Source organism: Streptomyces radicis, from assembly GCF_003626575.1.
GTDB classification, from domain to species: Bacteria; Actinomycetota; Actinomycetes; order Streptomycetales; family Streptomycetaceae; genus Streptomyces; species Streptomyces radicis.
Genome location: NZ_RBDY01000010.1, coordinates 1 through 55,977, shown reverse-complemented (window position 1 = coordinate 55,977; position 55,977 = coordinate 1). Strand labels below are relative to the sequence as shown.

Genomic DNA, 55,977 nt, shown 5'->3' with positions numbered 1-55,977 from the left:
AGCGGCTTCTCGAAGCACCTGCTGTTCGGGAAGTCCCGGTAGTAGCCGAACTTCCGCTCGAGCGGGAGGAGTTCGTAGCCCGAGCTCTCGTAGAGCGCGATGGCCTCGGGCTGCGCCGTCCCGGTCTCGAGCACCATCCGTATCCGGCCCGCCTCGCGGGCGGTCTCCTCGAGGCGGGCCAGGATCCGGCGCGCGAGCCCCTGCCCTCGTGCCTCGCGGACGACGAACATCCGCTTGATCTCCGCGTCGCCCTCCTCGTATCCGTCCCCGGCGCTCCGCGCCCGCCAGGCGCCCGTGCCGACGGGCCGCTCCGCGGGGTCGTAGGCCAGCAGGAAAAGACCGGACGGCGGGTCGAACATCGCCGGGTCGAGCGGCGTCAGATCGCCCGCCCCGTAGCGCTCCACATACTCGGCCTGCACGAGGTCGTTGAGCTTGCGGGCGTCGGGGTGGTCGAACCGGCCGGGGACGATGTCCATACGGTCATCCTACGATCGCCCGATGATCACCTATGTGTGGCGGGACGCCTTCGGGAACGACGAGGTCGAGGCACTCCACGCCGAGGGCTTCGGGCATGAGCCGCTCGCCTCGGACGACTGGTGGGGACGTGTCCGACGTCACAGCCTGGGCTGGGTCTGCGCCCGGCGGGCGGGCACGGGCGCGCTGGTCGGGTTCGTGAACGCGGTGTGGGACGGCGGCGGGCACGCGTTCCTCGTGGACACCGTGGTGGCCGGGTCGGCGCGCCACGAGGGCGTGGGAACGCGCCTGGTCGCGCTCGCCGCGGAGCGGGCCAGCGCGGCCGGGTGCGAGTGGCTGCACGTCGACTTCGAGGAGCGGCTGCGCCCCTTCTACATCAACGCCTGCGGCTTCTCCCCGACCCCCGCTGGCCTGATCGCGCTGCGCGCCTGAACGAGAACGGGCACCACTTCACGGCCTCGGCCTCCTGTGGAAGCATTTCTGCCCTAGAAGCCGAGGGGGGCCAAGGCACATGAGTGAGGACGAGCCATGGGGCGCCGAGGAAACGCCCGACCTGAGCGTGCGGCCGGATACCTTGCGGACCGTGTCGGGCGTGGGTGACACGTTGGTGGGACATCTGGACGGCGCCGTCACCGGGTTGAGGGCGGAGACGGTGATCGCCGCGAGCGGCGCCATGCCGTTGCGGAGCCTGACGGCTCTGGAGCGGGTGCGGACAAGCTGGGAGGAGCGACTGACCGGCGTGCGAGAGGCGTGCGTCCGCCTGCGCGACGGGCTGGACGCGGCGGCGGACGACTTCGATGGCGTGGAGGCGGACACCGAGCGTGACCTGCACGAGGCGCGGCGGAGCCTGACCGATCTCACGGGTCAGGGAGAGCCGCGGTGACGCCCACGGTTTCCCAGCTCAGGGAGTTGGACCCGCCCGCGCTGCTGAGCCTGGCCGTTCCCTGGAACAGGGCCGCTCGGGAGGTGGCGGACGCCAAGGAGCTGATCGACAGGCAGATGCTCCCGCCGCTGCGCGGCCAGCGCGGGGAAACGGCCACCGCGTCCGAAACGCAGCTCGCGCTGGTCGCGGAGAACTGCGAATACGCCCGGATCCAGTGCGGCCTGGTGGAGACGGCGCTCAACGGCCTGGTCGAGGAGCTGAGCGAGGCCAAGAGCCGGTTACAGGCAGCCCTCGACGAGGCGGCCGAGTACGGCTTCACCGTTGACGAGGACGGTGCCGTCACCTACCCGGCGGTGACCGGGGACGACGGATCGGTCCTGCGGGACGGTGGCACGGCTCTGCGCTCGGACGGCCTCTTCGAGCGCATGCTCGACTCCAGCGCCGCGGTCATCGGGGAGTACGTCGACTCACACCGGGCGGCGGCCCAGGACCTCGCCAACCGCATCGGAAGAGCGCTGCGTTCCGCCGAGGAGGTGGACGCCGAGTACCATCGCGCCCTGTCCGAGCTGGACACCGTTCCTGGCCTCGAGGTCACCTCGGACATGTGGGTGGACGCGGGCGCCGACACCGCCCGGGTGGGCGAGGCCGCGCTGGGCGCGCTGAGTCCCTGGGACATCCCAGGGGGCGGATCGCCCGAGCGGAACAGGGAGTGGTGGGACGGCCTGTCCGAGCGGGACCGCGACGCCTATCTCGCCCTCCACCCCGAGCGGATCGGCGCGTTGGACGGTCTCCCCGCCGAGATCAGGGACATGGCGAACCGAGGGGTCCTCCAGATGGAACAGGGCCGCGTCACCGAGGAGTTGGCGGCGCACCGGGCGAACGGACCCGAGGAGTCGGGCTTCTTCGGTTACCAGAGCTGGCTCGCGGAGGAGGAGCGCCTGCTCGGACAGCTCCGCGGCATGGAGGCGATCGAGTCGCGTTTCGCCCAGACGGGGATCGACGGGCTGCCCGATGCCTATCTCCTCGGCTTCGACGCCGAGGGCAACGGCCGAGCGATCATCGCCAACGGGAACCCGGACACCGCGGACCACACCGCCGTCTACGTCCCGGGGACCGGGTCCCGACTGGCCGGGGCGGAGGGGGACATCAACCGGATGTCGGACATGTGGAGAACGAGCGCGCGGATGGTCCCGGACCAGAGCGTCTCCACCATCACCTGGATCGGCTATGACGCACCCCAGGAGATCGTCACGGAGGCCTCGCGCCGCGACTACGCCTATGAGGGCGCGCCGCAGCTGGGCTCGTTCACCGAGGGCCTCGAGGTCGCCCAAGGCGGCCCGGACGCCAGCCATACGACGCTGCTGGGCCACAGCTATGGCAGCACCGTGATCGGCGCGGTCGCCAAGGAGGGCAGCGTGACGGCCGACGACATCATCGCGGTGGGCAGCCCCGGCATGCTCGTGCCCTATGCCTCGGACCTCGATGTGGGCGCCGACCACGTGTGGTCGCTCGCCGCGGGCGCGACGGAGGATGTGGTGCCCAACGCGGGACGCATGTTCCTCGGCGAGAACGATGTGGGCCTGGACATCGGCCGGTTCGGCATTCCGCACTTCGACACCGACGTGGTGCCGAATGTCCCCTCCGACCGGGAGTTCGGCGGCCATCTCGTGGCGAACGACTCCACCGACCACAGCGCGTACTTCGACCACAATTCACTGAGCCAACGGAATCAGGCACGGATCATCATGGGCTTGCACGGGGAAGTCGGTCTCGAATGAGGAGGAGCACATGGACGCGAGGGAGCACGCGGGCCTTGGCCGGTCTTCTGGCGCTCGGCGCCGTCACCCTACTGGGAGGCTGCGGGATCATGTCTGACGACTCCGCCGCCGAGGACGCCCCCAGGACCATCAGGTCGGTCGACGACGCCCGCCAGCAGACCAGAAACCTCTCCAGCGCCCTCCTCGACACCATCGCCGTGCGGGGCCGCACCTCCGAACCAGGCCCCGGGGTCAGCATGTGCGAGGAAGACCCCGAACGGGAACGGCTCTACAAGATGAACCACTACTGGTCCCTCTCCCGTGCATCCCGCGCCGACCTCGAGCAGGGGATGGACCGGCTCAGGCAGCAACTCCCGGACCAGGGCTGGGAACTCGTCGGAGATGGCATCGAGAACAACGCCAACCGGTCCCCCTATCTCACCTTCGACAACACGGACATCGAGTACTCCGTGAACGTCAGCCTTGCCAGCGACCCGGAACCCATGCTGCTCGTCGACCTGGTCTCGGCCTGCTTCAGCACCCCCGAGGGCGAGAGCCCACGCGGCCAGCACTGAGGCGCGGGCACGGGTGGGGCTCGCACTCGGCGACTTGATCGACGCTGCTCATGCCACACAGCGGGATCACCGCAGAGGACTTGGCACGGATCATCACGGGCTTGTACGGGGAAGTCGGTCTCGAATGAGGAAGAGTGCATGGACGCGAGGGAGCACGCGGGCCTTGGCCGGTCTTCTGGCGCTCGGCGCCGTCACCCTACTGGGAGGCTGCGGGATCATGTCTGACGGCTCCGCCGCCGAGGACGCCCTCAGGACCATCAGGTCGGTCGACGACGCCCGCCAACAGACCAGAAACCTCTCCAGCGCCCTCCTCGACACCATCGCCGTACAGGGCCGCACCTCCGAGCCAGGCCCACGCGTCGGCCTCTGCGAGGAAGACCCGGAGCGGGAACGGCTCTTCAAGATGGGGCACACCTGGTCCCTCTCCCGCGCATCCCTCGCCGACCTGGAGCAGGGAATGGACCGGCTCAGGCAGGAGCTGCCGAGGCAGGGCTGGGAACTCGTCGGAGATGGCATCGAGAACAACGCCAACCGGTCCCCCTATCTCACCTTCGACAACACGGACATCGAGTACTCCGTGAACGTCAGCCTTGCCAGCGACCCGGAACCCATGCTGGTCGTCACCGTGGTCTCGGCCTGCTTCAGCACCCCCGAGGGCGAGAGCCCTCGCGGCCAGTACTGAGGCGCGGGCACGGGCACGGGCGCGGGCCGTCAGCGTCCGCGCCCCACCACGCGGGTCGCCGAGTCGCCGAAGGCGAACGGGTGGGGCTCGCACTCGGCGATGAAGTCGCCGGGGAAGCCGAGCGTGAACTCCACCGCGCCCTCGAGGCGCTCGATCGCCTCGTCCGGCAGGGTGAGGCCCAAGCCCTCCACGTTCTCGGCGACTTGATCGACGCTGCTCATGCCGCACAGCGGGATCACCGCCGAGGACTTGGCGCGGATCCAGGCGAGCGCCACCTGCGCGGGGCGCGCGCCGAGGTCGTTCGCCACCTCGTGAACGGCGCGCGCGGCGGCGCGTTCGCGCTCGGTGAGCGCCGCGTGGTCGACGCGGGACGAGCTTCCCCCGGCGAGCACGCCCGAGGCCAGCGGCGCCCACGCGGCCACGGTCAGGCCCAACGCCTCGGCGACGGGCAGCAGTTCGCGTTCGATGTCGCGGTTGAGCAGGCTGTAGGGCACCTGGAGGCCCGCGAACGGCGTCCAGTCGCGCCACTCGGCGAGGGTGTTGGCGCGGGCGACGACCCAGGCGGGGGCGTCGGAGATGCCGACGTAGAGCACCTTGCCCGCGCGCACCGCGTCGTCGAGCGCGCGCATCGTCTCCTCGACCGGGGTGTGCCGGTCCCACAGGTGCACCCAGAAGACGTCGATGTGGTCGGTGCGCAGCCGCCGCAGGCTCCGCTCGAGCGACGACCGCAGGTTCTTGCGGTGGTTGCCCGAGGCGTTGGGGTCGGCCGCGTCGTGCGAGAGCGTGTACTTGGTGGCGATGACGAAGCGGTCGCGCCGCTCGACGACCGCGCCGAGCAGGCTCTCGCCGTCGCCGTAGGCGGACGCGGTGTCGAGGACGTTGCCGCCCGCGTCGGCGTACGCGTTGATCACGCGCCGGGCCTCCGCCTCGTCGTCGAGGCCCATCGTGCCGAGGAACAGCTCCGAGACGCGCAGCCCGGTCCGCCCGAAGAGCCGGTAGCGCAGGGGGGAAGTCGTTGTGCTCATGCACGCAAGCGTGGGCCGCGCGCGCGAGGGGAGGGAGTCCCCGGCAGGGTCCCCCTCGCGAACGGCCCGGCCTAGACTCGCGGGCATGGCCGACAACGCTCTGGGCAGGTTCCTGCGGGCGCGGCGGGAGGCGATCGGCCCCGCCGATGTGGGGCTTCCCGCCGGGGAGCGCCGCCGGACGCCCGGGTTGCGGCGGGCCGAGCTCGCCGCGTTGGCGGGGGTCAGCGTCGAGTATCTGACCCGCCTCGAACGCGGCTCCGACCGCCATCCCTCGGGCCAGGTGCTCGGCGCGCTGGCCGACGCCCTGGACCTCACGCCCGACGAGCGCGTCCATCTGCAGCGGCTGGTCAAGGCGGCGAGCGGCGGGCCCTGCCCCTCGTCGGTCCCCGCCGTGCGGACGGTGCGCCCCACCGTGCGCGCCCTGCTCGAACGCCTCGACCCGGCGCCCGCGTTCGTGGCCGACCCGTGGGGCGACGTGCTCGCGCACACCGAGGGGTTCGGGCTGCTCGCCGGGCCCTTGGGGCTGCTCGACGCCGACCCGCCGAACATCCACCGCTATGTGTTCACCGACGCGCGGGCGCGCGAGGCGTTCCCCGAGTGGGAGCGCGTCGCGGACGAGCGCGCGGCGGCGCTGCGGGCCGCGGCGGACCTGGGGGACGCGGCGGTGGCCGTGTTCGCCGACGAGCTGTCCATCACGGCGGGCGGGGAGTTCGCGCGCCGCTTCGCCGCTTCCGCCGTCCTGCCCGCGTGGACGGGCGTCGAACGGTGGCTCCACCCGGTGGCCGGGCCGCTGCGTCTTGCGTTCGAGAGCCTGGCGCTGCCGGGGACGGAGGAGCACCGCCTCGTGGTGCACCTCCCGGCCGACGCCGCCACCGCGGACGCGCTGGGCGCGCTGGGCGCCCTGGGCGCGGAACGGGGAACGGGTACGGTCGTGCGGTGCTGACCGTGACCACCGTGAACGTCAACGGCCTGCGGGCCGCCTCCCGCAAGGGCTACCTGAAGTGGCTCGCCACCTCGCGCGCGGACGTCGTCTGCCTCCAGGAGGTGCGGGCCGAGGAACACCAACTGCCTGACGACGTCCGCGTGCCCGAGGGCTGGCACGCGGTGTACGCCCCCGCGGACACGCCGGGGCGCGCGGGGGTGGCCGTGCTGACCCGGCGCGCGCCCGAGGCGGTCCGGGTGGGCTTCGGCGCGCCGGAGTTCGCGAAGGCGGGCCGCTATCTGGAGGTGGACCTGCCGGGGGTGACGATCGGCAGCCTCTATCTGCCGACCGGCGAGGCGGGCACCCCGAAGCAGGAGATGAAGGAACGCTTCATGGCCGCGTTCTTCGCGTACCTGGCCGAGCTGCGCGGCAAGGCCGCAGCCGATGGGCGCGAGGCGCTGGTGTGCGGCGACTGGAACATCGCCCATCGCGAGGCCGACATCAAGAACTGGCGCGGCAACCGCGACAAGTCGGGCTTTCTCCCCGAGGAACGCGCCTGGCTCGGCCGGGTCCTGGCGCCCGAGGACGGCGGCTGGACCGATGTGGTCCGCGCCCTGCACCCCGACCGCGAGGGGCCCTACAGCTGGTGGACCTACCGGGGGCGGGCGTTCGACAACGACACGGGCTGGCGCATCGACATGCTCATGGCCACCCGGGGCCTGGCCGGGCGGGCGACCGAGGCGTTCGTGGAACGCGCGGCGAGCCACGACGAGCGCTGGAGCGACCACGCGCCCGTGACGGCGGCGTTCACGGGCTGGTGAGCGTTCACGGGCTGGTGAGCGTTCACGGGCTGGTGACGCGGGGGCGCGGCGCGGCTCAGCCGTTCCCCGGCGCGTCGCCCGCCGACGTCAGCGCCGCGCGCGCCGCGAAGTCCAGGGCGACGGCGACCATCGCGGGATCGGGTCGCTCGGGCGCCGTGCAGGCGCCGAGCAGCGTGGTGACCGCGCGTTCGTCCACCGTGCGCCCCTCGGCGCGGTCGAGGAACGCGAACACCGCCGCGCTGAGGTCGGGCCCGCGCCCGGCCGCCTCCCCCAACTGGTCGACCAGCCGCCCGTCGTCGCCGACCCAGCCGGCGGCGGGTTCGAGCCCGTCGTCCACGAGGTCGTCGGGGTAGGGCGCGCGGCCCCAGCCGCCGTCCTGCCACCAGTACACGTAGCCGAGCGCGCAGCCTTCCTGCTCGGAGCGCAGCTCGGGCCATGGCAGCCAGTCGGGCCCGCCCGCGAGGAAGTCGACCGGCACGCGCCGCAGATGGCCGTGGCTGCCGTCCACGTCCTGGCCACGGAAGACGGTGCGCCCGCCCGGGTGCCGGGTCAGCCGCCACCAGTGGGTGCCGCCCGCGCCGTCGCACCGCAGGCCGCCCGCGCGCAGCTGGTACGCGTCCCCGTCGAAGCCCGCCGTGGCCAGCAGCCCCAGCGTGGCGGCGCGGGCCCACAGCCGCCGTGGATGGTCCAAGTCCCCCGGCACGCTCGGTCGGTGCGCCATGTCGTTCCCCGTTCGGTCCCACAGGAGCGAGTGGCGGCACCCTACGCCCTCCCCCTGGCCCCTGACAGCCACGGTCGCCCCGCACGCCCCGAACGGCCCAGTCCCGCGCCGGGGCTCACTCCCCTGCGGCGTCCGGCGATACTTGGGCGTCCGGCAACGCGTAGGCGTCCGCGATCAGTTGGTAGCTGGCGAGGCGGAACGCGGGGGTGTGGGCGGTGGTGGTGATCATCAACTCGTCGGCGCCCGTGCGCTTCGCGAGCGCGTCGAGCCCTTCGCGCACCGCGTCGGGCGTGCCGAAGACCACGTTGGACAGCCACTCGTCGACGAACTCCCGCTCCATCGGGCTGAACGCGTACGCCGCCGCCTCATCGGGCGTCGGGATCAGGCCCGGGCGGCCCGTGCGCAGCCGGATCATGGAGAGCGCGCCGGTGAGCACCTGGCGGTGGGCCTCGCGTTCGTCCTCGGCGGCGAGCGCGGAGACGCCGATGAGGGCGTAGGGCGCGTCGAGCACGTCGGAGGGGCGGAACACCCGCCGGTAGAGGTCGAGCGCCGGGATCGTGTGGACGGCCGAGAAGTGGTGGGCGAACGCGAACGGCAGGCCGAGCCGCCCCGCGAGCTCCGCGCTGAAGCCCGACGAGCCGAGCAGCCACACCGGCGGCCTGCCCGGGGACCGCACGCCGCCCGGCACGGTGCCCTGGATCGGGCCGGGCACGGCGTGCACGCGGGAGTACGGGTGGGCGTCGGGGAAGTCGTCGTCGAGGAACCGGATCAGCTCCGACACCTGCGCGGGGAACTCCTCGGCCCCGTCCGTCCTGCCGCGCCGCAGCGCGGCCATCGTGGCGCCGTCGGTGCCGGGCGCGCGGCCGAGGCCCAGGTCGACGCGGCCCGGGGCCAGCGCCTCGAGGGTGCCGAACTGCTCAGCGACGACGAGGGGTTGGTGGTTGGGCAGCATGACGCCCCCGGAGCCCAGCCGGATCCGCTCGGTCTGCCCGGCCAGGTGGCCGAGGATCACGGGCGGCGACGAGCTGGCCACGCCTGGCATCGAGTGGTGCTCGGCGACCCAGAACCTGTGGTAGCCACGTCGCTCGGCCAGGCGGGCCAGCGCGGTGGTCGCGCGCAGCGCCTCGGTGGCGGTCACCCCGCTCCCCACGGTCGCGAGGTCGAGCACGGACAGCGGAACGGGCGCCCGCCCGTGCCGCACCCCGCGGATGTCGTCGCCGTTCCCTGCTCCCGCTGCCGCCGCGTCGGCCACGTCAGCCCGCCTCCCTGGTCGTCCTGCCCGGTCGTCCTGTGCCATACCTGGAGGGCAACCAGGGGGGTCAGCGGTTCATTCCGGAACGGGCGGGGCAGGGGAGCCGGACCTCAGGGCAGCCGGGGCTCAGGGCAGATAGCGCTCCGCCGCGGCGGGGCCCTCCTCCTCGAGGCGGCGCCTGGCCTCCTCGACCAACTCGGGGGTCGGCTCCCGGCCGCTGAGCCGCACCAGGTCCTCGGGGTCGATCGGCCCCTCGGTCCCGGTGTGCAGCAGGTGGTCGGGCGTGGGCTGGCTGTCGTCGGACGCGGGCGAGGACGCGGATGAATCGGACATGACGGCACCTCCCTCCCCTCAGCGTAGGCGCGCACCACCGGGCCCGCACACGGACGGGGAAAGGCCGGGCGGAGCGGGCCGGGGCGGTGGCATCCTGACGGGGTGAACGGACCGCGGATCCATGTCACCCTCGCCCCCGAGCTGCGGCGTTTCGCGTCTGCCGAGCGCCGAGCCCCTGGCACCCCCGTGGTCACCGACGGCTCATCCACCCTGGGCCATGTCGTGGAGTCCCTCGGGGTGCCGCTGACCGAGGTGGGCCGCCTGCTGGTGAACGGCCACGAGGTCCCCTCGTCGCTCGTGCCCGGCGAGGGCGACGCCGTCGAGGTCGACCACGTGGCCAGGCCGCAGCGGGTGCCGGGGGCGCCGCTGCGCTTCCTCCTCGATGTCCACCTCGGGCGGCTGGCCAGGCGGCTGCGGCTGCTCGGCGTCGACGCCGCCTACCAGAGCGCCGACCCGGGGGACCCGGCCCTCGCCGCTCGCTCCGCGCGCGAGCGCCGGGTGCTGCTCTCCCGGGACCGCGGGCTGCTGCGCAGGCGCGAGCTGTGGGCGGGCGCCTATGTCTACAGCGACAGGCCCGAGGAGCAGCTGCGCGACGTTCTCGGCAGGTTCGCCCCTGACCTGGCGCCCTGGACGCGGTGCACGGCGTGCAACGGGCCGCTGCGCCCCGCCGACAAGGAGACCGTCAGGTCCCGCCTCGAGGCGGGCACGCTCTCCACCCAGGATGTCTTCGCGCAGTGCGCCGACTGCGGCCGCGTCTACTGGCGCGGCGCCCACCACGCCCGCCTCAAGGGGATCGTCGAGAACGCCCTCGCGGAGTTCGGCGGGAGGGCCCCCACGGCCGGGCGCGACTAGACACGACTAGAGATCGGCCTCACCCCCCTGCCGGGGGACGTGCGCCACCAGCGCGTACCGCTCGTCGTCGACCGGCTTCCCCCACAGGTCGGGGTCGTCGTCCAGCTCCTCGACCCTGATGTCGGCCACCAGCGGCGTGACCGCGAGCGCGAGCTCGGTCGCGGTCACCCCGCCGTGCCACGGCAGCGCGGCGGCCTCGGGCACATACGGCCTGGCCGCCGCGGACTGCCGCCACCGCCCCTCCACCAGCACCAGCCGCCCGCCGGGCCGCAGCCTGCCCGCCCAGGCCCGCAGCGCCGACGTCGGGTCGGGCAGCGTCCACAGCAGGTGCCTGGCCAGCACGACGTCGAACCGGCCCGCGCCCACCGGCGGGGCCGCCGCGTCGCCCACGACGAACGTCACCGCGACCCCGGCCGCCTCCGCCTTCTCCTCCGCAGCCGCCACCATGCGCGGCGCCACGTCCACCCCGGTGACGCGGTGGCCCCGCTCGGCCAGCAGGACCGAGAGCGTGCCGGTCCCGCAGCCGACGTCGAGCACGTCGACTCCCCCGGGCGCGCCTCCCGGGATCCAGTCGTCGAGGCGCCGCGCCCACGCGGCTCTGACCCGGGCGTCGCGCAGCCCGTGGTCCGGCTCGTCGTCGAAGGCGGACACGGCGGCGTCCCAGTACGCGGCGATCTCGTTCATGCGGACCATGCTCGCACCCGCCACTGACAGTCGCCCCTCGTTCAGCAGAGGGTGAACGCCCTGTCGTCGAGCTCGGCGAGGAACGCCGACCACGCGTCGGCCCCGAAGCCGAGTCTCGGCCCGGCGGGGGCCTTGGAGTCACGGACCGCCAGCCCGTCGCGTACGGGGATCAGCACCTCGAGACAGGCGCCGGTACCCCCCGAGTAGGAGGATTTCCGCCATGTGCACGTCACGCCTTGCCGCATTGCCATGTTCACTCCGGCTCCTGACCGGTCGGTGTGTGGTGCGGCGAACGTACTAGCCGGGAAGGGGCCGGGAAGGCGCGCTTCACCCGTCCGGGTGGCGCGCCCGTTACTTCCGTGCGCTGCAAGGGAGTTGGGCGGTATTCTCTGCCCCCGCGCCCCGGGCCTCCCCGCCTCAGCGGAGCGCGCTCTTGTACTCCTCCGCGAGCTGTCCGAGGACCCCGCGCGTCTGCTCGGGACTGAGCGACTGCGCGCGCAGGTGCTCGTACATCACGCTGTAGTGCTGCACGTCGTGCGGCTTCTCCAGGTAGAGGTCGTTCGTGCCGCCCTCCAGGTAGATCACCGTGGAGTCGCTCGCCTCGGGGAACTCCAGGATCGTGTACTGCCCGTTGACCGCGGGATGCGCGCCCGCCGAGAACGGCAGTACCTGGAGCGTCACATGGGGCAGCAGCGAGCACTCGGTCAGGCGGTGGATCTGCTCGAGCATCGTCGATGGCCCGCCGACCTGCCGCCGCAGCGCCGCCTCGTCCACGACGGCCCACAGGCGTAACGGACTCCGCTCGTCGTACAGCCGCTGCTGGCGCCGAAGGCGCACCTGGACACGGCTGTTGACCTCGTCGGGGCCGACCTCGGGCAGCGCCCCCGATATGAGCGCGGTGGCGTACCCCTGCGTCTGGAACAGCCCCGGCACCATCTGCGGCTCGTACACCCGCAGCGACGAGGCGTCCGTCTCGAGGCCGATGTAGACGCTGTAGGTCGGCGACAGCTCGGCGAACGCGTGCCACCAGCCCTGCTGACGCGACTCCCGCGCCATCTGCATGAGCGACTCGACAAGCTTCTTGTCCTCGACGCCGTAGACCTCGCACAGGTCCCGCACGTCGCGCGGGCTGATGCTGCGGCGGCCGTTCTCCAGCCTGCTGATCTTGGACTGGGAGACCAGCAGCCGCTCGGCGACGCCCTCGGCCGTCATGTTGCGGTCCTCGCGCAGCCGTCTCAGCTCCTGGCCGAGTCTGCGTCGCCTGACGGTGGGATTGACGTTGCCGGTCACGGGACTTGCGCACCTCCGTCGATGTGGCCGGTCGGAGACGACGGCCGCTGTTCAGCAGAGTGCCACCCGACACGGCGCGCCCGCTCGGGAATCACGGGACGTGAGCCGGCGGATACGCGACAGCGCGTGGCCGGGCACAAGCATGGGGTGTGGCGACGGCCGTCGTCTGTGGCCGCCGCCACACCCCGTGCTCGAATGCGGCTCCCGGGTTGGTCGGTCGGATGCGCGGGCCGCGACCCGCGGCGCGCACCTAGTGCGAGAGCGAAGGACGAACGACTGCGGCTCGCGTCCCTCCTCTCCGCCGGGGCTCGTCGGTGAGCTGCTGCGACTGGCCGACCACAGCCATGGCCGCCGCCGGCGCCGGTGCGCGCCCCGCCTTGCGGGTGCCGCCCTGCGCGGGTCGACGAGCCGCGGCCGCCTGACCGGCCACGCCGTTCTGCACATCCATGACGGCGTGCGCCACGAGGCCGCCCATCGGGTCGTGCCTGATCAGATCCCGGAGTCTGGAGCGGGACGACCGCCCCTCGTTCCCGGGATAGAGGTGCTTGCCGAGGCCCACCGCGTGGGCCAGGGCCGCCAGCGCCGCGGTCCGTGCGTCCGGTGGTGTGCCGGTACGGATCGCGGTGTCGAGCCGAGCCCGGATCTGCCTGCTGACCGCGGTATCCGTCGCCTGGTACCTGGTCGTCGGCAGAACTCCGCACATCTGGTTCTCCACCGCGTGCACCATGCCGCAGCGTTCCAGATGCGAGAGATACGTTTGGCGAAGCCCGAGACGGGGCCCGCCGATCCAGTGGACCGCGCGTACCGGGCTGCCGCGCCTGCGCAGCAGCTCCAGTGCGGAGTCCAGCGTGGGATCTCCGGTCGGCCGTGGCAGCACCACGGCTATTCGGTCCCCATCTGGGGCTATCCGTCCCGCCAAGGCCAGCTCGACGAGCTGTGCCCCGGCGAGGCCGAGGTCGAGCGACTGCGGCTGCGCGGTGGTACCCGTGGCCGGGTCCAGAGCGAGCAGCAGCAGCTCCTCCGGAATGGTTCTACGACTCCTGCCCATCCATGCCTCCCCGCGTGGATGACAGACAGGGTGACGCCTCTCACATTGTTCTGTCGAGAGTGCGTGGTTGTTTTGTGAGGGAACCCGTAGATATGTCGTTGTCGTCCCAGCCCATGAGGCAGCGCCCCTCCACCGCCCGCGGCTTGTCGCACTGAGGTGCGCGGGACCCGGCAAACTGGGGGAAGCAGCGGCCCATTCGGTGAACGACGCGTAGGGAGGTACGGGTGGCGGGCGAGTCCCCGGACATTTCGGATCGGGAGCGGGAGCAGGAGTCATCGGAGAAGACGCCTGAGGACCCCGGAAGGGTTCCCCAGGTTGCCAAGGTTCCCGGGGACGAGGATCGGGCCGTGGGCCCGGAGGAGAGCGAGACCGCCACAGGAAGCGGCACGACAGCACCACGGGCCCCTGAGGCCCCGGAGGCCCCCGAGGCCCCACCCATACCGGCGGAGCGGGGCCGCGGGGACCGCGGAACGACCCACCTGCGCGTGCGGGCCGAGCCGGGCGAGGAGCCCGCGGAGCCCGCGGGGTCCGCGGAGCCCGCTGCCGCGGAGGACCGGGAACCCGAGGAGGCGGCGGAGGCCGGGAACACCGCGGACGCCCCGGAGAGCGGCGGCGACGGCGAGGACGAGGCCCCGGCGGCCGACGGGCCCGCCGACGCCTCAGCGGGCGACGGGAGCGCGCCCGCTGCCGCGGGGGGCGAGAAGCCGAAGCGGGACGCTGGCGACGGCGGGACGACCCAACTGCGCGTCCCGGCCGAGACGGACGAGACGCCCGCTGCCGCGGACGACCAGGAGGAGCCCGAGAAAGCACCGAAGGCGGACAACGGCGACGACGACGGGACCACGCAACTCCGCGTCCCGGCCCAGGCGGGCGAGGAACCGAAGGCGGACAGCGGCGATCGTGGGACCACGCAGCTCCGCGCACCGGCCGATGGGGACGAGGACGGGGAGGCCGCGCCTCGCGTCGACCAGCCGACCAGCGTGCTGCGACTGCCCGAGGACGCGAACGAGCCGGGCAAGGAGTCCGACGACGAGGCCGCGCCTCGCGTCGACCAGCCGACGAGCGTGCTGCGACTGCCCGAGCAGCGTTCCGAGAAGCCCGCCGACCCCCGGGTCGCGCCGCCCACGCCCTCGCCCGACTCCAAGGCGGTCCCGCTGCGGCCCGCCGACCCGCCGCGCCCCACGGAGGCGCCCGAGGAGGAGCCGCGCGACCCCCTCGTGCTGCTGGCGGCGCTCACCAACAAGCCCGCGCCCCCGCCCACGCCGTTGCGCACCCTGCTGCGCCGCATCAAGATCTGGACGCCGCTCGTCGTGCTCCTGCTGGTCGTGATCGCGGTGGCGCAGTGGTTCCGCCCGCTCCCCGAGCCCTCGCTCGAGCTGACCGCGGCGCCGACGTTCACGTTCGACGGCGAGGCGCCGTCCGTGCCGTGGCCCACCGAGGGGCAGTCGGCGCTCGAGGTCGAGGGGCTCGGCTCGTTCGGGTCCTCGGGCGAGCAGGAGCCGGTGCCGATCGCCTCCGTCGCAAAAGTGATGACCGCCTATGTGATCCTCCAGGAGCACCCCATGGGCGAGGACGAGGACGGCGAGACCATCCCCGTCGACCAACTGGCCGAGGACGAGGCGGGACTCGCCGAGACGGACGCCGAGTCGACCGTTCCCGTCGAGGCCGGATCCACGATCACCCAGCGCGAGGCGCTCCAGGCGATCATGATTCCTTCCGCGAACAACGTGGCCCGGCTGCTGGCGCGTTGGGACTCCGAGTCGCAGGAGGCGTTCGTGGAGAAGATGAACGCCGCGGCGGCCGACCTCGGCATGGACGACACCACCTACACCGACCCGAGCGGCCTCGACGAGACCACCGTCTCCACCGCGGACGACCAGGTGCTGCTGGCCAAGGCGGCGATGGACGACCCGGTGTTCCGGCAGATCGCCCGCATGCCGTCGTACGAGGACAGCCAGGGCACCGTCCACGGCAACTGGAACGGCCTCGTGCCCGTCAATGGCGTCGTCGGCATCAAGACCGGCACCTCGACCGCCGCGGGCGGGAACCTGATGTTCGCCGCCCACCAGCAGGTCGGCGACGACACGCGCCTGATCGTGGGCGCCGTGCTCGATCAGGGACCTGATCCGCAGGACAACTCGATCCTGGTGCAAGCGCTCAACATGGGTGACCAGTTGATCAGGTTCGCTCAGGATCAGCTCACCGCGGAGACGGTGATCGGCGAGGGTGAGGTGGTCGGCCACGTGGACGACGGTCTGGGCGGGCGGACGCCGGTCGTCGTCACCGAGGAGGTCCAGGCGGTCGGCTGGGCGGGCCTCGAGGTGTCACTCCAGCTCAACGCGCCAGAGGACGGCGTCCCCGGCTCCGCGGACGCGGGCGCGGAGGTCGGCACGCTGACGGTCGGTGACGGACCCGACGGGGTCACCGTTCCGCTGGCGCTCGGCGAGCCACTCGGCGAACCCGGCCTCGGCGACCGGCTGCTGCGCATCCTCTGACGGCCCGTCGGCCCCCGGCGGCTCGGGCCCGCCGCCGGGGGCTGCCACGGGTGGTCGCCGCACGCTACAGTCGGATGCCCCAGGCTGGCGATGCGTGAGGGGGCAGCCCGTGGAGTGTCCGTCGTGCGGGTCGATCAAGGGCCGCAGACTCAACAACGGCAATTGGGTGTGCGACGACTGTGGCTCGGTCACCGCAGGATGAGGCCGCGTGGCGGGATCTCGACCCGGCCACGCGCGAGCGACTGAGCTTTCTCGATCCCGAGGACTTCACCGTGGGCCCCACGGCCGAGGCCGCGGCCCAGTGGGAGCGCTTCACCGCGATCCTGGACAAGGCCGAGAACTACCGGCCGCCGCACTAGACCCCTGCCCTCGCCGTCGCGCGGGCGCGTTGACGCACACCCCGGCGCGTGGCAAGGGCCGTGCGCTGTCGCGCGCGTCACTGCCTCAGGCGCCGCCAGCGGTCATCATCGTCGGCATGCCGATCACGATCACGCTCCCGGTCACGCTCCCGGTCAACGGTGCCCCAGCTCCCCCTCGCCACCGCGCCCTTGAGCGGATGAGGGCCCGATGAGCGTCGGGCCTGGCGCGTTCCCCCGCCGCCCCCTCGGCGGAACGAGCCTCGCCGTACCCGAGATCTGCTTCGGCGGCGGCCCGCTGTCCAGCATGCCGACGGCGTTCGGCTACGAGGTCCCCGAGGAGCGCGCGGTGGCGACCGTGCGCGCCGTGCTCGACAGCGGGGCGGCGTTCCTCGACACCGCCGCGGGCTACGGCGACGACGGGCGCGGCGAACGCGTCGTTGGCGCCGCGCTCGCCGAGCGCGGCGGCCTGCCGCCCGGCGCCGTGCTGGCCACCAAGGTGGACCGTGACCCGGTCACCGGGGACTTCTCCGCCGCCCAGGTCCGCCGTTCCTTCGAGGGCAGCCTGGAACGCCTTGGCCTCTCCCGCGTCCAACTCCTCTACCTGCACGACCCCGAGCACATCCCGTTCGAGCGCGCGGTCGCGCCAGGCGGCCCGGTCGACGAGCTGGTCCGCATCCACGAGGAGGGCCTGGCCGCGCACATCGGCGTGGCGGGTGGGCCCGTCGACCTGATGGGGCGTTATGTGGCGACGGGCGCGTTCGAGGTGCTGCTCACCCACAACCGGTGGACGCTGATCGACCGTTCGGCCGACGCCCTGATCGACGCGGCCCGCGCGGCCGGGCTCGCCGTGGTCAACGCCGCGCCGTTCGGCGGCGGCATCCTCGCCAAGGGCCCTGACGCGCACGGCAGATACGCCTATCGGGAGGCGGATGACGTGATTCTCGGCCGGGTACGCGAGATCGAGGCGGCGTGCGCGCGGCACGATGTGCCCCTGGCCGCCGCGGCCATCCAGTTCTCGACGAAGGACCCCCGCATCGCCTCCACCGTCATCGGCGTGACCCGCCCCGAGCGCGTCGAGGAAACGCTTCGCCTGGCCCGCCTGCCCGTCCCCGACGAGCTGTGGCCGGTCGTCGAGGGGCTCGCGGCGCCCCCGTCCCACTGGCAGCACTGAACGGCCCACCGAACCACCGAACCACCAGCGAAAGTCCGCACTTGACTTCCTCCCCCGCCTAAGGGCGGGGGGTTCCAGCGGTCGCCCGCTGGGGTTCCTGTTTCATCGACGACTGCCGTGTCCGGGAGGACTCCCGTTGAGGTCTTACACCGTCTCCACAGGCTGCTGCCGCCAGCCCGGCGGCCAGGATGGTGCGTGCCGCGTTCACGTCACGGTCATGCACCGCGCCGCACTCGCACGTCCACGTCCGGACGTTCAGCGGCAGTTTCTCGCGGACCGTGCCGCAGGCCCCGCACAGCTTCGAGCTGGGGAAGAAGCGGTCGATCACCACGAGGTCGCGCCCGTACCAGGCGCACTTGTACTCCAGCATGGAGCGAAGTTCCGTCCAGGCCGCGTCCGAGATGGCGCGCGCGAGACGGCCGTTCTTGAGCAGGTTGCGGACGGTGAGGTCCTCGATCACGACCGTTTGGTTCTCACGGACGAGCCGAGTGGTGAGTTTGTGGAGGAAGTCCCGGCGCCGGTCGGCGATCCGGGCGTGGACCCGGGCGACCTTACGGCGGGCCTTCTCGCGGTTGTTCGAGCCCTTCGCCTTACGGGACAACTGGCGCTGTGCGCGGGCCAGGCGGGCGCGGTCGCGGCGCTCGTGCCGGGGGTTGGTGATCTTCTCGCCGGTGGACAGGGTCACCAGCGAGGTGATGCCCGCGTCGACACCGACCGCGTTCGTGGTCGCCGGGGCCGGGACCATGGTGTCCTCGCACAGCAGGGACACGAACCAGCGGCCCGCCGCGTCACGGGACACCGTCACGGTGGACGGCTCCACTCCCCCGGGCAGCGGACGCGACCAGCGGATGTCCAGCGGCCCGCTCATCTTCGCCAGCGTCAACTCCCCCTCACGCCATGCGAAGGCGCTCCGGGTGTACTCGGCCGACGCCCTCGACCTCTTCCGCGACTTGTGGCGCGGGTACCCGGCCCGCTTGGCGAAGAAGTTCGCGAACGCCGTCTGAAGGTGACGCAACGCCTGCTGGAGCGGGACGGAGGACACCTCGCCCAGGAACGCCAGTCCCTCGGTCTTCTTCCATTCCGTCAGCGCGGCGGACGACTGCGCGTAGGAGACGCGGCGCTGCTCGCCGTACCAGGCCCGGGTACGTTCCTCCAGCGCCTTGTTGTACACCAGGCGGACACAGCCGAACGTCCGCGACAGCTCGGCCGCCTGCCCGTCCGTGGGGTAGAAGCGGTACCTGAACGCCCGCTTGACCTGCCGCACCATACCTCACAGCCTATCAACTCCCCTGTGAGTGGCGGGTCTCGGCCGGTGGGCGGCGGACGCCGGTCCGCCCCGACGGCGAACCGGCCTTTCCTGCCCTGCTCCGCAGGAGCTTCGTTTCCTCCCTGGCCTGAAGGCCGGGGTATCCACGAAAGAAAGCCCAGATGACAACTGACCCGAGCCCCGTCCGTTTCCCCGAGGGCTTCGCCTGGGGCACCGCCACCGCGAGCTACCAGATCGAGGGCGCCGTGACCGCCGACGGGCGCCTGCCGTCGATCTGGGACACGTTCTCCCACACGCCGGGCAAGGTGCACCTCGACCAGACCGGCGACCTGGCGGACGACCACTACCACCGCTACCCCGAGGACCTCTCGCTGCTCGCCGACCTCGGCGTCACGCACTACCGCTTCTCGCTCGCCTGGCCGCGCGTCCAGCCCGACGGGCACGGCCCGCTCAACGGCGCGGGCGTCGACTTCTACAGCCGCCTGGTCGACGGCCTGCTCGACCACGGCATCAAGCCCTGGGTGACGCTCTACCACTGGGATCTGCCGCAGGCGCTCGAGGACGCGGGCGGCTGGCCGCACCGGGACACGGCGGAGCGGTTCGCGGAGTACGCCGCGCTGATCCACCAGCGCCTTGGCGACCGGGCGCCCGACTGGACGACGCTGAACGAGCCTTGGTGCTCGGCGTTCCTCGGCCACGCGAGCGGCATCCACGCCCCTGGCCGCACGGACGGGGCCGCCGCGGTGCGCGCCGCGCACCACCTGATGCTGGGGCACGGCCTCGCGGCGGGCGTGCTGCGCGGGCAGGGCGCGGCCAACGTGGGCATCACCGTCAACCTGTATCCCGTCGACCCGGTGACGGACGGCGAGGCCGACCGCGACGCGGCCCGCCGCGTCGACGGCCTGATGAACCGCTTCTTCCTCGACCCGCTGCTGCGCGGCTCCTACCCCGCCGACGTGGTGGACGACCTGGCGGGGGTGGTGGGCACCGAGCATGTCCACGAGGGCGATCTGGCCGTGATCGCCACGCCGTTGGACTTCCTCGGCGTCAACTACTACTCGCGCCACGTCGTCCGCGCGGGCACCGCGCGCGGCGGGCCTTCGCACTGGGTGGGCTCCGAGGACGTGGAGTTCGTCAGGCGCGGGGTGCCGGAGACGGCGATGGGCTGGGAGATCGACCCCGACGGGCTGTACGAGACGCTGACGCGGCTCGCGCGCGAGTACGGGGCGCCGCCGCTGTATGTCACGGAGAACGGGGCGGCGTTCGACGACCGCGTCACCCCCGAGGGGCACGTCAAGGACGAGGAGCGGCGGGCCTATCTGGAGGCCCACTTCCGCGCCGCGCACCGGGCGATCGCCGAAGGCGTCGACCTGCGCGGGTACTTCGTGTGGACGCTGCTCGACAATTTCGAGTGGTCCCACGGCTACTCGAAGAGGTTCGGGCTCGTGCACGTGGACTTCGAGACGCAGAAGCGGACGCTGAAGGACAGCGGGCGCTGGTTCGCGGAGATCACCCGGGCGAACGCGCTCTAGAACGCACCGCCGAACGACATCGCCGCGCTCGTCAACATGAGCGCGGCGATATCAACTTCGGGCGAGATCTCCACGGATTCGGTCTGGTCAGGACGTGCCGGACGCCTCATGCTGGTGAGCGTCCCATTACGGAGAGCGCGGGAGAGTCAGTCTTCATGACGACCAGCAGCCAGGAACCGCAGGCCCCGGAGCGCGACACAGAGGTCATCGACAGCATCGACACCATCGCGGCCATCGAGATCGGCGCGCTCGCCCAGGACACCTTGAGCGGCAAGGTGGGAGTGGTCGTGGCGCACAAGGGCGCCACCTACCGGCTCAGGCCCATGAGGGGCGGAGCGGAATGGGACGCGGAGCCGGTCGACGTGCGCCCGGTGAACGCGAGCGACCTGCTCCGCGAGAAGGTGCGCCAGGCCAACCGCCGCAGCATCGGCGGCTTGCTGTGAACGTGTGAACGGAGGACCGAGGACTTGAATTCCTCCCCCGCTTGAAGGCGGGGGATTCCAGCGGTCGCCCGCTGGGATTCCTGTTTCATCGACGACTGCCTTGTCCGGGAGGACTCCCGTTGAGGTCTTACACCGTCTCCACAGGCTGCTGCCGCCAGCCCGGCGGCCAGGATGGTGTGCACCGCGCCGCAGTCACACGTCCACGTCCGGACGTTCAGCGGCAGTTTCCCGCGGACCGTGCCGCAGGCCCCGCACAGCCTGGAGCTGGGGAACCATCGGTCGATCACCACGAGGTCACGCCCGTACCAGGCGCACTTGTACTCCAGCATGGAGCGAAGTTCCGTCCACGACGCGTCGGAGATGGCGCGCGCGAGACGGCCGTTCTTGAGCAGGTTGCGGACGGCCTCGCGGTTGTTCGAGCCCTTCGCCTTACGGGACAACTCCCGCTGCGCGCGGGCCAGGCGGGCGCGGTCACGCCGCTCGTGCCGGGGGTTGGTGATCTTCTCGCCGGTGGACAGGGTCACCAGGGAGGTGATGCCCGCGTCGATGCCGACCGTGTTCGCGGTCGCCGGGACCGGGGCGGGGGTGTCCTCGCACAGCAGGGAGACGAACCAGCGGCCCGCCGCGTCGCGGGACACGGTCACGGTGGACGGCTCCGCCCCCTGGGGCAGGGGACGCGACCAGCGGATGTCCAGGGGCCCGCTCATCTTCGCCAGCGTCAACTCCCTCTCACGCCATGCGAAGGCGCTCCGGGTGTACTCGGCCGACGCCCTCGACCTCTTCCGCGACTTGTAACGCGGGTACCCGGCCCGCCTGGCGAAGAAGCTGGCGAACGCCGTCTGAAGGTGACGCAACGCCTGCTGGAACGGGACGGAGGACACCTCCGTCAGGAACGCCAGTCTCTCGGTCTTCTTCCACTCCGTCAGCGCGGCGGACGACTGCGTGTAGGAGGCGCGCCGCTGCTCGCCGTACCAGGCCCGGGTACGTTCCTCCAGCGCCTTGTTGTACACCAGGTGTCGATCGGTGACCGTAGACGCCGAATCGCCCTGGCGGCGATTCGCCTTCCCCGCCCTGCTCCGCAGGAGCCTCGTTTCCTCCCCGGCCTGAAGGCCGGGGTATCCACGAAGGAGACCAGATGAAGTGCCCGAGCTGCGGCAGCATCAACGTGACCAGCACCGGCATGCCCCGCCGCTGGCAGTGCATGGACTGCGACAGCACGTTCGCGCGCTAGCCGCGTCCTTCCGCGGTCGCGCCCCCGGCGGGGCGCGACCCGGGTCTCCGCGCGCCGTCGTGGCGCGCCCCACGCGGGGGCGCGCCACTGTGCGTCGACACGCGGGCGTTCACCCGTTGGTGGCCCGCGGCGCGCTACATGTGCTCGTCGGGCTGCGCGTTGAGGCGCGCCGCCAGGCCCTCCGCCGCCGCGCGGTCCTCGCCGAAGAACGCCGCGCGCGGGTGGCCGTCATCGCCGGGGACGTGCACCAGGCTGCCGACCGGGTCCACGACGTACCAGCCCCGTTCGCCGCTGCGCCGGGCCTCGAAGGTCATCCGCCAGCCCATGTCGAAATCGTCCACGCCAGGATCATGCACCACCGCACGTGTCCAACAGCGCGCCCAGCTCCCGCTGTTCGGGTTCGGTGACGTTCAACTCGTAGGCCGCCTTCACCGCGATCCAGGCCCGCGCGTAGTCGCAGCCGTACGCCTCGACGGGCGGGAGCCACTGGTCCGGTGACTGGTCACCCTTGGACTGGTTGACGCGGTCGCCGACCGCGAGCAGCTGTGGCCCCTCGAGGTCGTTCGCGAACGCCTCGCGCCGCTCGTCCGTCCACTCGTCGGCGCCCGAGCGCCAGGCGTTGGCCAGCGGGACGATGTGGTCGATGTCCACGTCCCCCGCGTCGGTGTACGTCTCGCCGTCGTAGGCGCTGTACCAGGATCCCGAGGTCGGCTGGCAGTCGTCGTCCGTCACCACGTCCTCGCCGTCGCGGAGCAGCACCCGCTGACGGACCGTGCAGCCGTCCTCGCTGGTCCAGTGCGGGAAGCGGTCCCGCGAGTACCCGGTCATGGAACGCTGCTCGGCGACCGTCAGGCCGTCGAGCAGCTCCCGGGCATCGTCGGGGGCGGGCAGCCCCTCGGGCGAGGGCGGGGACGACGAGCCGTCCGCGCCCTCGGAGGGGTCCCCGCCCTCCGAGGGGCTCCCCGAGGGCGGCGCGCTGTCGGAGGAGTCCGCGCCCTCCGACTGGCACCCGCCCGTCAACGCCCCCGCCGCCGCCACCGCCAGGCAGATCCCGGCAAGCCGCCACCCCACTCGTTCCACTCGTACCGCTCGTTTCAGTTGTTCCGCCGCGTCGCGCATACCCCCACCATGCCCAACGGGTCGGCTCACTCCACCACGAGGGTCACCGGGACGTTGCCGCGTGTGGCACGGGAGTAGGGGCACACCGCGTGCGCCAGCTCGAGCAGGCGCCGCCCGGTCTCGCCCGCCAGCTCGTCGGGCAGCTCGGCGCGCAGGGTCACCTGGAGCGAGAAGCCGGAGTCGTCCTTGCCGATGCCGACCTCGGCGGTTATCGAGACCTCGCTCGTGTCGACCTTCTCCTGCCTGCCGACGCCCGCAAGCGCGCTGGAGAAGCAGGCGGCGTACCCGGCCGCGAACAGCTGCTCGGGGTTGGTGCCCTTGCCGTCGCCGCCGAGCGCCGGGGGCAGCGCGAGGCTCAGGTCGAGCTGCCCGTCGGAGCTGACGGCGCGGCCGTCGCGCCCGTTCGCCGTGGCCACAGCGGTGTACAACGCGTCCATCGCGGATCGTTCCCTCTCGTTCGCGTGCGGTCGCCCGGCGGTCGTCCGCCCGGCGCCTTCGACCAGAATTAGAGCACACAACTTAGTTGTGCACAACTTAGTTGCCCGGCACTGAGCTACCCTGGGGCCATGAGCCCGGCCAGCCCCTCCCCCGTCCCTTCTCCCGCCCTCTCCCCCGCCCTCTCACCGACCCTGACGTCGCCCGAGCCGTTCGTCCTCGACGACATGGTCTGCTTCGCGCTGCACTCCGCCTCGCGCGCGTTCGGGAGCGTCTACCGCTCGGTGCTCAGGGACCTCGGGCTCACCTACCCGCAGTACCTGGTGATGCTGGTGCTGTGGGAGCGCGACGACGTGCCGGTCAAGCGGATCGGCGAGCAGCTGCGCCTGGACACCGGCACGGTGTCGCCACTGCTCAAGCGGCTCGAGGCGGCCGGGCTGATCCGCCGCGAGCGCAGCGCGGAGGACGAGCGCTCGGTCACGGTGCGGCTCACCGACGAGGGGTGCGCGCTGCGCGCCGGGGCCGCGGAGGTGCCGGGGCGCATCGCCGAGGCGACGGGGCTGACCCTGGCCGAGGTCACCGACCTGCGCGAGCGCCTGCACCGCCTGACCGCCAAGCTGGACGCGGCAGACCTGCCCGAGTAGCCGGTCAGGGGCTTCACCGACCTGGGTCTTCAGGCGCGCCCCGCGGGCGACGAAGCCTCAGCCATGAGGCCAGCCCACTTCCACGCCTACCACTGGCAGGGCGAGCGGCGCGTGTTCGACCAGGAGTCGGCACGGCGCCCCGGCACCCCGGAGTTCCTCACCAATCGCTGCACGCCCATGCGCCTCGCCGACTGGCTGCTGCGCCCGGCCACGTCGATCACCCGCACCTGCCAGGACGCGCCGGGGGCCGCCGCCTGGTTCCGCCGCGAGATGGCGCGCGCGGCGCCGGCGTTCGCCGTCGATCACGACCGCGCGACGGCGGAGCCGAGGGCCGCCGCGGCCGCCGACGCCCTCGCGCGCGGCCGTGACGTGCACGCGGGCTGGTATCTGCGCGGCACCGGCTTTCTGACCCTGGACGTGATCGCCTGCTCCCCGAACGCGACCGTTCCTGATCACCCCTGTCCGCTGACGCGGACGCAGGGCTACCCGGTCATGTCAGGAACGTGAACATCCGCGCCCCGGCCGCCAGCTCCTCCGGCTCGCCCGTGAAACGGTGGACGCCGACCCCGAAGCCCCGCTCCGGCTCGGTCAGCCAGACGCGTTCGAAGCCGCGCTCCTCGAACCAACGGCACACCCGCGGCACCAGATCCGGCTCCCTGCGGTGCCGCGTCCAGATCACCGAGCCGCCGCGCGCGCACAGCTGCGGGAGGAACCCGATGGCGCGCTCGACGTCCGCGTCCGTCACGTTGCCGAAGATCCCGCAGGCCAGCACCAGATCCGCCGGGACCATCCCCGCGTAACGGTCGGTCAGCGCCGCGTCGCCCGCCACGACCTCGACGTGCTCGCCGAGCCCGGCCTCGGCGACGCCGCGCCGCGCCTCCCCGACGTTGCGCGGGTCCAACTCCACGAGCCGCGCCGTGACATCGCTGCCCCGCGGGTGGTCGGGCAGCACCCCGAGCAGGTCGCGCCCCTGCCCGGCGCACAGGCTCACCACGCGCAACCGGCCGGGCGGCGCCACGTCCAGCGTGAGCGCGATCCACTCGCGGACGATCCGGAGCCGCCGCGCGAGATACGAGTCGGCATCGTCGTAATCCCCGTGCCACGCATGCCAGTCCATGCGCAGGACCCTACTGTGTACGGCTGTGATCACCCTTGCCCGAGGCGGACCGTTCCGTTGCGCTCTCGTCGTACGCACCGAGGACACGGTGGACGAGGCGCTGCTCGCCGCGCTCACCGCCGAGACCGGCCTGACCTTCCTGTTCATCGGCAACGGCGGCTTCGGCGGCGGTCCTGTCGCCGACGTGTACGCCTGCGGGACCGCGCTGCTGATCGAGACGTCGGACCCCGACACCGGCGTCAAGGCCCTGCTGGTGCGGGCCGATTCGGCGGAGCGCGCGGCGGCCGTCCGGGACGCGCTCGCGGCGGCGCTCGGCACGGTGTGGACCGAACGGGCCCTGCGCGCCCAGGTCGAGGCGTCGCTCCCCGAGGGCGCCGACCCCGGCCTGGTCGCCCTGGTGATGGCGGTCGGCGGCGCCGAGCCCGAGCCCGGGACGGCGGCGCTGCTGCGCAGGGCGCGCCGCGGCCTCGGGCGCGAGGTGCGGGAGGCCGCCAGGAACGCGGCGGCCGTCGCGGCGGAGCTCGCCCACGACCCCATGGTGGTGACCGGCCCGCCCGAGGCGGATCTCGAGGAGGTGCTGCGCCCGGCCGAGCCGGTGGACGGCGAGGAGGGCTGGGTCACGCTACGCCCCGGCGTCCAGGGGCGCGCGGTGCCGCGCCCGGTGACCTGGCTGCGCGCCCCCGAGGACGACGGGTTCGTCCACGGCTTCACCGTGGACCACGACTGGCTCATCAGCGTCGTCGGGCGCCTGGGCGAGGAGTGGTTCGAGGAGATATGGACCACACCCGACGGCCGCACGGCGCTGCACGAGGTGAACCACCCGGAGCTGTCCTGCCACCACCTCGCCGTCCACGGCGCCGACGCGGCAACGGTGGCCCGCCTGCTGACCGAGGCGGGCGCGAACCCCCTCGACGCCCCACCACGGGAGCTGCCCCGAACGGCGGCATAGCGCCGGGCGTGGCATCGAGTGACGTCGCGTGGCCGGGTCGGCTCTGACCGCGGCCGATCACCGGTCCTTGAGCCTGCGCAAGACCTCACAACTACTAGATCTCCCAGTGGAACTACTACCACTGCGCGTACTAGTAGATACCCGTAGGCCGAGGGCGAACTACTGGATCTACCAGTCCAACTACTAACATCCCATGGATGAGTAGACGTGGGCCCCGGCAGTCCCGGTGACCGTCCTCGCGCGTGGGGCGGCGCGGCGGGCTATCCGCGGGCCAGGTTCCTGATCGGCGGCACCGCCAGGAGGGCGGCGCACGACGCGAGCGATATCGCGCCGCCCGCGAGGAGGACCTCGTCCGCGCCCCACACGGCTGCCGCGGGGCCCGCCAGGGCCTGGCCGACCGGCATCATCACGATCGAGCCAGCCACCTCGTACGCGTGGATGCGGTTGAGGACCTGGCCGGGGACCTGGGTCTGGATGCTCGTCGCCCACATCACGCCCCAGAACGCCATCGCCGCGCCCGCCACCACGAAGCCCGCCGTGATCCACGCGACGCCGAGGTTCGCGCCGACCGTGGCGGGCTGGAGGAAGAAGCCGAACAGCGCGATCGCGCCCGCGCGCAGCGGGTGGCGCGGGCGGATCCGCATCGCGAGCAGGCCGCCGACGGCCATGCCGACGCCGAGGGCCGAGTTGACCAGGCCGTAGGCGCCCTCGCCGAACGCGTCGATGATCTCCGTGGCGGCCAGCGGGACCGAGGGACCCCACGCGCCGACCATCATCACCATCCAGATGACGATCACGCCCCACATCCACGGCCTCGCCGTGAACTCCCGCCAGCCCTCCGCCAGATCCGCGCGGAACGGCACCGCCGAGCGGCCAGGGCGGCGCGTCTCGCGCGAGCGCATCAGCAGCAGGCACACGCCGCTGACCAGGTACGTCCCCGCGTGGGCCACGAAGACGCCGCCCGCGGACGTGACGCCGACGAGCACCCCGGCCACCGCGGGCCCCAGGATGGCCATGCAGGACTCGGCCGTGCGGATCGCGCCGTTGGCGCCCTGCACGTCGGCCGCCACGCGCGGCACCGTGCTCGCCACGCCAGGCTGGAACATCGCCGCGCACACGCCGTTGACCGCGCCGATGGCGCACACCTGCCACAGGACCACATGGCCCGCGAGGAAGAGGCCCGCCATGAGCGCCTGCGTCAGCACCCGCACCGCGTCCGCGCCGATCATCAGGGCGCGCGCCTGGAAGCGGTCGGCGATGACGCCGCCGAAGACGACGAGGGCCGCGAAGCAGCCGGTGAACGACGCCATCGCCGCGCCCACCGCGGCCGCGCCGCCGCCGTGCCGCACCAGGCCCGCGGCCAGCGCGATCGGCAGCATCATGTCGCCGAGCTTGGCCACCGCCCGCGCCGTGAAGAACAGCCCGAACTCCCGTGACCACAGCCTCCCTGGTGCGGGTGGGCGCGTCGGCGTGACCTCCGCGGCCACGGACCGCCGAGCGGGTGACGTGGTCATGGCTCAACTATCGCCGCCGTTCCTGCCGCGCTCCAGCGGGGGGGCGTCCACCGCGCAGTGGTGGGCCCGCTCGGGCCGGTGCGTGCCCTCCTGCTCGAGGCGCCCCGGCATGGTGAGCGCCGAGAGCAGCGCGCCGACCAGCAGCAGCCCCGCGCAGATCAGCACGGCCTTGCCGAACGCCGCGTCCACGGCCGTCGCGTCGCGGTACTGGTCGGTCGAGAGGCCGATCAGCAGCGGCAGGGCGGCCACGGCGATCAACTGGGCGACGCGCGCGGCCGCGTTGTTCACGCCACTGGCCACCCCGGCGCGCCGGGTCTCGACCGAGGCCAGCACCGTCGCGGTCAGCGGGGCGACAAAAAGGCTCATCCCAAGCCCCTGGATGGTCACCGCGGGAAAGACATCGGTCCAGTACGAGCCACCCGGGTGCACACGGTGCAGCAGGACCAGGCCCACGGCGGCGATCAGCGGGCCCAGCGTCATGGGCAGCCGTGGCCCGATCCGCTGCGCCAGCGCGCCCGCGGGTCCCGAGAGCGCCGTCATCAGCAGCGTCACGGGCAGCGAGGCGGCGCCCGCGCGCAGGGCGTCGTAGCCGAGGCCGTTCTGGAGCTGGGTGGGCAGCAGGAAGAACACGCCGCCGATCGCGGCGTAGAGGCACAGCGTCACCAGGTTGGTCGCGGTGAAGAGCCGCGAGCGGAAGATCCCCAGCGGCAGCATGGGCCGCGGCGTGCGCCGTTCGCGCCACACGAACAGCGCGCCGAGCACGAGGCCGGCCCCCAGCGCCCAGAGCGCGGGCGCGTTGATGAGGGAGTAGGTCAGCCCGCCGAGCGCCAGCGCCGCGAGCACCGCGCCGAGCACGTCGAAGCGGCCCGACGCCTTCCAGTCGCGCGACTCGGGAACGCCCCTGGCCAGCCACAGCACGGCGACCGCGACGGGCACGTTGATGAAGAAGATCCACCGCCAGCCAGGACCGTCGACGAGCCAGCCGCCGAGCATCGGCCCGAACGCGATGGCCACCCCGCCGAGCCCCGACCACAGCCCGACGGCCTTGGCGCGCTCGTCCGGGTGGAACGTCGACTGGATCAGCGCGAGCGACCCCGGCGTGAGCAGCGCCCCGCCCACGCCCTGGAGCGCGCGGGCGGCGATGAGGGCGTTCCCGTCCGGGGCGATCCCGCACAGCACGGACGCGACGGTGAACGCCACGACGCCGAGCACGAAGATCCGGCGGCGGCCGTAGCGGTCGCCGAGGCCGCCGCCGAGGAGGATCAGCCCGGCGAGGGTGAGCATGTAGGAGTTGAGGATCCACTGGAGGTCGGCGATCGGCACGTCGAAGTCCCGGCCGATGCGCGGCAGCGCGACCGTGACGATCGTGCCGTCGAGCTGGGCCATGCCCGAGCCGAGCACGGCGCACAGCAGCACGCGCCGCCCGGCCCGCGAGCGGGTGATCAGCTCGCCGGGCCGCCGCCGGTCCTCCGCGGGGGAACGTGCCATGCCGCCATGATCGGCCGAGTCGGCCCGCGGGGCGCGTCGGCGGCGGCGAGGCGGGGGCGCGACGGGGGCGGCGAGGCGGGGGCGCGACGGGGGGCGCGACGCGCGGCGTGATGGCGGCCCGCCACCCGGGCGCAACCCTGCCGTCGCGGGGCCGCCCTCCCGGGGACGCCGGGGCGTTCCCCCGGCCCCTCATCCTGCTGCCATGCGACGGCTCCCCTGGCGGCAGATCTTCTGCGTGCTGCCGATCGCCGCCGTCGCGGTCTGGGTGACGCGGCACTGGTCGGTCATCGGCGGCGGCTTCGACGAGGTGCTCGCGGCCGACGGCGCATGGCTGCTCGCCGCCGTGGGCACGACGCTGCTCGGCTGGGTCGCCGTGTCGTTCGCGCGGCAGGGCACCGTGCTCGAGCGGCTGCCCGCGAAGCGGCTCGTGGTCACGCAGTTCGCGGCGGGCGCGGCCAACCACCTGCTGCCCTCGGGCATCGGCGCGGGCGCGGTCAACATCCGCTTCATGGCCAGGTGCGGCCTGCCGCCCGCCCGTTACTCCGCCGCGCTGGCGCTCTACTTCCTGGCCGAGGGCGTCGCCAGGGGCTCGCTGCTGCTGGCGCTGCTGTTGATCTTCCCCGAGGCGCTGCGCCTCGAGACGCTGCTGCCCGAGCGGATCGGGCTGCCGCTGATCGGCGCCTTCGCCCTCGCGCTGCTGGTGGCCGCGGTGGTGACCGTGCTCGCGGTGGCGCGCCTTCGGCGCCTGGTCGGCGGCTTCCTGCGCACCGCGCTCACCGACATCCGCTCGCTGCACGCCAGGCCGAGCCGCGTGCTCGCGCTGTGGGGCGGCTCGCTGGCGTTCCCCTTGCTCCAGGCGGCGGGGCTCGTGGCGGTGGCGTTCTCGATGGACCTCGGGGTGCCGGTGGGGCACCTCGCGCTCGCCTACATGGCGGCCACGGTGGTCGCGGCCGCGGTCCCTTCGCCCGGCGGGATCGGCTCGGTGGACGCGTCGCTCGTCATCGCGCTTGTCGCCGTCGGGGCCGCGGTGGGCGCCGCCACCTCCACCGTGCTCGCCTACCGCGTGATCACGGTGTGGCTGCCGCTCCTGCCTGGCGCCCTGGTGCTCGGCGCGCTGGTGCGGCGCAAGGTGGTGTGAACGGCGCCCGCCCCCATTAGGCGCACGCCCCCGGCGCGCTACTGCCCCACGCGCCCCGGCTGAAGCGTCCTGCTGAACAGCACGCGCCCGCCCACCTCGCGCAGGCTCACCGTCATCTCGCCGCTGCCGCCGTCGATGTCGACCTCGCCGAAGAACTGGTAGCCCTCGGCGGGCGACACGTTGGACGCCTCGGGCGCCTTCACGAAGACCCGCTCGGGCCCGAACGTCGCGTCCAGCGCGTTGGCCGGGAACGCGCCCGCGTTGAGCGGCCCGCTGACGAACTCCCAGAACGGCGCGAAGTCCGTGAACGCCGCCCGCTCGGGCTGGTAGTGCTGCGCCGACGTGTAGTGGACGTCCGCGGTCAGCCACACCGTGCCGGTGATCCGCCGGTGCTTGATGAACCGCAGCAGCTCCGCGATCTGGAGCTCGCGGCCGAGCGGCGCGCCAGGGTCGGCGTTGGCGATGGCCTCGATGTCGGCCGCGCCGTCGGGCACCACCAGGCCGATGGGCATGTCCGCGGCGATGACCTTCCACACCGCGCGGCTGCGGCGCAGCTCGTCCTTGAGCCACTCCAGCTGCTCACGGCCGAGGATGCCCTCCGGGTCGTCGGTCTGGCGGCCTGGGGAGTTGGCGTTGCGGAACGTCCGCATGTCGAGCACGAAGACGTCGAGCAGCGGCCCGTAGCGCACGACCCGGTGCACGCGCCCCTCGGTGCGCCCGCGCCCCCCGGCGCGCTGGAGCGTGGAGATGGGGAAGTACTCGCCGAACGCCTGCCGCGCGCGCCGGGCGAGCACGTCGACCGATGTCTCGGTGTAGCGGTCGTCGGCCAGGATCTCGCCGGGGTACCAGTTGTTGGTGACCTCGTGGTCGTCCCACTGCACGATGGACGGCACCTGGGCGTTGAAGCGGCGCAGGTTCTCGTCGAGCAGGTTGTAGCGGAAGTTGCCGCGGTACTCGGCGAGGGTCTCGGCGACCTTGTCCTTCTCGGGGACGGTGACGTTCCGGTAGGTCCGCCCGTCGGGCAGCGCGACGCTCGCGGCGAGGGGTCCGTCGGCGTAGATCGTGTCGCCGCTGAAGAGGAAGAAGTCGGGGTCGCGGCGGCGCATGTCGTCGAACGCCAGGAAGCCGCCGATCTCGGGGTTGATGCCCCAGCCCTGGCCCGCGAGGTCGCCCGACCACACGAACCGCACGTCGTCGCGCCGCCGGTCGGGCGCCGTGCGGAACGTCCCGGTCACCGGCTCGCCCGCGCGCCGCGGGTCGTCCGGGTCGGCGAGCAGCACCCGGTAGTGGATCTGCTCGCCCGCGGGCAGGCCGCGCAGCGGCACCGTGCCCGTGAAGTCGGTGCCCTCGCCGAGCAGCGGGCCGCGCCAGCGCGTCGCGTTCCGATACGACTCGGTGGGCGACGTCTCCACGATCATCCGCGCGGGGCGGTCCGACCGCACCCATACGAGGCCCGAGCTGTCGGTGACGTCCCCGACCTGCGTGCCCCACCGCGCCGCGGGCCGCCCCGACCGGGCGAACGCGGGCGGCGCGCCCACCACGAGACCTGTTCCGACCAGGGCCGCACCGCCCCGCAGGACCGCGCGCCTGCCGGGATTCCGCTGCTCCGCCATGACGAACCTCCACCGTTCCGATCGTTCGACGGGCCTTTCACGGGCCTTTCACGGGCGGCAGTATCGTCCGGGCCCCAGGGGCCCGAGGGGACCCGACACCGGAACAGCCGACGAACAGCGGGCCAACGTTTCCACAGCGCTTCCGCAACGCCCGTGCGCCAGGCTCGGCAGCCGCACGCCGGGAGAAACCGGGAGAGTTCAGCCATGCACCGCCTCGCCGCACGCGACTACGAGAACATGCTCGACCTGGCCGCCGCCGTCCTGCGCGGCGACGACACCGAGCCGAGCTGGCAGCCGCTGCTCGCCGAGCTGAGCCGCGGGCTGCACGCGCCCACCGTGGTGATGACCGAGGCCAGTTGGATACGGCAGGAGGGCACCGCGCGGGCGTGGACGCCGGGGCCCGCGCTGACCAGGGCGCGCATGGACGGGATCTCGGGGCGCATGATCGAGGCGGGGCACCCGTTCCTGCGCCACTACTGCACCCAGCTTGACACCGTGCCGCGCACCGCAGCCGACCTGATGGGCGGGAAGCGATGGCTCGGCAGCCGCACGCACGGCGTGACGCGCGAGGCGTTCGGGGCCGAGCACATCCTGGCCGTGCCGCTGCCAGGACCGCCTGGCGTGGCGCGGGGGTTCATCGTCTACCACGAGCGGGACGACTTCGCGGAGCGGGAACGCGCCTACGCGCGCCGGGTGCAGTCGCTCCTCGCGGCCATCGACGCGCACCGGCGCCACCTGGCGCGCTGGCGCGCGCGGGTCGAGTGTCCGGCGCGGGCCGACTGCCCCGCGCGGGGCGCGTGCTCCGCGCACGCGCACGACAACGCGCCCCTGCGCGCGGCCTCCCACGCCGCGAAGGACGCCGGGCTCACCCCGCGCGAGCTGGCCGTGCTGACGCTGCTCGCCGACTCGCTGCCCGCCACCGCCATAGGCCGCCGCCTGGGCATCTCCCACCGCACGGTGCACAAGCACATCCAGAACATCTACCGCAAGCTCGACGTCCCCGACCGGCTCTCCGCCGTGCTGCGCGCCCAGTCCACCGGGCTGCTCACCGCGCTCGGGCACCATGCCTGAGCGGCCGCGCTCGGGCACCATGCCTGAGCGGCCGCGCGCCTCAGCCCGGCGCGTGATCCTCCCGCAGCCGCGCGCGCGCCCCCTCGGCGTCCGCGTGCCCCAGCTCGTCGAGCACCGCGAGCGCCGCCCGCCACGACGCGCGCGCCGCCGCCAGGTCACCGGCCGCCCGCTGGCTGTCGCCGACCTGGAGCAGCGTGGCCCCCTCCCGGTAGCGGTCGCCGACCCTGCGGTAGAGCGGCAGCGCGTTCCGGTACCAGGCGATGGCCTCGCCGTGGCGGCCCAGATGGTGGTGCGCCAGGCCCAGGCTGTCCGAAGTGGCCGCCTGGCCATGGACGTTGCCCAGCTCCTCGTGCAGCCGCAGCGCCTCCTCGCAGTGCGCGACCGCGCCCTCGTGGTCGCCGAGCAGCGTCAGCAGCCAGCCCACGCCGTTGAGCGCCGAGGCCGTTCCCGAACGCTGGCCCGTGCGCCGGAACAGCGCCAGGCCGCGCTCGGTGTGCGCGAGCGACTCCCGCGTGCGCCCCTGCCTTTCGAGCACCCAGCCCAGCATGTGGTGCGTGCGGGCCTGCCCGATCTCGTCGCCCAGCTCCTCGTAGAGCGCCAGCGCGCGCAGCGGATGCCCCCGCGCCTCCTCGTCCCGGCCGAGCCGCACCGCCGCGCGGGCCAGCCCCTGGTGGGCGTGGGCCGCGCCAAGCCGGTCCCCGGCCCGTTCCGCGGCGGCGAGCGCCACCTCCTGCACGGCCCGCTGGTCGTGCCAGTGGCCCTTGAGGTCGAGGAAGTCGCCCAGCGCCCAGGCCAGTTGCCACGCGTGGGCCGCGTGCCCCGCCTCGGCCGCGCGCCGGGCAGCCGCCATCAGCACCGCGTGCTCCGCGGTGAGCCAGGCGGTCGCCTCCTCGTGCGTCTCCGGCACGACAGGGGTGGTGCAGGGCGCGGGCGCCACCGGCTCGATCGGCTGCCGCTGCGGATAGAACCGCAGCGCCGCGGCGTGCGCCGAGCGCACACAGTGGTCGAGAACGCGCCGCAGCGCCGCCTCCCGCTCCCCCGGCGGATCCACCTCACGCGCGCGCTCGGCCGCGTAGGCGCGCAGCAGGTCGTGGAACGTCCAACGCCCCGGCACGGGCTCGGAGATGAGGTGCGCCCTGGCCAGCTCGGCCAGCGGCGCCCGCACCTCGGCGGGCGGCAGCCCGGCGAGCGAGGCGGCCGCCGCCCGCCCGATGTCGGGCCCAGGGGCCAGGGCGAGCAGCCGGAACAGCCGCGCCGCGCCCGGGCTCAGCGTGCCGTACGACCACGAGAACACCGCCCGCGGATTCGCCGCCGACTCCCCCGCGTCCAGCGCGTCGAGCCGCGTCGCGTCCTCCCGCAGCTCCTCCGCGAGCACCGAGAGCGGAAACCCTGGCCGCATCGCCGCCCGCGCCGCCACGACGGCCAGCGCGAGCGGCAACCCGGCGCAGCGGCCGACGAGTTCGGCCAGCGCCGCCTCCTGGCCCGCCACCGCGATCCCCCGGTCCGCCAGGTGCCTGGTCAACAGCCGGAGCGCCGCGTCCCCTTCGAGCACCTCCAGCGGAACGGGCCGCGCGCCGTGCCCCGTGACGAGACCGGCCAGCTGATGCCTGCTCGTCACCAGCACCGCGCACGTCGAGCCCCCGGGCAGCAGCGGCTCCACCTGCGCGGAGTCCCTGGCGTTGTCCAGCACGACCAGCATCCGCCGGTCGGCCACGAGCCCCCGGTAGAGCGCGGCCTGCGCGTCCAGGTCCGCGGGGACGACCGCGGGGTCGACCCCGAGGGCGTCGAGGAACGTCCGCACCGCGGCCCCCGAGGGCAGCGGCGTCCCCGACGGGTCGAAGCCGCGGAGGTTCACATACAACTGCCCGTCGGGGAAGGCGCGTTGGTTCCGGTGCGCCCAGTGCAGCGCCAGCCAGCTCTTGCCGACGCCGCCCGAGCCGCCGATCGCCGCGACGGCACCGGCCGCCACGGCGGCGTCGAGCACGGCGAGCTCGCGCTCCCGCCCGCTGAACGAGCCGGGCGGTGCGGGCAGTTGGCGCGGCTGCGGCAGCCTGGCCGGAATGGGCGGGGGCGGGGGCGCCTCGGCGGCGCCCAGGATGTCCCGGTGCTGCGCGCGCAGCGTGGGCGACGGGTCGGCGCCCAACTCCTCGGCCAGCCGCCGCCGTAGCCGCTCGTACCGCTCGAGCGCGTCCGCCTGTCGACCGGCGCGGTACAGCGCGAGGATCAGCTGCCCGGCCAGCCGCTCGTCCAGCGGGTGCTCGGCGGCCAGGGCCTCGGCCTCGGGCAACAGCGCGGCGTGCTCGCCCCGTTCGAGCAGCAGATCGTGGTGGTCCAGCGTCGCCACCAGGCGCTCGGTGGCCAGCCGGTGCCGCACGCCCATGGCCCACGGCGTGTCGAGGCCCGCCAGCGCCTCGCCCTCCCACAGCGCCAGCGCCTCCCGGTACAGCGCGTCCCGCTCCCCGGCGTCCGCCACGGCCCGCGCCCGCGCGAGCAGCGCCCTGAACCGCCGTATGTCCACGGCCTGTTCGTCCGTCTCCAGCACATAGCCGCCGCCGCGCCGCCCGATCGCGCAGCCCGGCACCTCGGCCAGCGCGGACCGCAGGCGCGAGACATGGCTGCGCAGCGTTCCCGAGGCCTGCCGGGGCGCGTCCTCGCCCCACACCCGGTCCACCAGCCGGTCGGCGACGACCACGGCGTTCACATCGGCGAGCAACGCCGCCAGCACCCACCGCTGCCTGGCGGGCCCCACCTCGACCGGCCGCCCGTCCACCCGCGCGCCCACGGGGCCGAGCAGCCTGAACTCAACGCGCATGCCGCAGGCTAACAAGGCGCCCGACCGGCCCCGCACGCGCGCGCAGGCCCCGGCCGGGGTCTTCGCGAACACCCGGCCGGGGCGCGCTCCGTGCATACCGTAAGCGCTTGTCATAACGGAGGGAAAGGGTGGGTGGGGGCGGGGCGGCCACCGGCGAACACCACCGGACCCTCCGTAGCCGCCGGGCCGCCGGGGCGCCCGCGAGGGCCGCCGCTCCGGATGCGAGCCCCCCGCAGGGGTGCCAGCATGGGAAACGTGACCAAGCGCCAGCGTGACCCGCTCGCGGAGTACCGGAGCAAGCGGGACTTCGACGCCACCGCCGAGCCGGGCGGCGGGCGGGAGCCGCGTGGCGGGGAGCCGCGTTTCGTCGTGCAGCTCCACGACGCCAGCAGCATGCACTTCGACTTCCGCCTCGAGGCCGACGGCGTGCTCAAGTCGTGGGCCGTGCCCAAGGGGCCATCGACCGACCCGCACGACAAGCGGCTCGCGATGCCGACCGAGGACCACCCGCTGGAGTACCGCGACTTCGAGGGCGTCATCGGCGAGGGCCAGTACGGCGCCGGGACCGTGATCATCTGGGACGAGGGGACGTACCGGCACGACGGCGACCGCTCGGTCGCCGAGGACCTGGGGCGCGGTCACCTCTCGTTCGACCTCAACGGCCGCAAGCTGCACGGGGGTTACGCGCTCACCCGGTTCCGCAAGGGCGCCTGGCTGCTGGTCAAGCGGGACGACGCGCGCGCCTCGGGCGAGGGGACGCCTGATCCGGCCCGCGCGAGGTCCGCCCGCACCGGGCGGACCCTGCGCCAGGTGGCCGACGACGCTCGGTGACGGCCATGGGCCGCCGCCAAAGGTACTGAGCGCGTAACGATCACCCACACCCCCTTTTCACCCGGTTCACACAGAAGGTGGAATGAGACGCACGACACAGAGGGGGGAACGTGGCGCGAACGACGCAGAGTGTACGGAGAGTTGCCCGCGCGGTGGCCGAAGGCGCGGATCCGCGGTCGGCGGTCGAGGGCGAAGTGCGCGGGCGGTTCGGCGAGTTCGGCGCCCAGGGCACCCAGGGTGCCCAGGGCTCGGGCGGCGGGGGCGTGGAGCCGGACCCCGGCGGCGGCATGGATCCGTCGGACTTCCCCGCGGCGCGCGAGCAGGCCAACGGCATCGACACGGTCATGACGCAGCAGACGGTCGCGTTGGACGACGCGGGGGAGGCGTTGAACCGCAGCGAGCAGCGCCGCGACGGGATGCGGCAGGTGCACGCGATCTGCCCGATGGTGCTGCCGCGCGGGCGCTCGCTGCTGAGCATGCTGCCGGTGCTGACGCTGCTGGTCGCGGTGCTGGTGGGCGCGGCGGCCGTGGGGGCGAGCGGCTCGTCCGTGGCCACCAACCCCCTGTTCGGGGTGCACAGTTGGGTGCTGTCGCTGCTCGCCGTGGCGTTCGTGTGGTGGCGGCAGGGCATGGTGATGGTGCCGGACGGCTGCCAGGCGTTGATCACGCGGTTCGGCAAGCTGGAGCAGGTGGTGGGCCCTGGCCGGGTGATCCTGCTCAATCCGTGGAAGCGCGTGTCCTACATCGTGAACACGACGCGCGAGTACCCCGTCAACACGCCGGTGCGGGAGGCCCCGACGAAGGGCGGGGTGCACGCGTCGATCGACCTGTTCATCCAGTTCCGCATCAGTGACCCGGTGGAGTTCGTCTACACGCTCGGCGCGGTGCGCGGGTTCGAGGAGAAGCTGAACAACGCGGTCAGCGAGACGATCCGCAGCCTCATCTACGAGCAGGAGGCGGCCGGGATCTACAACATGGTCGGCGAGGACAGCGGGCGGCTGATCGAGCAGCTCAACCAGCAGTTCCTGCCCGCCGTGATGCTGACCAACGCCAACATCACGCACGCCGAGCCGTCCGACCGCGCCTACCGCATGCATCTGGCAGCGCCCGAGATGGTGCGGGTGGCGAAGGAGGCGTACACGCACGAGTACGCGCTCCAGCTGCGCAAGGAGCAGGACGAGGGCGATCTGACCAAGGAGTTGGCGACGCGCCACGAGGCGCTCTCCGCGATCCAGGCGGACATCGCGCAGTACCAGGCGCAGATGGACACGGCGGTCGAGCGGGAGACCAACAGGGCGGGCGCGCTGGCCAAACAGCGTTATGTGCAGGCCGAGTCGGAGGCGCGGGCCAACGCGGCGCTGCTCGAGGCGCAGGCGCTCGACATCAGGGCGGTGACGGCGGCCGAGGCGCCGGAGATCCTGGAGTACCGGTACCAGCAGCAGGTGTTGGACACGTTGGAGCGGGTGGCGGACCACCTGCCGCGCCTGGTGCGCATCGGCGGCGACGGCGCGGACGGCGACGCGGGCGTCGACTTCCTGCGGCTGGCACGGGAGTTGGTGGGCGAGCACGGCGGCGAGCTGTTCTCGGAGGCCGACATGGCGGCGGTGCGCGACCGGCTGACCGAGGTCGGCGAGCGGATCGCCGGGCGCGAGGCGGAGATCGAGGCGCTGCTCGAGGCGGAAAGGCCGACGGTGCCGACGACGGACGGCGGAACGGCCGCCGGGACGGACGCCGGAACGGTCGGCGGGACGAACAGCGGGACGGAGGACGTTCGATGAGCACGCCGCGCACCCACCGCAGGTCGGTGATCTCGGAGTCGGTGGCGCCCTGGAGCGATGTCGCCCAGCTCCTGCGGGGCGGCGAGGCCGGGACGTTGATCCCGGTCATCATCCCGCGCCACCGCCGCAGGCTGTGGTGGCTGCTGCCGCTGTGGTTCGGCGTCTGGGCGATGCTCGCGGGCGTGCTGCTCTCGGCGAAGGACGCGGACGGCGCGGGCGACGTGGCGTACGGGACGCTCGCGGCGCTGTCGTACGGCGCGGGTCTTCTCGCCGTGCTCGGCGGGGTGTTGTGGTGGTGGCGCTCGTCGATCGTGGAGATCGAGCAGGGCACGCACGGCATCCTGACGCGGTACGGCGCGGTGGCGCGCACGCTCGAGGCGGGCCGCCACTATCTGTGGCACCCGTGGTCACGCGTGGAGTTCGTGGTGGACACCGCGACCGAAATCCCTTACTCCGCACCGGTGATGGCGTGCCCGACGCGGGAGAACGTGCCGCTGCGGTCGATCGAGTTCTTCCTGAAGTTCCGCATCACGGACGCGGTGCTGTTCGTGCGGACCATCGGCGCGGGCAACTTCGACCTGGTGCTGTCCAACGCCGTGCAGGACGCGATCCGTCAGCGCGCCCGCCAGGTGCAGACCGAGCGCGCCTACGACCTGCGCGGCTCCGACGTGGGCGACATGCAGGACCTGCTCAACCGGCAACTCTCGCACTACGGCGTGCGGATCACCGGCTGCAACATCCCCGATGTGCGGCTGCCCGCGCAGTACCAGCAGCACCTGGCGACTCGCGAGCGGATCGCGAAGGAGCGCGCGGCGTACGAGGAGGAGTGGGCGCTGGCGAGGAAGCGCCGCATCGACAGCCTCCAGATGGACATCGAGCGGGCGAAGAAGGTGCGCGACGCGCGGATCGTCGAGGTCAGGGCCGCGCTCAACAGGGCGCGCGAGGAGGTCGCCCAGCTGCTCGAGGAGCAGGAGACCAACGCGCAGCGCGTGCGGTTCGAGATCGAGACGGGCGGGCGCAGCGGGCTCATCGCGGCGGAGAACGAGGCGCGGGCGCAGCGCCGCCTCGCGCAGGCGTACCGGGACAACAGGGCGGTGCTGCAATACGAGTTGGCGCGCCGCAGGCTCGAAGTGGGCGCGGCGCTCGCGGGGAAGGCGCCGCGGCCGCTCGTGGTGAGCACGGGCGGCGGCGCGTCGAGCGGGGACACCTCGGCGCTCTCGACGCTGCTCACGGCGCGGCTGCTGCGCGACGTGGACGGCGAACGGCCGGGCGGGGCACGGGAGTAGCGCCCTCACACGACGAGCGGCTCGAACGCGAGGGGCGGGTCGGCGGCGCCGGTGGCGTTGGCCTCGATGATCCGCGTCCACGGGTGATCGCGGCCGAGCGCGCGGCGCATGTCGGCGAGGCAGCGCTCGGCGAGCGCCGCGGCCGCCTCACGCTCCCCCGCGGCGCGCAGCACCAGGGCGTGGTTGGCGAGGGCGCCGATGGTGAAGGGATGGGCGTCGCCGAGCGCGGCGCGGTAGTCGGCGAGCACGCGTTCCCCCAGGTCGCGGGCGCGGTCGAGGTCTCCGTGGGCGCGTTGGGCGAACGAGTAGCAGGTCGCGACGCTCAGCGCGAGGGGCGCGGTGTGGCCGAGCACGCGCTCGGCGCGTTCGAGCAACGCGGCCAGCGCGGCCAGCGCGGCGCGCCCGCGCTCGCTCGTCCGCCGTGTGTCGGAGGAGAGGTGGCACATGGCGGCGTTCCACTCGGCGGCCAGGGTCTGCGGGTGGTCGCGGCCGAGGGCGGAGCGGTGCTCGGCCACGGTGCGTTCGAGCAGCGCGGCCGCGACGGCGCGCCTGCCGAGCAGCCGCAGGTCGAGGGCGTACGCGTTGCGGGAGGCCAGGGTCCTGCTGTGCCGGGGCCCGTGCACCTCCTCGCGGGCGGCGAGGTTGCGGCGGTCGAGGTCGAGCGCCTCGCCGTAGCGGCCCGCGAGGCGCAGCGAGGCGGCGAGGTTGTGGCGGGCGTTGAGGGTGCGCGAGTGCCGCTCGCCGACCTGCTCCAGATAGCTGGCCAGCACGTCGCTCCCCACGCTCATCGCCTCGTCGTAGCGGCCCAGTCCGCTGAGGTCGGCGCCGAGGCCCTCGGCGGCGCGTTGCACGGTGAGGTCGCGGGGCCCGCGCAGGGCGGAGAGCCGGGCGATGACCCGCCGGTCGAGGCGCTCGGACGCGGCGTACGCGCCGGTGGCGCGCAACAGGGTCGCGTACTGCGACGCCAGATCCCATACGCGCGGGTCGTCGTCGCCGAACTCCCGCCGCCAGGCGTCCATGGCGCGCTCGGCGAGCCGGACGCCCGCGGTGTACTCGCCGGAGGAGTGGAAGTAGTTCAGGCAGTGGAACAGGAGCCGGTGCGTGGTGGCGTCGTGGCTGGTCAACGCGCCCGAAGGCTCCAGGTGCGGCACGATCCTGGCGAACCCGGGCCAGCGCTCCGGCTCCCAGGGCGCGCCGGGGTTGGCGGCGGCGAGCGAGCGCCGCACGGCGCGGGAGTAGCGGTCGCGCTGCGCGGGGGTCAGGCCGAGGCGGACGGTCTGGTGGACCATCGGGTGCAGATGGATGTGGTCCCCGCCCTCCTCGACGCCCCTCTCGACGCCCCCCTCGCCGGTCATCTCGCCGCTCATCTCGCCGCCGCCCGACTCCCAGCGGATGACGGAGTACTGCGTCAACTTCGCGACGGCGGCGCTCTCCCGCTCCGGGTCCCGCACCAACGCGGCGTTCCGCTCGGTCAGTTGGTCCTCGGGGATGCCATGGATCAGGTCGACGGGGATGGCGCCGGGGGCGAAGAAGGCGCAGAGCCGCAGCAGTTCGACGGAGTCGGGGACCGTCTCCTGGAGCTTGCCGAGCAGCAGCGTGAACGTCGCGAAGTACGTCATGGGGAAGTCGGCCGCGACGCGCAGCCCTTCGGAGCCGCCGGGGATGGTGTCGCTGCGCAGCAGCGCGATGTACGCGTCGACGGACATGTCCGCGTCGTTGAGCCAGCCCGCGGTCTGGTCGAGCACAAGCGGCATGTCGCCCAGCGTCTCCGCGAGCCGGTCGGCCTCGGCGGGGCCGATCCTGGGGGCGCGGCGGCGGATGAACGCGACCGACTCGGCCCTGTCGTAGAGGTGGACCTCGTGGAGGGCGGTGTTGTACTCGGCCCACTCGCGGTTCTGCGAGGTGATGATCACATGGCCCGGGCCGTTGGGCAGCAGGTCGGCGACGTCGACCGGCTCGTCCGCGCCGTCGAACACCAGCAGCCACCTGGCGTGGGGCCGCCCCCGGCGCAGCGCGTCGGCCACCGCCCGCAGCCGCTCGCCGTACTCGGGCCCGGTGGCCAGGCGAAGGTGCGGGGCCAGCTCGGCGAGCCACCGCCGCACCTCGCCCCGCCGGTCGGCCGCCACCCACCACACGACGTCGTACTCGGACGCGAAACGGTGGGCGTACTCGGCCGCGATCTGCGTCTTCCCCACGCCCGAGAGGCCGAGCAGGGTGATCACGGCGGCGCCTGGCTCGGCGCCCTGGAGCAGGTCGTAGACGCGTTGCAGGGCCCCCTCGCGCCCGGTGAAACGGGCGTTGCGCTGCGGCACCCTGCCCCACACGCTCGGCTGGGCGCCGGGGAAGCGCGGCCCCTCGCCGCGAGGGGCGCGCGCGGGGGGCTCGCCCGCGGGGGAGGGCCCGAGCAGCGCGGCGACGCGCGCCTCCGCCTCGGCCTCGCCGCCCGTCCACAGCTCGGCGACGGGCCCGAGCGCCAGCGCCTCGTCCGGCCAGGCGCCCGGGCCGACCGCGACGAGGCGGAAGCGGTGCGCGTGGGGCGCGACGACGGCGCGCAGCGCGGCGTTCCACTCCTCGGCGTCCCGGCGGCCGAGCGCGAAGTACCGCTCGCTGAGCACGACGACGATGTGGCCCTCGACCAGCAGCAGATCGCGCAGCAGCTCGTCGAGGGGCGCGTCGGCCACGGCGGTCCAGCGCTGGAACGCGACGTGCCAGCCGCTCCGTTCGAGCCGGTCGCCGATCCACACGGCCCAGGCGCGGTCGAAGCCAGCGAAGCTGATGACCACGCGCGCGCTCCGCACGGCGGCCCTGCGGATCAGGGCGCGCGCGATCGCGGTGACGGCCATGCCGGGCAGACCGGCCGCCGCGGCGCCCGCCGCGATGGCGGCGAGCAGGCGCAGCCAGCGCGCCTGGGCGGCGGCGGGCTCGGCGACGGCGCTCTCGGCCCCCGCCTCGGTCCCGGTCCCGGGTGCTCCGACGGGGTCGGCCTCGGTCGTCGCGGCGGGCAGGAGCACGACGGGCTCGGGATCGCGCGAGGGGACGCGCGAGGGGTCGCGCGAGGGGTCGCGCTCCGCGCGTCGGCGAAGGGGCGGCCCGCGGTGGTCCTTCCCGTTGCCGCCGCCGATCGTGACGCCGAGCGGCACGGTGCGGAACGGGACGCCGCCCGCCGTCACCAGCGTCAGCAGCAGCGGGCCCTCGGCCTCGGGCCCCGGCGCCTCGTCGACCTGCGCGACGAAGCGCGCCGGGCCGTAGGTCCCGCCGAACCGGTGCAGCACCACGGCAGGGGCGCCGACCGCCTCGACGGTGATCCCGGGGCGGCCGTCGAGCATGCAGCCGATCTCGAACTCCTCGCGCTCGTACGGCCAGGGCCCGGCCGGGCCGGCCAACTCCAGGTCCACGGTGATGACATGGGTGCGCCCCGGCGCCATCCGGCGCGGCCAGCCGACGACCGGACGCAGCGCGACCAGCGGCTCGGCCGCCGCGGGGGCGGGCGGGTCCTTCATGGCGCCTCCCGGGCGACGACGCGCAGGCTGGAGTCCGGGTGTCCGTAGTACACATACAGGAAGCTGTGCAGGAACAGCTTGAAGTCCGCCTCCCCGCGCCGGTCCTCCGCGCCCGGCGTGCGCCGGGCGCGCCTGGCATAGTGGCCGCGGTGCCGGTGCAGCGCGTCGGCGAACCTGGTGGGCGCCTCCTCGGCCTCGTGCAGGAGCCGCAGGGCGAAGTCGTGCGAGTGGTTGAGGTCGATATCGCCGACGGTCGCGATGACGGCGCTCGCGCCCCGGCGCAGGAACAGCTCGGGGAAGCCGCGCGCGGCGGCGTCCGGCCTGCGCGGGTCGCGCACGGTCCGGCCCGATGAGCACGCGTTGAGCAGCACCGGCGCGCGGTGGACGTCGAGCGCCGTCATGGGGAAGTCGGTGTACTCGTTGAGGGACAGGCCACCGAGCGAGAAGTGCCGCGACATGGGCGAGTGAACGCCGTGGCAGCGGATCAGCAGCAGCCCGAACGGCTCGACCGGCTGGTCGAGCCGGTGCATCAGCGCCTGGACGGTACGGGTGGGCGGCTCGACCAGATAGCGCCCGAAGTCGTCGCGCCCGTCGGTGAATCGCTCGTCCTCGAGCATCAGCACGCCGCCCTCGCCGACGTGCCGCTCGGCCGAGTACGCCCGGGCGCGGGCGCCGTCGTAGACGCTGACCCAGCGGACGACGGGGATCAACTCGCCCAGCCAGCCCTGGCGTTCGGGCACGGTGTCCTGGGTGTCCTCGGCGGCGTCCCCGTCGCGCCCCGTGGGCCGCGCGGGCTGGTGGTAGAGCAGCTCCCAGGGGATGTCATAGGGGGTGTTGTCCCAGACGACGAGCCGCGGTTGGCCCGCGGCGGCCAGTAACTCCCGCAGCCACTCGCCGAGTCGGGTCTCGGGCAGCCACCAGTTCATGACGTCGTAGTACGCCGCGCGCCAGGGGTGTTTCCCCTCCGACTCGGCCGCGGCGCGCGCGACCAGCGCGGCGAGCGACAGCTCGGACAACGGCCCCTGCACGGAGAGCCGTTCGTCGGGCGCGGTCCGCATCGTTCCCCCGTGGTGCCAGCTCAGGGTGAGCTGCTCGTGGCCGCCGCGCGAGGTGGCGGTGACCCGCAGCAGGGCGACATCGGGCGGCAGCGCGTCGGCCAGGCCCGCGGGCCGCGCCTCGAACGCGCTGGGCGGGGGCGGGGGTTCGGCGGACCGCTCGGCGGGCCGTTCGGCGACGCGGTCCGCGGTGCGGTGGGCCGCTCGCTCCGCCGTGCGCTCCGCCGTGCGCTCCGCGGCGCGGTCGGCCCCGAGGAAGCCGCGCATCCCTGACTCGTTCATCGGCGCTCCCCCGCCCCGGCGCGCCGCGACGCGGCGACCAGCCGCCCACCCAGCGCCTCGGCCAACTCGGCGGTCAGCTCGGGGTGGACGTCGGGCACCGGGGCGATCACCACCGGCTCGGCCCTCGGCAGGGTGCGCACGGCGGCGGCCACCCGCAGCGCGTCGGTCACGCCCTCACGCCCGACGCGCCCTGGCGGCCGCCCGCCGAGGCTGGCGTTCAGCGGAACGTTGCCCCGCCCGTCCGTCACCACCACGAGCAGCGCGTGCTCGAGCGCGGCCCGCCCGTTGCGCTGGAGCCTGCGCAGCTCCTGCACCGCGAGGTCGAGGGCGTGGGCGAGCGGACTCGCCATCCCCGGCGGGCGGTTGAGGGAGGCCAGCACGCGCGGGTGGAGCAGCGAGTCCACGCGGTAGCGCTCGGCGGTCAGCTCGTCCGCGGCGTCCCGGTGACCGAACTCCACGACCGAGACCGAGGCGTTGTGCTGGTACGACCAGCGCAGATGGGGCGCGAGGGCCGGGGCCCAGTCCCAGCCCGCGTGGCACGAGTGGTCGAGGACGAGCACCAGCGCCCGGCCGCTGTCGGGGCGGCGGCGGTACTGGCGCAGATCGGCGGCGTTGACCAGCAGCCCCTCCGAACGGCGCCCCCGCGCGCGGCGGATCCGCTGGAAGCGCGCGGCCTCGAGCAGCGTGGGGATCAGCGCCACATCGCGCAGGTCCCTGGCGGGCCTGACGCCGACGGGGTGACCGCGCGAGGGGCCCGCGCCGGCGCGCGCGACGCTGCTCGCGCGGGGCGCGCGCAACGATCCGAAGCGCGGCAGCGCCTCCGGGTCGTCCTCCGGATAGGGCCCGCGGTCCCCGCCCGCCGGGCGCACGGTCGCGGGCTCGAGCGGAACGGGCGCCCCGCCGGGCGCGACCGACCGCGCCCGCTGCCCCTGTGCCGCCTCGACGACCCCGGTGGACTCGAGTCCCCCCGCCGGAACGGGAGTCCGTCCGTTCCGCGGCGGCGTCCCCGGGTCGCGCTCCGCCGTGTCACCGCCGCGTTCCTCGGGCGGTGGCGCGGGCAGGCCGAGCAGCGCGGCGGCCTCGCGCACCGCCGCCCTGCCCACGCGGGCGTGCCCTGCCACGCGCGCGAGGGCGCGCGCCGTCCTGGCCAGCGCCAGGTCGCGGCGCCTGCTCGCGCTCGACGGCATCAACGCGACGACCTCGCGGGCCGCCTCGGCGGTGAGGGCGGGCGGCGGGCCGGGGAAGGGGGGCGCGGGCCGCGCGGCCAGCGCCGTGCGCAGCAGTGTGCGATCGTCGGCGCGCACCGGCGCGCGCCTCCTGAAAGCGCGCACCTCCCGATGCGCCGACGCCGCGTCGACCCGCACCGGGAACCGGTCGAGCAGGTGCGGCGAGAGCCGCCCCGCCTCCGCCCGCCCCACCGCGGCCAGCCAGCGGGCCCGGGGCCGCCAGCGCATGCTGTGCCCGAACAGCTCCGCCGCCGCCGCGTCGGCGTCGAGCAGCGTGACCGCGGCCTGCGTCACCGGCAGCGGCGCATGGCCGAGGTCGGGGACGAGCACCACGGGCGGCGGCGCGCCCCCGCGTTCCACCAGCGCCCCCGGCAGCACCGCGAACCCCTCCCCCGTCACGCCCGTGCGCAGCCACAGGTCCTCGGGCGCGGCCCACGACCCCAGGGTGACGACGCGGGGGCGGGCGCCGTCCGCCAGGAGATCCGCGAGCAACTCGCCCACGAGGGGCAGCAACGCGGGCTCCAGGTCGAAGAACAGCACGCCGCCGAGCCGGGGTTCGGCCGCCGAGCAGCGCAGCACCGTCAGCACCCGCGCCAGCGTCCCGCCCAACTCCCCCTCGACGTCCCCGACGTTCAGGCCCGCTTCCCCCGCCGCCACCGCTCAGCCCTCGGCGTTCGGCAGCGTGCGTTCCACCCGCGCGTCGTCCTCCGCCGTCCAGGGCGGCAGCGTCCCCGACTCCCCGCGCCCGCGCCGGTGGACCAGCACCAGCTTGGCGACGCGGGCCACATGCCCGGCGTCGACCAGCGGCGCGCCCTCGATCGCGGCCAACGCCCGTGCGGCGCGCCCGAGTACGAGGTCGCCCCGGTGGCCCACGAGCTCGAACGCGTCCGCGACCCTGGCGCACGCGTCGATCACCCCTGTGCCGTACCGCACGGCGGAGAGCCGCGCGCGGGCCGCGTCGAGGGCCGCCTTCTTCTCGGCGTCCCGCGCCCTGGCCTCGGCCATGAACTCCGAGCCCGGGTCGTCGCGTTCGGCCTCGAACCGCAGCACCGTCTCCACGATGCGCCGCCGCTGCTCCGGGTCCTCCTCGGGCAGCACGTCGGCCACCAGGCCGAACCGGTCGAGGAGTTGGGGCCGCAGCCCGCCCTCGTCGGGGTTCATCGTGCCGACGAGCGCGAAGTGGACATCGTGCAACTCCTCGGCGCGGCCTTCCCGTTGGACGCTGAGCACGCCGGTGGAGACGACGTCGAGGATGATGTTGACGAGATAGTCGTCGAGCAGGTTGATCTCGTCCACGTACAGCATGCGCGCGGGCGACTTGGCGGCCTCGACCAGCAGCCCGTCCTCGGGCTCGGCCGCGCCCCGCATGAGCTTCTTGATCTGCCAGCCGCCGAGCACCCGGTCGTCGGTGGCGCCGATCGGCAGCGTCACCGGCAGGCGGCCCACCGTCATCATGGTGAACGCCCGCACCGTGGTCGTCTTGGCCGTGCCGCGCTGCCCGGTGGCCAGCACGCCGCCGACCGCCTCGTTGACATAGGCGATCTCGAGCGCGGTGCGCAGCTCCCGGTGGCCGACGAGCAGCGAGTAGGGCAGGATCATCGGGTCGTTCCTCCAGCGGTGCCCTGGTCGGGGTCCGGTTCCGGGGTGTGTTCCGGTGTGTAGCGCGTGGCGGGGTCGAGCGGCACTCCCTGCCGCCACAGGTCGGACAGCTGGGCGTTGAGCACCCGTTCGGGCAGGGGGCCCGCGGGGCGTTCGAGGCACAGCGCGCTCAGCAGGTCGAGGCGGTGCAGGTCGAACGCCACATGCACCGCCTCGCCGTACGCCCACGCCGCCCGCACCGCGCCCCCGTACGCCAGCCGCGCGGCCGCGAGCGGGATCAGCGCCAGCGCGAGCCACCAGCCGGAGCGCGCGAGGAGCAGCGCGGCGGCGAGCCCGGTCACGGCGAACACCGCGGCCATCCTGGCCGCCGCGTCGAGCGCGTCGCGGCGGTCGTCGACCACGGCCCTGGTCTCCTCGCCGAGCACGGGGTAGAGCCGGGGCCAGGCGGCGACGGCGTCGAACCCGTAGGCGCGCCCCGCGCCGTCTTCGAGGGCGGCCAGCGCGTTCCCCAGCGCGGTGGGGCGCACGAGGTGGTCAGGCAGGGGAAAGCGCCGGCGCAGCTCGGATCCCGCGCGCCCGGCGCGTTGCATGCGCTCCTCGGTGAGCGCCCCCGGGTCCGCCAGTGCGGCCTCGGCGGCGAGGGCCCGCTTCCTGGCCAACTGGCGGCGCGTGGCGCGTTCCGCCCCGAGCCCCACGCCGAACGGCCGCGGCCAGTCGCCCTCGAGCAGACGGACGAGACCGAGCTGGAACGGCTGGAGCAGCACCGCCACCAGCGTCACCCCGATCAGCAACGCCACCAGCTCGCCCACGCCGAGCGCGCCCGCGGTGGCCCACGCCTCGTCGAAGCGAAGCGCGCCCCCCGGCGGGCGCTCCCAGCCGCGCGCCCCCGCCCAGCCGAGCACGAGCAGGAACAGCGCCGACGCCAGCACCGGCAGCTGGCCGACGGCGAAGAACCGGCGTCCGCCGCCGAGTTCGGACGGCGGGCGCACCGCCGATGCCAGGCTCACCTGCGCAGCTCCATCGGCCCATGGGCCTCGTCAGGGCAGGCGGGCACGGCGCGTTCGTCGTAGAAGCTGCGCGCCTCGGCCGCCCCGCACCCCGGCGCGGCGCAGTCGAACCACACCGGCCTGTACCGCCCCGACCGCCCCGGCAGCCCGGCCCGGTCGCCCGCCCCCCACTCGGGCGCGGGCCCGGCGAACCCCTCGGCGGCGCCCACGCGTTGGGGCGTCGCCACGCCCACGTCGCGCCCCTTGAGCCGGAGCATCACGCCCTCGATGCCGGGGCGGCCTTCGAATAACTCCGCGAGCCTGCGGCTCACCTCGTCGGCCCGGTCGTCCGGATCGAGGTCGAGCGCGGCGCCGAAACGCGTGGCAGCGGTGTCGATCAGTCTCCCGTACAGGCCACGCGCCCGGTTGACATCCGTGTCCACGATCACATCGTAGGAGGTGAACGGCGCACCGAACCCCGTTCCGCAGAAGTCGAGGCGGCGGAACGCCCGGCTGGCCAGTAGCCTCCCTGCGTGCGTTACGCCTACCGCTGCGAGACCTGCGACTCAACGGCCCCGGCCCGGGACACGGGCGTGGAGGCCGCGGTCGACCGCGACCACCACCGCGAGGAGCACCACACGACGTCCTGTCCCCCGACCGACCTGATCGTGGACTTCCCCACCTCGGGCGACAAGGGCGGAACGGCCGGGCGCTTCCTGGTCGTCGGCGTGCTCATGGGCGTGATCCAGGCCCTGGCGATGTGGCTCCAGGCGTCCCGCCGCCTGCACACGGCCATAGCCCTGACCGCGGCGTTCGTGATCACCCTGACCCTGGCGATCGCCTGGCTCTGACGCCACGTCGTCACGAATCGATCACAAGACGAGCGATTCCCCAGCCCAACCCGATCACTTCGTCGACGATTTCACGCACCCCCCACACTCGCCACCATCGGAGGGGGAGCGTCCCCATGACCCAGCCCACATGGGCCACACCGCCGCCGCCCCCACGGCGGCCCAGGACCGCCCCGCTGCTGACGCACGCGGCGGTGGGCGTCGCCTGCCTGGCCATCGGCTTCGGCGCGGGCACCACGCGAGCGGACGCCGACGCCCCGGCCGCCTCGGCCCCCGAGCCGTCGCCACAGGCGTCGCCCTCGCCCTCGGCGTCGGCGTCGCCCTCGCCCTCGCCGGAGGCGGGGCGGGACTCGGACCTCACGGCGGGCGAGGCGTTCACCTGGGACAACGGCCTGATCATCGCCGTCGAAGGCGCCCAGGAGGTCATGGAGTTGGACGAGTGGGACTTCACCCCCGAGGGCCACATCCCCTTCCGCGTCACCCTGACGATCACCAACGACGGCGACGAGCCGGTGGACCTCGACGAGGTGGGGGTCCTGGTCAGCGGCGCGACGAACGGCGGCGAGGCGGCCTCGGCGTACTTCGAGGACGGCCACGAGGAGATCGCGGGCCGCCTGGCCCCCGGCGTGACGGAGACGAAGAACGCCGACTGGTCCCTCTCCCCCGACCACGGCCGCGACATCGTGGTCCAGGTCGCCCACTGGAACGAATCGGTCGACTTCCTGGCCCCCGACCCGGAATGGCTGATCACGATCACCTGAGCGGCGCCGGAGGGCTACGGTGGCACCTGTGGACTGGGGGACCCTGATAGGCACGGGCGTCGGCGGCGTCGTGGCCCTGGCGGCGACGATGATCGCGGAACGAGCCCGCTGGCGACGAGACGAGTCGGTACGCCGCCTGGAGACAAAGCGCCAGCTGTACGCCGACTACCTGACCGCGCTCACGCGCACGAGGAACCACCTCAAGGACATCGTGCAGTCGCCCGCCCTCGCCCCCGAGGAACGCGTTCGCCAGAGCGCCGAGGCATACCGCGAGGGCGGCGCCTACGAGCTGCGCCACCAGATGGGAATCCTCGCGTCCAAGCCGGTCGTCACCGCCGCCGACGAAGCGTTCCGCAGACTCCGCGACATCCGCGACCTGGTGAGGGACGGTAAAGAGGGCGCTCTGAAGGAAGAGTTCGACGCGATGATCCACGCGATCAGAACCCTCCGCGACGCGATGCGAACCGACCTGGGAACGGACGCGTAGGGGGACGGGCGCTCAGCCGAGCGGCTGGGGAGCGACCGGCAACTGCTCGCTGTACAGCCACGTGAAGGTGCGATCGGGCTCCAAACGGGCCTGACCCCAGTGGATGGCGTGGATGCCGCTCTCCGGATCGGCCGTGAAGAAGACACAGACGAGCCTGGTGGCGGCCCCCAACTCGTCGAAGGTCCGGTGCAGATCCTCGTAATCCTCCGTCGTCAGGTCCTCGTCCAAGGGGAACAGCGCGTCCTGAGCCTGCGGCCCATGCCCCAGGAGCATCCGGCGGCGCGTCGGCGAGGCGTCGGCAGCCAGCCGAGCGCGGTCGAGCGGCCTGGGGCGGTCGGCGTACTTGAAAGGGAAGAGCGCGTGATCGTTGATGACCGCGTACTCGTACCCCCGCACATCCCGCACGTCCTCGCCGAGCTCCCGTGCCATGTCCGCGAAGTTCTCGCGCACAGCCTCCGCCAGGGTGGCACCATACGGACTCCGCTTCTTCAGACGAGCCGCCAGGTGCACCTCATGAGCCCGCGCGTGCGCCGAGGCCAGCTGAGCGGGAATCGCGGCAGCCAATCTCCCGGCCCGCCGCCCGAACCGCTCCACCGCCCAAGCCGAAGGCCCAACGGGGTCGTCACCCACCACCGACATGCGGCCCCTCCCTCTGCCCAACCGTCAGCCGCCTCCTCACTGTGTGACATGCGCGCGAAGCGCACACAAGGGAGCGATCCGGCCACACAGGACAGAACGACGGCCGTACGGGGCACAGCCAAACCCCATGGCCTCAGCCGCCGTTCGCCTCGCGCATCCGGTGCGGCACAGTCGCCCCCGGGAAGGCATACGGAGTGTCAGAATCCATCTGGATCAAGCTGATAGACACCATTCCTGGTGTGCTGTGGGTGGCCTTCGCGGCCACCGTGTACTTCTCCTTACGGGGAACGATCACCGAGCGCATGGTTCCGCGGATGACCGCGTTCCGGGCGTTGGGTGTCGAGATCGAGCTTGCCGGTGAGCTGCTGGAGCAAGCCTCCGCCGAGAGCGACGCCGCCGCCTCAGCGACCGAAAGACGCACCGCACTGGGCAGGCTGGAGCACGCGGCCGCGCTTCTTCGGGGCGGCAGGGTGCTGTGGGTCGACGATCGCCCGGAGGGCAACGCACCGCTCGTCGAGCTCTTCGGCGCCGTCGGCATGACCGTCGATGTCGCCTTGTCGATGGAAGAGGCCGTCCCCCGCTTCCGCCGCAAGCCGTACGACGTCATCATCAGCGACCTGCACCGGGGCGGCGACCCACGCGCGGGCACTGCCGGGAGTTGAGGGGATGCGGCGCCACAGGACGCCTCCGGTGTCGCGGTCGTAGGAGCGTTCATCGGAATAGGCCAGGCGCCCTCGCCGCTCGATGACCCGTACGTCGGCGGGGCGTTCGCCGCTCCACTGGGTGATGTACGGGACCACCCCCCTGGTGGTCACTGCGGGACTCGTCAGACGCGCCGGATGGTTGGGCATGTGCGTCTTCTCCATGCTGGTGGGCTGGGGTCGTTGGCCGGGTCATGGCGCCTGGCTCCGCAGCGGGCGCGCGGTGAGGAGGTAGCGCAGGGCGTCTTCGTGGATCGTGTGCGCGTACATCCCGCCCGTGGCGAGGACGTCCAGGGCGTATTGGGTGCTCGTTGTCGTCGTAAAGCCAGGACTCGACCGGTCGGCGGGCGGGACCGTCGAGCTGGTCTCCTCTGTGAATGGCGCGCTGTCGTAGCCACCTGAGGGCCAGGCGCGGGCTCGATGCCGGGTGGGAGCTGAGCCAGTACGTGTGACCGGTCGTGGCGTGGAGGGCTATCGCTTCGCACCAGTAGCCGAGCCGGAGTGCGGGAGTCGCTGCCGGGTGCATCGCAGGCTCAGGCGGCGGGGCCGAGTTCGGCGGTGACGGTGTGGCCGTGGTTCTCGGTGTGGTGGATGACCACCTTGGCGGCGCAGGCTGCGACGAGTTCGAGTCCGCGGCCGTGCTGAGCACCGGTGTCGGGGTGCTCGATGCGCGGATGGGTGGTGGCGCCTCCAGCGTCGGTGACCGTGATGGTCACGGTGCCTGCGGCTTGGTCGATGGCGAGGGTGAAGGTGCTGGTCGCGCTGGCGGTGTGGGTGATGGCGTTGGCGCCCAGCTCGGTCACGATCAGCGCGGCGTCGTCCGCGCGGGGATGGTCGCTGAGGACGTTGCGGGCCCAGTGGCGGGCTCGGCTGACCTCTTCCGGTAGTCCGGGGGAAGGTACGACGGTGGGTCGGTATGACGTTCCTCCGTCCGTTGCGACCTGCGGCTTTCCGCATCGGGAGGTGCGGTTCTGCTGATGCGGCCGCAAGCGCAGCGAAAGTATGCCATCGCACTTTTCGTGCGGGTCGTCGGCCGCCTAGCGTGGCTGAGGCGCGGTGCCCAGCCGAGACGCCGACGAGAGAGGAACCGCCATGTTCGGACTGATGGTGCGCTTCACCTGCAAGGACGAGACAGCGGCAGCCGCGTTCGATGACCTGGTGGCGCGGACCGGAGAGCAGATCCGTGCGAACGAACCGGGAACGGTGATCTACACCGTCCACCGCGTTGACGGGCGGCCGCTTCAGCGGATCTTCTACGAGCTCTACCGCGACGAAGCGGCCTTCGAGGCCCACGAGTCGCAGGACCACGTGATCCACTTCCTCGCCGAGCGGGGCCAGTACCTCGCCTCGACCGAGGTGGACCGTCTGGACTTCGTGTCCGGCAAGGGCGTCGACGTTGAGCGGTGAGGAGTACGAGAAGGCGCTCGGGCGCAAGATCGCCCGGCACCGGAAGCGGCGTGGCCTGTCGCAGAAGGAGTTCGCGGGCCTGCTGGACCGGTCGGAAGCCTGGGTCTCCCAGGTCGAGCGGGGCGTTCGCCGCATCGACAGGATGACCGTCCTGGAGAAGGTCGCCGAGGTCCTTGACGTGCCGGTCGCCGAACTGGCCGCCGAGGCGCCGATCGTGGCGTCCGTCGCCGAGGGGGAGGCGCCCGGGGCGTCACGGCTGCGGCTGGTGCTGAGTACCGCGCACTCGCTGAAGGCGATCCTCGGGCGGTCCGAGCCCCCGGACGTTCCCGCGCTGCGGGACGGGGTGGATCGGGCGTGGGCGCTGACCCACGAGGGCAACTACGCGGACCTGGCCGAGCTGCTCGAGGGCCTGGTGCCCCAGCTCGAATCAGCCACCCGGGCCGGGGCTTCGGAGGAGGAACGCGCCGAGCTGTTCCGGCTGCTGGCGTCGATGTACCACACGTGCAGCGCCGCCCTGGCGAACATGGGCGAGCCGGAAGCGGCCTGGGTCGCCGTGGACCGCGCGGTCGTCGCGGCCGAGCGCGCGAACGACCCGCTGTTGATGGCGGCAGGTGAGTTCCGCCTGTCCATCGTGTTCATCGGCGCCCGCCACTACGGCCAGGCCGCCCAGGTCTCCGGCAGCGCCGCCGACGCCCTGACCGCTCTGGCGGAGCACGGACAGCCGGAGGCCGTGGCACTGCGCGGGGCTCTCACCCTTCAACGCGCCCTGGCGGCAGGCCGGTTGAACCAGGCCGATGAGGCGTACGAGCATCTGCGCCTGGCCAAGGAGCTGGCCGAACGCGTCGGTGAGGGTCGCAACGACTACAACACCGAGTTCGGGCCCACCAACGTCGCCCTCCACGAGGTCGCCGTGGCCGTGGACCTGGGCGACGCGGGGGTCGCGCTGCGGGCGGCGGCGGCCGTTGACCCCTCCGGCCTCTCGCCGGAGCGGCAGGCCCGCTTCGGCATCGACCTGGCCAAGGCGCACACCCAGCGCAGACAGGTCAACGACGCCGTCACAGCCCTGGTGAACGTCCGCCGAACCCTCCCGCAGATGTTCCGCGCCAAACCCACCGTCAAGCAGCTCGTCACCGACCTGATGACCATGAGCCCACTGCCGTCCGACCAGCTCAAGGAGCTGGCGAGCGAGTTGGGCGTACACGAAGTGCGGACCAGCGGCTGAAGTGGCGCGCGCGGTGACACGACGAAGGGCCAGCGCCAGGGATCAAGCCCCTGAGCTGGCCCTTCGCTATGTGCCCCAGGCAGGATTCGAACCTGCGACACCCGCTTTAGGAGTGGGATCGAATTCTTGCCGGGGGTGGCTGGGCATGCTGTGTGGTGTTGTTCTGCCTGATCAGCGCCCTGCAGGATGAGCGGAGGTCCACCGTGTGGCGGCCAGTCTCGCGCCGTCCGCTCACGCATATGAACCTGGGGCGCCTTGACCGAATCAGCGCCGGGGCCCGGACGCGTCCCCAAAGTGTGTAGGAGTCTGGGGACCTCGATCTGCTACGTCGTGGAGCAGACATGCGCCCTGGTCCACCAGTTCAAACGCCTCACCGTCCGCTGGGAAGGACGACCCGAACTCCTCGGCACCTTGGATCCCGTTGGCCTGTAGCCTCATCTGCTGGAGACGCTTCAGAGAGACCCGTCCGTGAGCCCGAGTTCTTAAGTTCCATAATCGCTGTCCCGCGCCGTGCATCGACCTCTACTGTCCAACTCATGCATATGAACGCAGAACGGCTCGCGGGTTCCTCGCGCAAGTGGATGGCCGCCGCTTTCGCGGCCTTCTCTGATGGACCGTCCTCGGAAGACATGGCGGGCCATCACGCGGGTGTGGCCACCGAGCATCTACTGAAGGCGTTCCTCGTCAGTCTGCACCCGACGCTGATAGTCGACGGCAAGGACTTCAACTCGATGCTCTACGCCACGGGACATGGCGCACTCCTTCAGGTTCGGGGGCCCAGGTCAAGACGATCCAGCTCGGTGAGGCGTATGACCGAGAAGGGCAAGATCCCCCCGAAGCCCAAGGTCTGGCCGCTCACTGATGCACGCAATGGCGTTGCCCACTGCGGGTACCACGATCGTGCAGAGGTGATCGTGCTCTTCACCGACTGCATTACGGTGATCGATCAGCTGCTTGTAGAGCTTGCGATTGGGCCCGACTGCTGGGGTGACTACAAAGCGCTGCACGACAAGCTGCTCGGCGAGGGCGTGGAAGCTGCTCGTGTTCGGCTGGAGGGCAAGCTTGCCAGAGCCCAGCGCGTCTTCGCGGAGCGGTATGGGCACATATACGAGAGGGAGCGGGAACTCGTGCTGACCACCGTTGCTCGTGTGACCACTCCCGGGTTCATCGGCGAGTACTCCGCGTCAGCGGTCTGTCCTGTGTGTTCGTCACGGGGCTCGTTGATGGGGCAGGAGTCCGTGGATGAAGAGAGGTGGGTCGTCGTACTCACACCCCACATCTTTCAGTGCTTTGTCTGCGATCTTCGCCTTGAGCTGGGGGAGCTTGACCTGCTGGTCGTACCCCTTGGAGACGACGTCGACCTGGACGTTTCGCCCGAGGACTACTACAGCCAGTTCGAACCAGACGAGGATTACGCACCCAGCGACGACGAGCCGGACTATAGCGCGCGGCTCCTTGCCTACAGGAAACGGTGACGGCCTCATGGCATGCAAGGCTGGGGCGCGGGGGAGCCCGCTCGATCTCTAGCCTCGGGCTTTCATGAAGCGGGTTGTCCGGCAGGCGGTCAGGAAAGCAGAAAGTGCCTCTGACCAGCAAGAATGAGGATTGTCGAGGTCCTTGTTCCTGCCACCGCCGGAGGCACTTCCCAG

53 protein-coding genes and 1 pseudogene (1 of these 54 only partly in view) are annotated in these 55,977 nt (G+C 73.1%); 27 read left to right on the top strand and 27 right to left on the bottom strand.

Going from position 1 to position 55,977, the window contains the following annotated elements:
- Positions 1–476 carry the 5' portion of a GNAT family N-acetyltransferase gene (locus D7318_RS15550; RefSeq protein ID WP_120697700.1) on the bottom strand. Its footprint begins 4 nt before the window's first position, so the window shows 476 of its 480 coding nt (coding positions 1–476); the start codon lies at positions 474–476; the stop codon falls past the left edge of the window.
- A 22-nt stretch (positions 477–498) separates the two neighbouring features.
- Here D7318_RS15550 and D7318_RS15545 point away from each other — a divergent pair, with 22 nt between their 5' ends.
- The 5 genes from D7318_RS15545 to D7318_RS15525 all read left to right on the top strand — a co-directional run bounded on the left by D7318_RS15545 (position 499) and on the right by D7318_RS15525 (position 4,371).
- Complete coding sequence (locus tag D7318_RS15545) at positions 499–906, top strand: GNAT family N-acetyltransferase (RefSeq protein WP_120697699.1); 408 nt, start codon at positions 499–501, stop codon at positions 904–906.
- Between the two features lie 79 nt (positions 907–985).
- Complete coding sequence (locus D7318_RS15540; protein ID WP_120697698.1) at positions 986–1,357, top strand: type VII secretion target; 372 nt, start codon at positions 986–988, stop codon at positions 1,355–1,357.
- Positions 1,354–3,135 carry an alpha/beta hydrolase gene (locus tag D7318_RS15535; protein WP_120697697.1) on the top strand — a complete coding sequence of 594 codons (1,782 nt, stop codon included), beginning with the start codon at positions 1,354–1,356 and terminating at the stop codon, positions 3,133–3,135. Before D7318_RS15540 ends, D7318_RS15535 begins: the two co-directional genes overlap by 4 nt.
- Positions 3,136–3,224: 89 nt before the next feature.
- On the top strand, positions 3,225–3,689 hold the full coding sequence (locus D7318_RS15530) for a hypothetical protein (RefSeq protein WP_147437723.1): 465 nt from the start codon (positions 3,225–3,227) through the stop codon (positions 3,687–3,689).
- A gap of 217 nt (positions 3,690–3,906) precedes the next feature.
- Positions 3,907–4,371 carry a hypothetical protein gene (locus tag D7318_RS15525; RefSeq protein ID WP_147437721.1) on the top strand — a complete coding sequence of 155 codons (465 nt, stop codon included), beginning with the start codon at positions 3,907–3,909 and terminating at the stop codon, positions 4,369–4,371.
- A gap of 29 nt (positions 4,372–4,400) precedes the next feature.
- Here D7318_RS15525 and D7318_RS15520 read toward each other — a convergent pair whose 3' ends face one another.
- Positions 4,401–5,375, bottom strand: a complete 975-nt coding sequence (locus tag D7318_RS15520) for an aldo/keto reductase (protein ID WP_120697842.1) — start codon at positions 5,373–5,375, stop codon at positions 4,401–4,403.
- A gap of 106 nt (positions 5,376–5,481) precedes the next feature.
- On the opposite strand from D7318_RS15520, the gene D7318_RS15515 reads away from it, so the two are divergent.
- A complete protein-coding gene (locus D7318_RS15515; protein WP_120697694.1) occupies positions 5,482–6,339 on the top strand; it encodes a helix-turn-helix domain-containing protein in 858 nt (285 codons plus the stop codon).
- A complete protein-coding gene (locus D7318_RS15510; protein WP_183091431.1) occupies positions 6,333–7,139 on the top strand; it encodes an exodeoxyribonuclease III in 807 nt (268 codons plus the stop codon). The genes D7318_RS15515 and D7318_RS15510 overlap by 7 nt, the downstream gene beginning before the upstream one ends.
- Positions 7,140–7,194: 55 nt before the next feature.
- Here the strand turns inward: D7318_RS15510 and D7318_RS15505 are convergent, their stop codons facing one another.
- The 3 genes from D7318_RS15505 to D7318_RS15495 form a co-directional block, all read right to left on the bottom strand.
- Positions 7,195–7,860, bottom strand: a complete 666-nt coding sequence (locus D7318_RS15505) for a hypothetical protein (RefSeq protein ID WP_120697693.1) — start codon at positions 7,858–7,860, stop codon at positions 7,195–7,197.
- Between the two features lie 115 nt (positions 7,861–7,975).
- Positions 7,976–9,157 carry an LLM class flavin-dependent oxidoreductase gene (locus D7318_RS15500; protein WP_120697692.1) on the bottom strand — a complete coding sequence of 394 codons (1,182 nt, stop codon included), beginning with the start codon at positions 9,155–9,157 and terminating at the stop codon, positions 7,976–7,978.
- Between the two features lie 81 nt (positions 9,158–9,238).
- Positions 9,239–9,445: a hypothetical protein gene (locus D7318_RS15495; RefSeq protein WP_120697691.1), complete on the bottom strand. Its 207-nt coding sequence runs from the start codon at positions 9,443–9,445 to the stop codon at positions 9,239–9,241.
- 102 nt (positions 9,446–9,547) lie between these two features.
- Here D7318_RS15495 and D7318_RS15490 point away from each other — a divergent pair, with 102 nt between their 5' ends.
- On the top strand, positions 9,548–10,297 hold the full coding sequence (locus D7318_RS15490) for a Mut7-C RNAse domain-containing protein (protein ID WP_120697690.1): 750 nt from the start codon (positions 9,548–9,550) through the stop codon (positions 10,295–10,297).
- Positions 10,298–10,303: 6 nt separating this feature from the next.
- Here D7318_RS15490 and D7318_RS15485 read toward each other — a convergent pair whose 3' ends face one another.
- The 4 genes from D7318_RS15485 to D7318_RS15470 all read right to left on the bottom strand — a co-directional run bounded on the left by D7318_RS15485 (position 10,304) and on the right by D7318_RS15470 (position 13,319).
- Entirely contained in the window at positions 10,304–10,990 is a 687-nt protein-coding gene (locus D7318_RS15485) for a class I SAM-dependent methyltransferase (protein ID WP_120697689.1), read from the bottom strand.
- Between the two features lie 32 nt (positions 10,991–11,022).
- A complete protein-coding gene (locus D7318_RS15480) occupies positions 11,023–11,232 on the bottom strand; it encodes a DUF397 domain-containing protein (RefSeq protein WP_120697840.1) in 210 nt (69 codons plus the stop codon).
- 166 nt (positions 11,233–11,398) lie between these two features.
- Positions 11,399–12,271 carry a helix-turn-helix domain-containing protein gene (locus D7318_RS15475; protein ID WP_120697688.1) on the bottom strand — a complete coding sequence of 291 codons (873 nt, stop codon included), beginning with the start codon at positions 12,269–12,271 and terminating at the stop codon, positions 11,399–11,401.
- A gap of 250 nt (positions 12,272–12,521) precedes the next feature.
- Positions 12,522–13,319: a GOLPH3/VPS74 family protein gene (locus D7318_RS15470; RefSeq protein ID WP_230423767.1), complete on the bottom strand. Its 798-nt coding sequence runs from the start codon at positions 13,317–13,319 to the stop codon at positions 12,522–12,524.
- A 347-nt stretch (positions 13,320–13,666) separates the two neighbouring features.
- On the opposite strand from D7318_RS15470, the gene D7318_RS15465 reads away from it, so the two are divergent.
- The 3 genes from D7318_RS15465 (at position 13,667) to D7318_RS15455 (ending at position 17,344) form a co-directional block, all read left to right on the top strand.
- Positions 13,667–15,814: a D-alanyl-D-alanine carboxypeptidase gene (locus tag D7318_RS15465; protein ID WP_230423766.1), complete on the top strand. Its 2,148-nt coding sequence runs from the start codon at positions 13,667–13,669 to the stop codon at positions 15,812–15,814.
- A gap of 179 nt (positions 15,815–15,993) precedes the next feature.
- Positions 15,994–16,173 carry a hypothetical protein gene (locus D7318_RS15460; RefSeq protein ID WP_120697686.1) on the top strand — a complete coding sequence of 60 codons (180 nt, stop codon included), beginning with the start codon at positions 15,994–15,996 and terminating at the stop codon, positions 16,171–16,173.
- Between the two features lie 208 nt (positions 16,174–16,381).
- Positions 16,382–17,344 carry an aldo/keto reductase gene (locus D7318_RS15455; RefSeq protein ID WP_120697685.1) on the top strand — a complete coding sequence of 321 codons (963 nt, stop codon included), beginning with the start codon at positions 16,382–16,384 and terminating at the stop codon, positions 17,342–17,344.
- Positions 17,345–17,402: 58 nt separating this feature from the next.
- Here D7318_RS15455 and D7318_RS15450 read toward each other — a convergent pair whose 3' ends face one another.
- Positions 17,403–18,611, bottom strand: a complete 1,209-nt coding sequence (locus tag D7318_RS15450) for an RNA-guided endonuclease InsQ/TnpB family protein (RefSeq protein ID WP_120697684.1) — start codon at positions 18,609–18,611, stop codon at positions 17,403–17,405.
- A gap of 161 nt (positions 18,612–18,772) precedes the next feature.
- Between D7318_RS15450 and D7318_RS15440 the strand changes: the two genes are divergently transcribed.
- Entirely contained in the window at positions 18,773–20,143 is a 1,371-nt protein-coding gene (locus D7318_RS15440; protein WP_120697682.1) for a GH1 family beta-glucosidase, read from the top strand.
- A gap of 487 nt (positions 20,144–20,630) precedes the next feature.
- On the opposite strand, the pseudogene D7318_RS15430 reads toward D7318_RS15440, so the two are convergent.
- From D7318_RS15430 to D7318_RS15415, 4 genes and pseudogenes are all read right to left on the bottom strand, one after another.
- Positions 20,631–21,599, bottom strand: a pseudogene (locus tag D7318_RS15430) (RNA-guided endonuclease InsQ/TnpB family protein); the annotation flags it as partial.
- 352 nt (positions 21,600–21,951) lie between these two features.
- On the bottom strand, positions 21,952–22,158 hold the full coding sequence (locus D7318_RS15425) for a hypothetical protein (RefSeq protein WP_120697680.1): 207 nt from the start codon (positions 22,156–22,158) through the stop codon (positions 21,952–21,954).
- A gap of 7 nt (positions 22,159–22,165) precedes the next feature.
- Positions 22,166–22,897, bottom strand: coding sequence for an HNH endonuclease family protein (locus D7318_RS15420; RefSeq protein WP_230423765.1), 732 nt, complete (start codon positions 22,895–22,897; stop codon positions 22,166–22,168).
- 65 nt (positions 22,898–22,962) lie between these two features.
- Positions 22,963–23,373 carry an organic hydroperoxide resistance protein gene (locus D7318_RS15415; protein ID WP_120697678.1) on the bottom strand — a complete coding sequence of 137 codons (411 nt, stop codon included), beginning with the start codon at positions 23,371–23,373 and terminating at the stop codon, positions 22,963–22,965.
- Positions 23,374–23,502: 129 nt separating this feature from the next.
- Here D7318_RS15415 and D7318_RS15410 point away from each other — a divergent pair, with 129 nt between their 5' ends.
- The gene (locus D7318_RS15410; RefSeq protein ID WP_120697677.1) at positions 23,503–24,015 is read left to right on the top strand and encodes a MarR family winged helix-turn-helix transcriptional regulator; all 513 of its coding nucleotides are present in this window, start codon (positions 23,503–23,505) and stop codon (positions 24,013–24,015) included.
- A 63-nt stretch (positions 24,016–24,078) separates the two neighbouring features.
- Positions 24,079–24,522 carry a hypothetical protein gene (locus D7318_RS15405; RefSeq protein WP_120697676.1) on the top strand — a complete coding sequence of 148 codons (444 nt, stop codon included), beginning with the start codon at positions 24,079–24,081 and terminating at the stop codon, positions 24,520–24,522.
- Here D7318_RS15405 and D7318_RS15400 read toward each other — a convergent pair.
- Positions 24,506–25,132, bottom strand: a complete 627-nt coding sequence (locus D7318_RS15400) for a class I SAM-dependent methyltransferase family protein (protein ID WP_183091430.1) — start codon at positions 25,130–25,132, stop codon at positions 24,506–24,508. The genes D7318_RS15405 and D7318_RS15400 overlap by 17 nt on opposite strands.
- 88 nt (positions 25,133–25,220) lie before the next feature.
- On the opposite strand from D7318_RS15400, the gene D7318_RS15395 reads away from it, so the two are divergent.
- The gene (locus tag D7318_RS15395; RefSeq protein WP_120697675.1) at positions 25,221–26,081 is read left to right on the top strand and encodes a hypothetical protein; all 861 of its coding nucleotides are present in this window, start codon (positions 25,221–25,223) and stop codon (positions 26,079–26,081) included.
- Positions 26,082–26,341: 260 nt separating this feature from the next.
- Here the strand turns inward: D7318_RS15395 and D7318_RS15390 are convergent, their stop codons facing one another.
- Together D7318_RS15390 and D7318_RS15385 are read right to left on the bottom strand one after the other, a co-directional pair.
- Positions 26,342–27,595: an MFS transporter gene (locus D7318_RS15390; protein WP_120697674.1), complete on the bottom strand. Its 1,254-nt coding sequence runs from the start codon at positions 27,593–27,595 to the stop codon at positions 26,342–26,344.
- Between the two features lie 3 nt (positions 27,596–27,598).
- A complete protein-coding gene (locus tag D7318_RS15385) occupies positions 27,599–29,083 on the bottom strand; it encodes an MFS transporter (RefSeq protein WP_120697673.1) in 1,485 nt (494 codons plus the stop codon).
- 202 nt (positions 29,084–29,285) lie between these two features.
- Here D7318_RS15385 and D7318_RS15380 point away from each other — a divergent pair, with 202 nt between their 5' ends.
- Entirely contained in the window at positions 29,286–30,221 is a 936-nt protein-coding gene (locus D7318_RS15380; protein ID WP_120697672.1) for a lysylphosphatidylglycerol synthase transmembrane domain-containing protein, read from the top strand.
- A gap of 38 nt (positions 30,222–30,259) precedes the next feature.
- Here D7318_RS15380 and D7318_RS15375 read toward each other — a convergent pair whose 3' ends face one another.
- Positions 30,260–31,834, bottom strand: a complete 1,575-nt coding sequence (locus tag D7318_RS15375; RefSeq protein ID WP_120697671.1) for an alkaline phosphatase D family protein — start codon at positions 31,832–31,834, stop codon at positions 30,260–30,262.
- A gap of 204 nt (positions 31,835–32,038) precedes the next feature.
- On the opposite strand from D7318_RS15375, the gene D7318_RS15370 reads away from it, so the two are divergent.
- Positions 32,039–32,905: a helix-turn-helix transcriptional regulator gene (locus D7318_RS15370; protein WP_120697670.1), complete on the top strand. Its 867-nt coding sequence runs from the start codon at positions 32,039–32,041 to the stop codon at positions 32,903–32,905.
- 40 nt (positions 32,906–32,945) lie between these two features.
- Here D7318_RS15370 and D7318_RS15365 read toward each other — a convergent pair whose 3' ends face one another.
- Positions 32,946–35,717 (bottom strand): AfsR/SARP family transcriptional regulator, encoded by a 2,772-nt coding sequence (locus D7318_RS15365; protein WP_120697669.1) that lies wholly within the window; start codon positions 35,715–35,717, stop codon positions 32,946–32,948.
- 246 nt (positions 35,718–35,963) lie between these two features.
- Between D7318_RS15365 and D7318_RS15360 the strand changes: the two genes are divergently transcribed.
- The 3 genes from D7318_RS15360 (at position 35,964) to D7318_RS15350 (ending at position 39,612) form a co-directional block, all read left to right on the top strand.
- On the top strand, positions 35,964–36,548 hold the full coding sequence (locus D7318_RS15360; protein ID WP_120697668.1) for a DNA polymerase ligase N-terminal domain-containing protein: 585 nt from the start codon (positions 35,964–35,966) through the stop codon (positions 36,546–36,548).
- 110 nt (positions 36,549–36,658) lie between these two features.
- Positions 36,659–38,326 (top strand): SPFH domain-containing protein, encoded by a 1,668-nt coding sequence (locus tag D7318_RS15355; RefSeq protein WP_120697667.1) that lies wholly within the window; start codon positions 36,659–36,661, stop codon positions 38,324–38,326.
- The gene (locus D7318_RS15350; RefSeq protein WP_120697666.1) at positions 38,323–39,612 is read left to right on the top strand and encodes an SPFH domain-containing protein; all 1,290 of its coding nucleotides are present in this window, start codon (positions 38,323–38,325) and stop codon (positions 39,610–39,612) included. Before D7318_RS15355 ends, D7318_RS15350 begins: the two co-directional genes overlap by 4 nt.
- Positions 39,613–39,617: 5 nt before the next feature.
- On the opposite strand, the gene fxsT is transcribed toward D7318_RS15350, so the two are convergent.
- The 6 genes from fxsT to D7318_RS15320 are packed head-to-tail and all read right to left on the bottom strand — an operon-like array spanning position 39,618 to position 48,703.
- On the bottom strand, positions 39,618–43,112 hold the full coding sequence (fxsT, locus tag D7318_RS15345; RefSeq protein WP_120697665.1) for an FxSxx-COOH system tetratricopeptide repeat protein: 3,495 nt from the start codon (positions 43,110–43,112) through the stop codon (positions 39,618–39,620).
- On the bottom strand, positions 43,109–44,449 hold the full coding sequence (locus D7318_RS15340; protein ID WP_147437717.1) for a CHAT domain-containing protein: 1,341 nt from the start codon (positions 44,447–44,449) through the stop codon (positions 43,109–43,111). The genes fxsT and D7318_RS15340 overlap by 4 nt, the downstream gene beginning before the upstream one ends.
- Positions 44,446–46,332 carry a vWA domain-containing protein gene (locus D7318_RS34580; protein ID WP_120697663.1) on the bottom strand — a complete coding sequence of 629 codons (1,887 nt, stop codon included), beginning with the start codon at positions 46,330–46,332 and terminating at the stop codon, positions 44,446–44,448. Before D7318_RS34580 ends, D7318_RS15340 begins: the two co-directional genes overlap by 4 nt.
- 3 nt (positions 46,333–46,335) lie before the next feature.
- Positions 46,336–47,274, bottom strand: coding sequence for an AAA family ATPase (locus D7318_RS15330; RefSeq protein ID WP_120697662.1), 939 nt, complete (start codon positions 47,272–47,274; stop codon positions 46,336–46,338).
- Positions 47,271–48,281: a hypothetical protein gene (locus tag D7318_RS15325; RefSeq protein ID WP_120697661.1), complete on the bottom strand. Its 1,011-nt coding sequence runs from the start codon at positions 48,279–48,281 to the stop codon at positions 47,271–47,273. The genes D7318_RS15330 and D7318_RS15325 overlap by 4 nt, the downstream gene beginning before the upstream one ends.
- Positions 48,278–48,703 (bottom strand): hypothetical protein, encoded by a 426-nt coding sequence (locus D7318_RS15320; RefSeq protein WP_147437716.1) that lies wholly within the window; start codon positions 48,701–48,703, stop codon positions 48,278–48,280. Before D7318_RS15320 ends, D7318_RS15325 begins: the two co-directional genes overlap by 4 nt.
- Positions 48,704–48,793: 90 nt before the next feature.
- On the opposite strand from D7318_RS15320, the gene D7318_RS15315 reads away from it, so the two are divergent.
- The 3 genes from D7318_RS15315 to D7318_RS15300 all read left to right on the top strand — a co-directional run bounded on the left by D7318_RS15315 (position 48,794) and on the right by D7318_RS15300 (position 50,359).
- Positions 48,794–49,111 carry a hypothetical protein gene (locus D7318_RS15315; protein WP_120697659.1) on the top strand — a complete coding sequence of 106 codons (318 nt, stop codon included), beginning with the start codon at positions 48,794–48,796 and terminating at the stop codon, positions 49,109–49,111.
- Positions 49,112–49,227: 116 nt separating this feature from the next.
- Positions 49,228–49,872, top strand: coding sequence for a hypothetical protein (locus D7318_RS15305; protein WP_147437714.1), 645 nt, complete (start codon positions 49,228–49,230; stop codon positions 49,870–49,872).
- 28 nt (positions 49,873–49,900) lie between these two features.
- The gene (locus D7318_RS15300; protein ID WP_120697656.1) at positions 49,901–50,359 is read left to right on the top strand and encodes a hypothetical protein; all 459 of its coding nucleotides are present in this window, start codon (positions 49,901–49,903) and stop codon (positions 50,357–50,359) included.
- 12 nt (positions 50,360–50,371) lie between these two features.
- Here D7318_RS15300 and D7318_RS15295 read toward each other — a convergent pair whose 3' ends face one another.
- Positions 50,372–50,998 (bottom strand): hypothetical protein, encoded by a 627-nt coding sequence (locus D7318_RS15295; RefSeq protein ID WP_120697655.1) that lies wholly within the window; start codon positions 50,996–50,998, stop codon positions 50,372–50,374.
- 194 nt (positions 50,999–51,192) lie between these two features.
- Here D7318_RS15295 and D7318_RS15290 point away from each other — a divergent pair, with 194 nt between their 5' ends.
- Entirely contained in the window at positions 51,193–51,660 is a 468-nt protein-coding gene (locus D7318_RS15290) for a response regulator (RefSeq protein WP_120697654.1), read from the top strand.
- Between the two features lie 572 nt (positions 51,661–52,232).
- On the opposite strand, the gene D7318_RS15285 is transcribed toward D7318_RS15290, so the two are convergent.
- Entirely contained in the window at positions 52,233–52,688 is a 456-nt protein-coding gene (locus D7318_RS15285) for an ATP-binding protein (protein ID WP_120697653.1), read from the bottom strand.
- A 103-nt stretch (positions 52,689–52,791) separates the two neighbouring features.
- Here D7318_RS15285 and D7318_RS15280 point away from each other — a divergent pair, with 103 nt between their 5' ends.
- The 3 genes from D7318_RS15280 (at position 52,792) to D7318_RS15270 (ending at position 55,803) form a co-directional block, all read left to right on the top strand.
- On the top strand, positions 52,792–53,106 hold the full coding sequence (locus tag D7318_RS15280) for a putative quinol monooxygenase (protein ID WP_120697652.1): 315 nt from the start codon (positions 52,792–52,794) through the stop codon (positions 53,104–53,106).
- Positions 53,096–54,328, top strand: a complete 1,233-nt coding sequence (locus D7318_RS15275) for a helix-turn-helix domain-containing protein (protein ID WP_120697651.1) — start codon at positions 53,096–53,098, stop codon at positions 54,326–54,328. Before D7318_RS15280 ends, D7318_RS15275 begins: the two co-directional genes overlap by 11 nt.
- A gap of 536 nt (positions 54,329–54,864) precedes the next feature.
- A complete protein-coding gene (locus D7318_RS15270; RefSeq protein ID WP_147437712.1) occupies positions 54,865–55,803 on the top strand; it encodes a hypothetical protein in 939 nt (312 codons plus the stop codon).
- Positions 55,804–55,977 lie beyond the last annotated feature (174 nt).

Excerpts from the sequence above, each read along its gene's own strand:
- D7318_RS15545 (WP_120697699.1), top strand. The coding sequence starts at position 499 with ATGATCACCTATGTGTGGCGGGACGCCTTCGGGAACGACGAGGTCGAG.
- D7318_RS15540 (WP_120697698.1), top strand. The coding sequence starts at position 986 with ATGAGTGAGGACGAGCCATGGGGCGCCGAGGAAACGCCCGACCTGAGC.
- D7318_RS15530 (WP_147437723.1), top strand. The coding sequence starts at position 3,225 with ATGTCTGACGACTCCGCCGCCGAGGACGCCCCCAGGACCATCAGGTCG.
- D7318_RS15525 (WP_147437721.1), top strand. The coding sequence starts at position 3,907 with ATGTCTGACGGCTCCGCCGCCGAGGACGCCCTCAGGACCATCAGGTCG.
- D7318_RS15515 (WP_120697694.1), top strand. The coding sequence starts at position 5,482 with ATGGCCGACAACGCTCTGGGCAGGTTCCTGCGGGCGCGGCGGGAGGCG.
- D7318_RS15505 (WP_120697693.1), bottom strand. The coding sequence starts at position 7,860 with ATGGCGCACCGACCGAGCGTGCCGGGGGACTTGGACCATCCACGGCGG.
- D7318_RS15500 (WP_120697692.1), bottom strand. The coding sequence starts at position 9,157 with ATGGCACAGGACGACCGGGCAGGACGACCAGGGAGGCGGGCTGACGTG.
- D7318_RS15495 (WP_120697691.1), bottom strand. The coding sequence starts at position 9,445 with ATGTCCGATTCATCCGCGTCCTCGCCCGCGTCCGACGACAGCCAGCCC.
- D7318_RS15485 (WP_120697689.1), bottom strand. The coding sequence starts at position 10,990 with ATGGTCCGCATGAACGAGATCGCCGCGTACTGGGACGCCGCCGTGTCC.
- D7318_RS15480 (WP_120697840.1), bottom strand. The coding sequence starts at position 11,232 with ATGGCAATGCGGCAAGGCGTGACGTGCACATGGCGGAAATCCTCCTAC.
- D7318_RS15470 (WP_230423767.1), bottom strand. The coding sequence starts at position 13,319 with ATGGGCAGGAGTCGTAGAACCATTCCGGAGGAGCTGCTGCTGCTCGCT.
- D7318_RS15455 (WP_120697685.1), top strand. The coding sequence starts at position 16,382 with ATGAGCGTCGGGCCTGGCGCGTTCCCCCGCCGCCCCCTCGGCGGAACG.
- D7318_RS15450 (WP_120697684.1), bottom strand. The coding sequence starts at position 18,611 with ATGGTGCGGCAGGTCAAGCGGGCGTTCAGGTACCGCTTCTACCCCACG.
- D7318_RS15440 (WP_120697682.1), top strand. The coding sequence starts at position 18,773 with ATGACAACTGACCCGAGCCCCGTCCGTTTCCCCGAGGGCTTCGCCTGG.
- D7318_RS15415 (WP_120697678.1), bottom strand. The coding sequence starts at position 23,373 with ATGGACGCGTTGTACACCGCTGTGGCCACGGCGAACGGGCGCGACGGC.
- D7318_RS15410 (WP_120697677.1), top strand. The coding sequence starts at position 23,503 with ATGAGCCCGGCCAGCCCCTCCCCCGTCCCTTCTCCCGCCCTCTCCCCC.
- D7318_RS15405 (WP_120697676.1), top strand. The coding sequence starts at position 24,079 with ATGAGGCCAGCCCACTTCCACGCCTACCACTGGCAGGGCGAGCGGCGC.
- D7318_RS15400 (WP_183091430.1), bottom strand. The coding sequence starts at position 25,132 with ATGGACTGGCATGCGTGGCACGGGGATTACGACGATGCCGACTCGTAT.
- D7318_RS15390 (WP_120697674.1), bottom strand. The coding sequence starts at position 27,595 with ATGACCACGTCACCCGCTCGGCGGTCCGTGGCCGCGGAGGTCACGCCG.
- D7318_RS15385 (WP_120697673.1), bottom strand. The coding sequence starts at position 29,083 with ATGGCACGTTCCCCCGCGGAGGACCGGCGGCGGCCCGGCGAGCTGATC.
- D7318_RS15380 (WP_120697672.1), top strand. The coding sequence starts at position 29,286 with ATGCGACGGCTCCCCTGGCGGCAGATCTTCTGCGTGCTGCCGATCGCC.
- D7318_RS15375 (WP_120697671.1), bottom strand. The coding sequence starts at position 31,834 with ATGGCGGAGCAGCGGAATCCCGGCAGGCGCGCGGTCCTGCGGGGCGGT.
- D7318_RS15370 (WP_120697670.1), top strand. The coding sequence starts at position 32,039 with ATGCACCGCCTCGCCGCACGCGACTACGAGAACATGCTCGACCTGGCC.
- D7318_RS15365 (WP_120697669.1), bottom strand. The coding sequence starts at position 35,717 with ATGCGCGTTGAGTTCAGGCTGCTCGGCCCCGTGGGCGCGCGGGTGGAC.
- D7318_RS15360 (WP_120697668.1), top strand. The coding sequence starts at position 35,964 with ATGGGAAACGTGACCAAGCGCCAGCGTGACCCGCTCGCGGAGTACCGG.
- D7318_RS15350 (WP_120697666.1), top strand. The coding sequence starts at position 38,323 with ATGAGCACGCCGCGCACCCACCGCAGGTCGGTGATCTCGGAGTCGGTG.
- fxsT (WP_120697665.1), bottom strand. The coding sequence starts at position 43,112 with ATGAAGGACCCGCCCGCCCCCGCGGCGGCCGAGCCGCTGGTCGCGCTG.
- D7318_RS15340 (WP_147437717.1), bottom strand. The coding sequence starts at position 44,449 with ATGAACGAGTCAGGGATGCGCGGCTTCCTCGGGGCCGACCGCGCCGCG.
- D7318_RS15330 (WP_120697662.1), bottom strand. The coding sequence starts at position 47,274 with ATGATCCTGCCCTACTCGCTGCTCGTCGGCCACCGGGAGCTGCGCACC.
- D7318_RS15305 (WP_147437714.1), top strand. The coding sequence starts at position 49,228 with ATGACCCAGCCCACATGGGCCACACCGCCGCCGCCCCCACGGCGGCCC.
- D7318_RS15295 (WP_120697655.1), bottom strand. The coding sequence starts at position 50,998 with ATGTCGGTGGTGGGTGACGACCCCGTTGGGCCTTCGGCTTGGGCGGTG.
- D7318_RS15280 (WP_120697652.1), top strand. The coding sequence starts at position 52,792 with ATGTTCGGACTGATGGTGCGCTTCACCTGCAAGGACGAGACAGCGGCA.
- D7318_RS15270 (WP_147437712.1), top strand. The coding sequence starts at position 54,865 with ATGCATATGAACGCAGAACGGCTCGCGGGTTCCTCGCGCAAGTGGATG.